General features: G+C 34.1%; 63 protein-coding genes, 2 pseudogenes and 1 other annotated feature (2 of these 66 cut by a window edge). Of the genes and pseudogenes, 16 read left to right on the forward strand and 49 right to left on the reverse strand.

Features of this window, described 5'->3' with window-relative positions:
* From BW731_RS00245 to BW731_RS13010, 3 genes are all read right to left on the reverse strand, one after another.
* Positions 1 to 207, reverse strand: the beginning of a protein-coding gene (locus BW731_RS00245) for a GNAT family N-acetyltransferase (RefSeq protein WP_158080128.1). The gene continues 282 nt to the left of window position 1, outside the view; the window shows 207 of its 489 coding nt (coding positions 1-207); the start codon lies at positions 205 to 207; its stop codon lies beyond the left edge, outside the window.
* Positions 208 to 222: 15 nt separating this feature from the next.
* Positions 223 to 369: a hypothetical protein gene (locus BW731_RS12570; RefSeq protein WP_158080129.1), complete on the reverse strand. Its 147-nt coding sequence runs from the start codon at positions 367 to 369 to the stop codon at positions 223 to 225.
* A 251-nt stretch (positions 370 to 620) separates the two neighbouring features.
* The gene (locus BW731_RS13010; protein ID WP_332881446.1) at positions 621 to 908 is read right to left on the reverse strand and encodes a helix-turn-helix domain-containing protein; all 288 of its coding nucleotides are present in this window, start codon (positions 906 to 908) and stop codon (positions 621 to 623) included.
* Positions 909 to 1,026: 118 nt separating this feature from the next.
* Between BW731_RS13010 and BW731_RS00255 the strand changes: the two genes are divergently transcribed.
* Positions 1,027 to 1,869 (forward strand): hypothetical protein, encoded by an 843-nt coding sequence (locus BW731_RS00255; RefSeq protein WP_079344690.1) that lies wholly within the window; start codon positions 1,027 to 1,029, stop codon positions 1,867 to 1,869.
* 89 nt (positions 1,870 to 1,958) lie between these two features.
* A complete protein-coding gene (locus BW731_RS00260) occupies positions 1,959 to 2,168 on the forward strand; it encodes a hypothetical protein (RefSeq protein ID WP_079344692.1) in 210 nt (69 codons plus the stop codon).
* Here the strand turns inward: BW731_RS00260 and BW731_RS12690 are convergent.
* Positions 2,165 to 2,317, reverse strand: coding sequence for a hypothetical protein (locus tag BW731_RS12690; RefSeq protein WP_198931921.1), 153 nt, complete (start codon positions 2,315 to 2,317; stop codon positions 2,165 to 2,167). The two genes, BW731_RS00260 and BW731_RS12690, sit on opposite strands and share 4 nt — an antisense overlap.
* A 206-nt stretch (positions 2,318 to 2,523) precedes the next feature.
* Between BW731_RS12690 and BW731_RS12415 the strand changes: the two genes are divergently transcribed.
* Complete coding sequence (locus BW731_RS12415) at positions 2,524 to 2,715, forward strand: hypothetical protein (protein ID WP_408645956.1); 192 nt, start codon at positions 2,524 to 2,526, stop codon at positions 2,713 to 2,715.
* Between the two features lie 291 nt (positions 2,716 to 3,006).
* A complete protein-coding gene (locus tag BW731_RS00275) occupies positions 3,007 to 3,864 on the forward strand; it encodes a PD-(D/E)XK nuclease family protein (protein ID WP_269844062.1) in 858 nt (285 codons plus the stop codon).
* A 312-nt stretch (positions 3,865 to 4,176) separates the two neighbouring features.
* Here BW731_RS00275 and BW731_RS00280 read toward each other — a convergent pair whose 3' ends face one another.
* Positions 4,177 to 4,656 carry an acyl-CoA thioesterase gene (locus BW731_RS00280; RefSeq protein ID WP_019131942.1) on the reverse strand — a complete coding sequence of 160 codons (480 nt, stop codon included), beginning with the start codon at positions 4,654 to 4,656 and terminating at the stop codon, positions 4,177 to 4,179.
* Positions 4,657 to 4,964: 308 nt separating this feature from the next.
* Here BW731_RS00280 and BW731_RS00285 point away from each other — a divergent pair, with 308 nt between their 5' ends.
* Both BW731_RS00285 and BW731_RS00290 read left to right on the forward strand, forming a co-directional pair.
* Complete coding sequence (locus BW731_RS00285) at positions 4,965 to 6,254, forward strand: ISL3 family transposase (RefSeq protein ID WP_079344698.1); 1,290 nt, start codon at positions 4,965 to 4,967, stop codon at positions 6,252 to 6,254.
* A gap of 73 nt (positions 6,255 to 6,327) precedes the next feature.
* Positions 6,328 to 7,272, forward strand: a pseudogene (locus tag BW731_RS00290) (tyrosine-type recombinase/integrase); the annotation flags it as partial.
* A gap of 10 nt (positions 7,273 to 7,282) precedes the next feature.
* On the opposite strand, the gene BW731_RS00295 reads toward BW731_RS00290, so the two are convergent.
* The 12 genes from BW731_RS00295 to BW731_RS00350 all read right to left on the reverse strand — a co-directional run bounded on the left by BW731_RS00295 (position 7,283) and on the right by BW731_RS00350 (position 19,296).
* Entirely contained in the window at positions 7,283 to 7,894 is a 612-nt protein-coding gene (locus tag BW731_RS00295; protein ID WP_079344702.1) for a hypothetical protein, read from the reverse strand.
* Positions 7,891 to 8,430, reverse strand: coding sequence for a hypothetical protein (locus tag BW731_RS00300; RefSeq protein ID WP_079344704.1), 540 nt, complete (start codon positions 8,428 to 8,430; stop codon positions 7,891 to 7,893). The genes BW731_RS00295 and BW731_RS00300 overlap by 4 nt, the downstream gene beginning before the upstream one ends.
* Positions 8,387 to 9,631, reverse strand: a complete 1,245-nt coding sequence (locus BW731_RS00305) for a hypothetical protein (RefSeq protein ID WP_079344706.1) — start codon at positions 9,629 to 9,631, stop codon at positions 8,387 to 8,389. The genes BW731_RS00300 and BW731_RS00305 overlap by 44 nt, the downstream gene beginning before the upstream one ends.
* Positions 9,632 to 9,920: 289 nt before the next feature.
* Positions 9,921 to 11,315 carry a Fe-S cluster assembly protein SufB gene (gene sufB / locus BW731_RS00310; protein WP_125958042.1) on the reverse strand — a complete coding sequence of 465 codons (1,395 nt, stop codon included), beginning with the start codon at positions 11,313 to 11,315 and terminating at the stop codon, positions 9,921 to 9,923.
* 14 nt (positions 11,316 to 11,329) lie between these two features.
* Complete coding sequence (sufU, locus tag BW731_RS00315) at positions 11,330 to 11,803, reverse strand: Fe-S cluster assembly sulfur transfer protein SufU (RefSeq protein ID WP_079344710.1); 474 nt, start codon at positions 11,801 to 11,803, stop codon at positions 11,330 to 11,332.
* Positions 11,790 to 13,022 (reverse strand): cysteine desulfurase, encoded by a 1,233-nt coding sequence (locus BW731_RS00320; RefSeq protein WP_079344712.1) that lies wholly within the window; start codon positions 13,020 to 13,022, stop codon positions 11,790 to 11,792. The genes sufU and BW731_RS00320 overlap by 14 nt, the downstream gene beginning before the upstream one ends.
* A complete protein-coding gene (gene sufD / locus BW731_RS00325; protein ID WP_079344714.1) occupies positions 13,023 to 14,312 on the reverse strand; it encodes a Fe-S cluster assembly protein SufD in 1,290 nt (429 codons plus the stop codon).
* Positions 14,313 to 14,329: 17 nt separating this feature from the next.
* On the reverse strand, positions 14,330 to 15,103 hold the full coding sequence (gene sufC, locus BW731_RS00330) for a Fe-S cluster assembly ATPase SufC (protein ID WP_079344716.1): 774 nt from the start codon (positions 15,101 to 15,103) through the stop codon (positions 14,330 to 14,332).
* A gap of 191 nt (positions 15,104 to 15,294) precedes the next feature.
* Positions 15,295 to 16,476 carry a cation:proton antiporter gene (locus BW731_RS00335; protein WP_079344718.1) on the reverse strand — a complete coding sequence of 394 codons (1,182 nt, stop codon included), beginning with the start codon at positions 16,474 to 16,476 and terminating at the stop codon, positions 15,295 to 15,297.
* 232 nt (positions 16,477 to 16,708) lie between these two features.
* On the reverse strand, positions 16,709 to 17,557 hold the full coding sequence (locus BW731_RS00340; protein ID WP_079344719.1) for a MetQ/NlpA family ABC transporter substrate-binding protein: 849 nt from the start codon (positions 17,555 to 17,557) through the stop codon (positions 16,709 to 16,711).
* 19 nt (positions 17,558 to 17,576) lie between these two features.
* A complete protein-coding gene (locus BW731_RS00345) occupies positions 17,577 to 18,266 on the reverse strand; it encodes a methionine ABC transporter permease (RefSeq protein ID WP_071456951.1) in 690 nt (229 codons plus the stop codon).
* Between the two features lies 1 nt (position 18,267).
* Positions 18,268 to 19,296 (reverse strand): methionine ABC transporter ATP-binding protein, encoded by a 1,029-nt coding sequence (locus tag BW731_RS00350; protein WP_079344720.1) that lies wholly within the window; start codon positions 19,294 to 19,296, stop codon positions 18,268 to 18,270.
* A gap of 65 nt (positions 19,297 to 19,361) precedes the next feature.
* Positions 19,362 to 19,616 (reverse strand) — a binding site (T-box leader).
* Positions 19,617 to 19,784: 168 nt separating this feature from the next.
* Here BW731_RS00350 and deoC point away from each other — a divergent pair.
* A complete protein-coding gene (gene deoC, locus BW731_RS00355) occupies positions 19,785 to 20,432 on the forward strand; it encodes a deoxyribose-phosphate aldolase (protein WP_079344722.1) in 648 nt (215 codons plus the stop codon).
* A gap of 42 nt (positions 20,433 to 20,474) precedes the next feature.
* Here deoC and BW731_RS00360 read toward each other — a convergent pair whose 3' ends face one another.
* The 9 genes from BW731_RS00360 to BW731_RS00400 form a co-directional block, all read right to left on the reverse strand.
* Positions 20,475 to 21,821, reverse strand: coding sequence for a DEAD/DEAH box helicase (locus BW731_RS00360; protein ID WP_079344724.1), 1,347 nt, complete (start codon positions 21,819 to 21,821; stop codon positions 20,475 to 20,477).
* A 48-nt stretch (positions 21,822 to 21,869) separates the two neighbouring features.
* Positions 21,870 to 22,811 (reverse strand): AEC family transporter, encoded by a 942-nt coding sequence (locus BW731_RS00365; RefSeq protein WP_079344726.1) that lies wholly within the window; start codon positions 22,809 to 22,811, stop codon positions 21,870 to 21,872.
* On the reverse strand, positions 22,808 to 23,950 hold the full coding sequence (gene alr / locus BW731_RS00370; RefSeq protein ID WP_079344728.1) for an alanine racemase: 1,143 nt from the start codon (positions 23,948 to 23,950) through the stop codon (positions 22,808 to 22,810). Before alr ends, BW731_RS00365 begins: the two co-directional genes overlap by 4 nt.
* Before the next feature lie 70 nt (positions 23,951 to 24,020).
* Positions 24,021 to 24,875 (reverse strand): DegV family protein, encoded by an 855-nt coding sequence (locus BW731_RS00375; RefSeq protein ID WP_079344730.1) that lies wholly within the window; start codon positions 24,873 to 24,875, stop codon positions 24,021 to 24,023.
* Positions 24,876 to 24,962: 87 nt separating this feature from the next.
* Positions 24,963 to 26,009, reverse strand: a complete 1,047-nt coding sequence (locus BW731_RS00380; protein WP_233120410.1) for an LCP family protein — start codon at positions 26,007 to 26,009, stop codon at positions 24,963 to 24,965.
* A gap of 71 nt (positions 26,010 to 26,080) precedes the next feature.
* Entirely contained in the window at positions 26,081 to 26,365 is a 285-nt protein-coding gene (locus BW731_RS00385; protein ID WP_079344732.1) for a hypothetical protein, read from the reverse strand.
* A gap of 82 nt (positions 26,366 to 26,447) precedes the next feature.
* Positions 26,448 to 27,008: an elongation factor P gene (efp, locus tag BW731_RS00390; protein WP_079344734.1), complete on the reverse strand. Its 561-nt coding sequence runs from the start codon at positions 27,006 to 27,008 to the stop codon at positions 26,448 to 26,450.
* Positions 27,009 to 27,135: 127 nt separating this feature from the next.
* The gene (locus BW731_RS00395; RefSeq protein WP_079344736.1) at positions 27,136 to 27,885 is read right to left on the reverse strand and encodes an ABC transporter permease; all 750 of its coding nucleotides are present in this window, start codon (positions 27,883 to 27,885) and stop codon (positions 27,136 to 27,138) included.
* Positions 27,882 to 28,724, reverse strand: a complete 843-nt coding sequence (locus BW731_RS00400) for an ABC transporter ATP-binding protein (protein ID WP_079344738.1) — start codon at positions 28,722 to 28,724, stop codon at positions 27,882 to 27,884. Before BW731_RS00400 ends, BW731_RS00395 begins: the two co-directional genes overlap by 4 nt.
* Positions 28,725 to 28,967: 243 nt before the next feature.
* Between BW731_RS00400 and BW731_RS00405 the strand changes: the two genes are divergently transcribed.
* Positions 28,968 to 29,279, forward strand: a complete 312-nt coding sequence (locus BW731_RS00405) for a heavy metal-binding domain-containing protein (RefSeq protein ID WP_079344740.1) — start codon at positions 28,968 to 28,970, stop codon at positions 29,277 to 29,279.
* 67 nt (positions 29,280 to 29,346) lie between these two features.
* On the opposite strand, the gene glnA is transcribed toward BW731_RS00405, so the two are convergent.
* From glnA to BW731_RS00435, 6 genes are all read right to left on the reverse strand, one after another.
* Positions 29,347 to 30,684 (reverse strand): type I glutamate--ammonia ligase, encoded by a 1,338-nt coding sequence (glnA, locus tag BW731_RS00410; protein ID WP_079344742.1) that lies wholly within the window; start codon positions 30,682 to 30,684, stop codon positions 29,347 to 29,349.
* A gap of 32 nt (positions 30,685 to 30,716) precedes the next feature.
* The gene (locus BW731_RS00415) at positions 30,717 to 31,049 is read right to left on the reverse strand and encodes a MerR family transcriptional regulator (protein WP_079344744.1); all 333 of its coding nucleotides are present in this window, start codon (positions 31,047 to 31,049) and stop codon (positions 30,717 to 30,719) included.
* Positions 31,050 to 31,158: 109 nt separating this feature from the next.
* Positions 31,159 to 32,409 carry a methionine gamma-lyase family protein gene (locus BW731_RS00420; protein ID WP_079344746.1) on the reverse strand — a complete coding sequence of 417 codons (1,251 nt, stop codon included), beginning with the start codon at positions 32,407 to 32,409 and terminating at the stop codon, positions 31,159 to 31,161.
* Positions 32,393 to 33,637 carry a GTPase HflX gene (gene hflX / locus BW731_RS00425; RefSeq protein WP_079344748.1) on the reverse strand — a complete coding sequence of 415 codons (1,245 nt, stop codon included), beginning with the start codon at positions 33,635 to 33,637 and terminating at the stop codon, positions 32,393 to 32,395. The genes BW731_RS00420 and hflX overlap by 17 nt, the downstream gene beginning before the upstream one ends.
* Positions 33,638 to 33,652: 15 nt before the next feature.
* On the reverse strand, positions 33,653 to 34,591 hold the full coding sequence (gene miaA, locus BW731_RS00430) for a tRNA (adenosine(37)-N6)-dimethylallyltransferase MiaA (protein WP_079344750.1): 939 nt from the start codon (positions 34,589 to 34,591) through the stop codon (positions 33,653 to 33,655).
* Entirely contained in the window at positions 34,584 to 35,309 is a 726-nt protein-coding gene (locus tag BW731_RS00435) for a glycerophosphodiester phosphodiesterase (RefSeq protein ID WP_079344752.1), read from the reverse strand. The genes miaA and BW731_RS00435 overlap by 8 nt, the downstream gene beginning before the upstream one ends.
* 131 nt (positions 35,310 to 35,440) lie before the next feature.
* Between BW731_RS00435 and BW731_RS00440 the strand changes: the two genes are divergently transcribed.
* From BW731_RS00440 to bsh, 3 genes are all read left to right on the forward strand, one after another.
* Entirely contained in the window at positions 35,441 to 35,608 is a 168-nt protein-coding gene (locus tag BW731_RS00440; RefSeq protein ID WP_071456973.1) for a DUF3042 family protein, read from the forward strand.
* 61 nt (positions 35,609 to 35,669) lie between these two features.
* Positions 35,670 to 36,257, forward strand: a complete 588-nt coding sequence (locus BW731_RS00445) for a uracil-DNA glycosylase family protein (RefSeq protein WP_079344754.1) — start codon at positions 35,670 to 35,672, stop codon at positions 36,255 to 36,257.
* A gap of 83 nt (positions 36,258 to 36,340) precedes the next feature.
* A complete protein-coding gene (bsh, locus tag BW731_RS00450; protein WP_079344756.1) occupies positions 36,341 to 37,315 on the forward strand; it encodes a choloylglycine hydrolase in 975 nt (324 codons plus the stop codon).
* 33 nt (positions 37,316 to 37,348) lie between these two features.
* Here the strand turns inward: bsh and BW731_RS00455 are convergent, their stop codons facing one another.
* The 6 genes from BW731_RS00455 to BW731_RS00480 form a co-directional block, all read right to left on the reverse strand.
* On the reverse strand, positions 37,349 to 37,741 hold the full coding sequence (locus BW731_RS00455) for a rhodanese-like domain-containing protein (RefSeq protein WP_079344758.1): 393 nt from the start codon (positions 37,739 to 37,741) through the stop codon (positions 37,349 to 37,351).
* Positions 37,742 to 37,763: 22 nt separating this feature from the next.
* A complete protein-coding gene (locus BW731_RS00460) occupies positions 37,764 to 38,735 on the reverse strand; it encodes an ROK family glucokinase (protein ID WP_079344760.1) in 972 nt (323 codons plus the stop codon).
* Positions 38,736 to 38,945, reverse strand: a complete 210-nt coding sequence (locus BW731_RS00465; RefSeq protein WP_071456978.1) for a YqgQ family protein — start codon at positions 38,943 to 38,945, stop codon at positions 38,736 to 38,738. It abuts the gene before it with no gap.
* A 70-nt stretch (positions 38,946 to 39,015) separates the two neighbouring features.
* Positions 39,016 to 39,744, reverse strand: a complete 729-nt coding sequence (locus BW731_RS00470) for a rhomboid family intramembrane serine protease (RefSeq protein ID WP_233120411.1) — start codon at positions 39,742 to 39,744, stop codon at positions 39,016 to 39,018.
* Entirely contained in the window at positions 39,731 to 40,294 is a 564-nt protein-coding gene (locus BW731_RS00475; protein ID WP_079344762.1) for a 5-formyltetrahydrofolate cyclo-ligase, read from the reverse strand. The genes BW731_RS00470 and BW731_RS00475 overlap by 14 nt, the downstream gene beginning before the upstream one ends.
* 99 nt (positions 40,295 to 40,393) lie before the next feature.
* Positions 40,394 to 40,816, reverse strand: a complete 423-nt coding sequence (locus BW731_RS00480) for a MarR family winged helix-turn-helix transcriptional regulator (protein ID WP_079344764.1) — start codon at positions 40,814 to 40,816, stop codon at positions 40,394 to 40,396.
* Positions 40,817 to 40,906: 90 nt separating this feature from the next.
* Between BW731_RS00480 and BW731_RS00485 the strand changes: the two genes are divergently transcribed.
* Complete coding sequence (locus BW731_RS00485; RefSeq protein ID WP_079344766.1) at positions 40,907 to 41,881, forward strand: FUSC family protein; 975 nt, start codon at positions 40,907 to 40,909, stop codon at positions 41,879 to 41,881.
* A 41-nt stretch (positions 41,882 to 41,922) separates the two neighbouring features.
* On the opposite strand, the gene rlmN is transcribed toward BW731_RS00485, so the two are convergent.
* The 4 genes from rlmN to BW731_RS00505 all read right to left on the reverse strand — a co-directional run bounded on the left by rlmN (position 41,923) and on the right by BW731_RS00505 (position 46,121).
* The gene (gene rlmN / locus BW731_RS00490; protein ID WP_079344768.1) at positions 41,923 to 42,990 is read right to left on the reverse strand and encodes a 23S rRNA (adenine(2503)-C(2))-methyltransferase RlmN; all 1,068 of its coding nucleotides are present in this window, start codon (positions 42,988 to 42,990) and stop codon (positions 41,923 to 41,925) included.
* Between the two features lie 125 nt (positions 42,991 to 43,115).
* On the reverse strand, positions 43,116 to 43,436 hold the full coding sequence (locus tag BW731_RS00495) for a hypothetical protein (protein WP_079344770.1): 321 nt from the start codon (positions 43,434 to 43,436) through the stop codon (positions 43,116 to 43,118).
* 28 nt (positions 43,437 to 43,464) lie between these two features.
* Positions 43,465 to 44,655 carry a coenzyme F420-0:L-glutamate ligase gene (locus tag BW731_RS00500; RefSeq protein ID WP_079344772.1) on the reverse strand — a complete coding sequence of 397 codons (1,191 nt, stop codon included), beginning with the start codon at positions 44,653 to 44,655 and terminating at the stop codon, positions 43,465 to 43,467.
* Between the two features lie 143 nt (positions 44,656 to 44,798).
* Positions 44,799 to 46,121, reverse strand: a complete 1,323-nt coding sequence (locus BW731_RS00505) for a polysaccharide deacetylase family protein (protein ID WP_079344774.1) — start codon at positions 46,119 to 46,121, stop codon at positions 44,799 to 44,801.
* 318 nt (positions 46,122 to 46,439) lie between these two features.
* Between BW731_RS00505 and BW731_RS00510 the strand changes: the two genes are divergently transcribed.
* Positions 46,440 to 47,834 (forward strand): pyridoxal phosphate-dependent decarboxylase family protein, encoded by a 1,395-nt coding sequence (locus BW731_RS00510; protein ID WP_158080130.1) that lies wholly within the window; start codon positions 46,440 to 46,442, stop codon positions 47,832 to 47,834.
* A gap of 47 nt (positions 47,835 to 47,881) precedes the next feature.
* On the opposite strand, the gene BW731_RS00515 is transcribed toward BW731_RS00510, so the two are convergent.
* The 3 genes from BW731_RS00515 to thrC are packed head-to-tail and all read right to left on the reverse strand — an operon-like array spanning position 47,882 to position 50,696.
* Positions 47,882 to 48,319: an ACT domain-containing protein gene (locus tag BW731_RS00515; protein ID WP_079344778.1), complete on the reverse strand. Its 438-nt coding sequence runs from the start codon at positions 48,317 to 48,319 to the stop codon at positions 47,882 to 47,884.
* The gene (gene thrB, locus BW731_RS00520) at positions 48,301 to 49,185 is read right to left on the reverse strand and encodes a homoserine kinase (RefSeq protein WP_079344780.1); all 885 of its coding nucleotides are present in this window, start codon (positions 49,183 to 49,185) and stop codon (positions 48,301 to 48,303) included. The genes BW731_RS00515 and thrB overlap by 19 nt, the downstream gene beginning before the upstream one ends.
* 2 nt (positions 49,186 to 49,187) lie before the next feature.
* Positions 49,188 to 50,696 carry a threonine synthase gene (gene thrC, locus BW731_RS00525; RefSeq protein WP_079344782.1) on the reverse strand — a complete coding sequence of 503 codons (1,509 nt, stop codon included), beginning with the start codon at positions 50,694 to 50,696 and terminating at the stop codon, positions 49,188 to 49,190.
* Between the two features lie 61 nt (positions 50,697 to 50,757).
* On the opposite strand from thrC, the gene BW731_RS00530 reads away from it, so the two are divergent.
* The 3 genes from BW731_RS00530 to BW731_RS00540 are packed head-to-tail and all read left to right on the forward strand — an operon-like array spanning position 50,758 to position 54,222.
* Complete coding sequence (locus BW731_RS00530; protein WP_079344784.1) at positions 50,758 to 51,897, forward strand: homoserine dehydrogenase; 1,140 nt, start codon at positions 50,758 to 50,760, stop codon at positions 51,895 to 51,897.
* The gene (locus tag BW731_RS00535) at positions 51,890 to 53,212 is read left to right on the forward strand and encodes an aspartate kinase (protein ID WP_079344786.1); all 1,323 of its coding nucleotides are present in this window, start codon (positions 51,890 to 51,892) and stop codon (positions 53,210 to 53,212) included. Before BW731_RS00530 ends, BW731_RS00535 begins: the two co-directional genes overlap by 8 nt.
* Positions 53,209 to 54,222 carry an aspartate-semialdehyde dehydrogenase gene (locus tag BW731_RS00540; RefSeq protein WP_079344788.1) on the forward strand — a complete coding sequence of 338 codons (1,014 nt, stop codon included), beginning with the start codon at positions 53,209 to 53,211 and terminating at the stop codon, positions 54,220 to 54,222. Before BW731_RS00535 ends, BW731_RS00540 begins: the two co-directional genes overlap by 4 nt.
* Positions 54,223 to 54,369: 147 nt before the next feature.
* Here BW731_RS00540 and BW731_RS00545 read toward each other — a convergent pair.
* The 4 genes and pseudogenes from BW731_RS00545 to BW731_RS00560 form a co-directional block, all read right to left on the reverse strand.
* Positions 54,370 to 54,522: pseudogene (locus BW731_RS00545) on the reverse strand (metal-sulfur cluster assembly factor); the annotation flags it as partial.
* 156 nt (positions 54,523 to 54,678) lie between these two features.
* Complete coding sequence (locus BW731_RS00550; RefSeq protein WP_079344792.1) at positions 54,679 to 54,948, reverse strand: hypothetical protein; 270 nt, start codon at positions 54,946 to 54,948, stop codon at positions 54,679 to 54,681.
* Positions 54,949 to 55,049: 101 nt separating this feature from the next.
* Positions 55,050 to 56,039: a hypothetical protein gene (locus BW731_RS00555; RefSeq protein ID WP_079344794.1), complete on the reverse strand. Its 990-nt coding sequence runs from the start codon at positions 56,037 to 56,039 to the stop codon at positions 55,050 to 55,052.
* On the reverse strand, positions 56,032 to 57,671 hold the 3' portion of the coding sequence (locus BW731_RS00560; RefSeq protein WP_079344796.1) for an AAA family ATPase. The gene runs 106 nt beyond the window's last position; only the last 1,640 of its 1,746 coding nucleotides appear in the window; its start codon lies beyond the right edge, outside the window — the gene reads right to left on this strand; its stop codon occupies positions 56,032 to 56,034. The genes BW731_RS00555 and BW731_RS00560 overlap by 8 nt, the downstream gene beginning before the upstream one ends.

The raw sequence follows: 57,671 nt of genomic DNA on the forward strand, positions 1-57,671 counted from the left end.
ATCAACAATTTCTATAAAAAAATTATCATTGGTTACAAAAAAAGCTACAACTTCACCATCTTTATAAACTAATGAAGTTGAAGCCTCAAATTCTATTGTATCAGGATATGCATTTGATTTTAAATAATTATTTATTTCTAAATTTTTACAATCAAAATCTTTAGTTTTCAAATAATAATCTATTCCAATTAGCTCAAATTCAATCATCTTTGACATCCTCAGTTACTTCAACTTATTTTTGGGTGCTTTTTTAGCAATAGATGAAACGTATTGTTTTGCTTTTTTTTCGTTCATTCTTTTAGCCGATAAAAAACTTGAAGCAGCAGCACCTGTTAATACAACTGGTTTTTCTCTTTTTATTACTGCCATCTATATCACCTCTTTACTTTATTATATCATAATATGTCAGTAGACATAAATGAATATCAATTGATTTTATCATGTTTATATAAAACTAATAATACATAACAAAAAAACAACCCCCGTTGAGAGTACGCTAATCATTATTTCACTAGCAATTAAAATCGTCTATTCCTTATATCTATAATCATAATTTACAGACTGGAATAACGATAATCGCAATCCATTTTTAAATATCATAAGTTTTATTATTCATCTAATCACCGCCTTTCAAATTTCGATGAAGAAAATTCATAAGTGATATAATCACATTGCAATGAAAAGTATATATATATTATTAATAAGAAAAGGAAGTGTTGCTTTATGTCTGAGTAGTACGAAGATAGTATTATTTTAATTGATGACGCATATGCTATCTTGCACATTAATTCAAAACTAGGCTTTTTGATTATGCCTTTTTTTAAATCTGTGATTATACTAGGATGAACATCCATCTTTATAGCTAATTGTCTTTGATTTATTTTTTGTTCTTTTAATAAAATTCCAATTTTCTTCCATACTCTTTATCACTTCACTATATATAGTGTTTCAAGTCTTACTATTCATTGAAAAAGTACTATATGTAGTATATAATAGATTTAAATAAATACGTTAAAGGAGTCGTTCATGAGCGATAAAAATTTAAATCCAATTGATGATTACATTAAAATACAAGAAAGAATTTCAAAAAATTTACAACCAAACTTAGACTTAATTCAAGTTGCTTTTAAAGGGCAACAACCTACTATCCAAATAACCGAACAAATAAGACAGCAACTTATATCCAGCGACGTCATTCCTTCATTTCAGATAAGTGATGTTATCAAACAAAATTTTGAAGCTTCTTACAAAAATATAATGCCTTCAATGAACATATCTGAAAGACTAATAAGTCAAATTACTCCTATCTCTCAACAGATTGAAAGTATTACATCTTATTATTCAAAAATTTATACTCCTTCTTTTATAGCAATTAGAGAAGCTATAAAGGTTTCAGAACTTATTCCTAAATTTGAATTTCAATTTCCAAATTTTTATAACGACGATACAACAAAACTAATAACTGACGATTATATCGATGATAAAGATACAAAAGAAGCTATATCTAACTTAGTAGAATTATCTAAGAAAAAAAAGTTTACAACTGATGAAAAAGAAAAAATAATAGAGTCTTGTAAATCGCTTTCATTTTCTGTTTCTGATTACTCTAATAACAAAACTAGCTACTTGAAAGCAAACAATGTACATACCAATACTTCTGATGAAAGCATCAAAAAGATATATGAAAAATTCCAACAAAAAATCCCCTCCATTAGTGATCCAGATTTCTATTTTCAACAAGCTGTGGGTCAGGTAATTAATTTATTAGTTGAAGGCTTAAAATATATGTTAGTTAATCAGTTCGACGTAACATCATTTATGTTCATGTTTGGTATTACAATTTTCATTTTCAAGAAAAAGAATAAATAATATTTTCCCATCTCTCACTTATATAAACGTTCGCCAATCAAAAAGTGTATCCTTGATTCGTTATAATTACCTCGAAGGAGGTGAATTTTATGAGTAAAAATAATTTCAATATGAAAAAATTTGAAAAAATGTTAAATGACACTAAAAAACAAATGGTTAATGATGCATTGAAAGCTGACTATGACTATGAATGTCCTAACTGCAATAAAACATTCAAAATTTCTATAGGAACAAACATATGTCCACAATGTGAAACTGTAGTCGACTTAAAGCCAGATGATTCATGGAAAAAATTCTAGTTTTCTTTTAACGCTATATCTAGTTCTGTTGAAGCTAATTCATCTGCCAATGTTTTAGCTTCTTTTAGTGCTTTCACTAACTTTTCTGCTTTTTCCATCGCTTCTTCAATTCCTTTTACTTCTAAAGACAATTCAACTGTTTGCTTCATTCCTCACACCTCCTATGCTATGTCATCGCAATCCAAAAACTTATTAATAAAAAACTGTTGACCTTTGCCAGTTACTTTGGAACTGACCCTAAAAGGTAAGACAAACGTAAAAACACCCTCGTTGAATTCATGTAAAAGGAAATTAACTGAGGTGTATTTTTATGGTCTAAAAAATTTCTTATCCAGTAGAAGTAAAAGAAGAAGCTATAAAAATGAAGATTGAAGGTAAAACAACTAAAGAAATTATTAATAAGTTAAACATTAGGAATGAAACTCAGGTGCACACATGGTGGAGATGGTATAGAAATGGAGAATCTTATCGATTCTCTCAAGATGTAGGAAAACAATATACCTATGGAAAAGGTAATAAAAACTTATCCCCTTTGGAAACTCTATAAAGAGAAAATAACTATTTGAAACAGGAAATTGATGTTTTAAAAAAATACAAGGAATTGGAAAGGATGTGGAAAAAGAACTATTTATAAAATCAGTTGATTCTTATAAAGGAGTGCTATCTGTCACATGCTTATGTCACTATTTTGGCGTAGCTAGAAGTACTGATTATTGTTGGACTAAGAAGGAAGATATAGAGGATATTCGAATTAAAATGATTCAACAACTATGTAAAGAAAATAAATTCATAGCGTAAAATATTTTGTGTAAATAAAATTGTAAAGCAATTTAATAAAATTGATGTTCTAATATTAGTCAATAATAAATACCTTATTTTGATTGAAGACAAAATAGGTACAAGTGAACATGGTAATCAGATTGATCGTTATATTGAATCATTAACAGATTTAGAAAAAAAGAATACTAAAAAAATTAAAGATACTTTAGGTTTATTACCAGAAAAAAAATATATTATCCCTGTCTATTTTAAAATGATTAATCAAAGTTACTATGATAGTCAAAGATACTTACCGATTATTCGAAAAGATGTTTTACAAATACTAAATGGCTATAAATTTGCTAGTATGACTTTATTAGAAATGTTTAAGGAAAACATTTTAAATATTCAAAATGAGAGTACTAATTATTTAGAAATTGATTCGTCTAAATGGGAATTCAATCACTGCTCTGGACTCTACTCTGACTTAAAACCACACATAAATACAAATAATGGATTTGGGTATGGACCAGTAAATAATCATAATGGTACATTCACTGGTTGTTGGTGGTATTTTTTGAATGAAGATACTTTAAAAAAGATTGGAATTACATCTAATGCGATAAAAAAGATTTATCTTCAAATTGAAAGGAATAGTAAAAAAGAATTTCAGTTAGCTATAAAAATGGAGTATATTCCTTCCGAGATAGGTTCCAATATACTGAGTTTTGAAAATGATATTATGATGATTGATAGATATTTTAACAACTCTATGAAATTTAATAAAAAAAACAGAACAAACTTATTACCTACGAATAAAAAGGGTGGTAGATGGGTAACATTGTTTAAATGTCCGTTAAATCTAAATGATTTTGAGCTAACTATTCAAACTTGTAAAGAGGCAGAAGAATTATTAGATTCCTTTAAAAATACATAATACACAGACCTTTTCACAGACCCCACACTTTTCGGACAAAATAAAAAGGCTAGGAACACCGTTATATCAATGTTCCTAGTACTTATTATTAATCTATCCCACTGACCCTTCCATTAGATTTTTTAACAATAATAGAGGGACAAAACAGCTTAATATCAACATTTATTATGTAGAATACTTTATAATATAATCAATAATATTAAGCTGAAATCAAATCAATGGCATTTAGTATGGCATTATGTTTTTGAGGAGCTATTTCAGAAATCATTTCATTATAACTTAATTTGACAATCCGTATATCAAAATAAAAGATTACATATTATCCTTTACAGCAACTGCAACCATTTTTGATCTTGCTCTAACTTCCCCTTCAACTTCCATTTCCATATTAAGAATAACTTTTCTTTCGCCAATTTCTTCAGCTCTTGCTGTTACAGTTACTTCTTTGTCCATAGGAACTGGTTTTCTAAAATCAACTTCAAGTCTTGCTGTAACAAAACGAAGAATTACAGTATCTTCAGTAAGCTCTAAACCCTTATCTCTGTGTTTAAACCAAGCTGCTGAAGCAGTTCCGTGGCAGTCAAAAATCATCGCTATCATTCCACCAAAAAGATTTTTAGGAACTCCCCCTGTATATTTGCTTTCTGGTGTGAATTTACAGATAGATTCTTCTCCACTTTCTGATGGATAAGATTTTAAATGTAAGCCTTCTTCATTTTTAGGTCCACATCCCCAACAATATTGAAACCTTTCTCCATAAGTATCTTGAATTGCAATTCTTTGTTTTTCCATTTAATAACATCCTTTCTTGTTAGATCAATATATTTTACTTTTATTTTAAATTTATTTTCATACATTGCTATTATAACATGTAAAACATAATTAATTTTATCAAGATTTAATATAAAAAATCACCCCGCCTTGACGAGGTGATAAAGCTTCTATAAAATTTTTAGATTATCAATCCTATCTAGTTTTAAAACTTTGGCTCTATAATTTCTACTGTTGGTAACGAAAGTTACTAGCAGTTTTTAGTACACAAAAACATGTGTTATCCGTTAGAATGAAATTGCGAAACAACAATCTAAGGAGGATACCACATGTCATACTCACAGACTATCAAAGATATCTTAAATATACTAGACCTAAATATTATTTTTAATGAAAATTGTTTGTCTACTAGGAAAATAAAGGGAGTTTTCTCTAGAGTATTTGAAGGTTTTTTAGATGAAACACCAGAATGTTGTCTTCATTGCGAAGAAAAGGATACACACATTATTAAGTGGGGATATACTACTAGTTTAATTAAAGTTCCTGCTATTTCTGAATACGTTACATATGTTCAATTAAAGAAACGTCGTTTCTTGTGCAAAGATTGTAAATCGACATTTGTTTTAGATACGCCTTTTGTTTCTAGAAACAATTCTATTTCTAACAATTTAAAACGTCTTGTTGCTAAAAAACTAACTTCTAAACAATCTATGAGTGACATTTCAAAACAAGCAAACGTTTCTACTTCAACTGTTTATCGGGTACTTAAAGAATGGTATCACCCCATTCAGAAATATAGTTATTCCTTACCAGCTGTCCTTTGTTTTGATGAGTTTAAATCTGTAAAAAAAGTAGCTGGATCTATGAGTTTTATTATGATAGATGGTGACACTAAGGAGTTAATTGATATTTTACCTGATCGAAGATTACCTAAGATCGAGAAATACTTTAACGGATTCTCTTTATCTAACAGAGAACAAGTGAAGTATGTTGTTTCTGATATTTATCAACCCTACATCATCTTAACTAAGAGACTTTTTCCTAACGCTAAAGTCGTTTTAGATAAATTTCATCTAGTTCAACACATTGGTAGAGCTTTTCAAAAAATACGAATTAGAATAATGAATCAATTAAAGCATAAAGATAATGGAATTATTTATAGACGAATAAAAAAATATTGGAAATTACTTCAAAAAAGTTATGGCAAACTAGACTTTATTCAACAACAATGGCACTCTTCATTTAAAACGTATCTTTCTGAAAAAGAATTACTTGAACGCCTACTTACTTACAATGCTGAACTTACAGATGCTTATAATATTTACCAACAGATTTTAAGAGCTTTTCAAACAAAAGATTATTCTTTATTTGTAGATTTAATCAATCAAAAAACTCTTTTTCAAGAGTATATACCTGTTTTTAAAACATTTAGAAAGTATCAAGAAGAAATAAAAAATACTTTTGAAACATCGTATTCAAACGGTCCTTTAGAATGTATGAACAATCATATTAAAGTCATTAAGCGTAATGCCTATGGCATGAGAAGTTTTTATAATTTCAAATTACGAATAGCAATTTGTTTAAAAAAATCTGTATTCAAGACACCAAAAAAGATCTAGAAAACATGTTGTTTTCTAGATCCTAAATTCTAACGTTTTAACTCTTACCAACAGTAGTTGACAAAGAGCCTTAACATTTAAAGAATTATATGATATATGGTTAGAACAATATCGTTTATCTGTAAAACCATCTTCTGTTGCAACAGCTAAAAGATATTGCGAATTACATGTCTTACCTGCCTTCGGTCACTTAAAACTAAATAAAATTACTGTAGCTTATTGTCAAAAGCAGGTAAACACCTGGCACTCAAAGTATAAACAGTACAACTATCTAAGAAAAGAAACTCAAAAAGTTATGAAGTTTGGTGTTTCAAGTGAACTCATGGCTTCTAATCCAATGTCTAAAGTGATTGTACCACGTAAAAAAGAAATCGATACCCCTGTTAAATTCTATACTAAAGATGAATTAATTGAATTTCTAAACTTTGCTAAAAGTATTTGTAACCCAAAAATATACACCTTCATTCGACTTTCTGCTTTTACCGGTATGCGTAAGTCCGAGGCGCTTGCTTTACAGTGGCAAGATATTGATTTTACTAGCAAAACACTTAATATTGGGAAAACTGTAGCTATCGATGAGTTTAAACAGGTAATTTTACAAGAACCAAAGACAATCAACTCCATTAGAGTTATTAAGTTAGATGATGGCACTTTATCACAATTAGAATTTTGGAGAAGTGAACAAGGAAAACAGCTGGAACGTTTAAATGTTAACCCATCTAATAAACAACATATTTTCACTGGAAAGATTAATAATTTGTACTATCCTCAAATCATTAATGACTGGTTAAATTGGATATATCTTAAAGACTCAGAAATGAGATTCCATAAGATTACCCCACACGGTTTTAGGTATACTCATTGTAGCCTTCTATTTGAAAGTGGGGCAAGTATTAAAGAAGTGCAATCTCGTTTAGGACATAAGGACGTCCAAACGACACTCAATATATACGCTTGTACAACTCCACAGATGATTGAAAATACTGGTGAGAAATTTGCGAATTATATAAATTTTTAAAATAATTAAACTAATCGCTATTTCTTTCTGATATCTCCTGCTCAGCTTTAACTAACTCCTGATTTAATAAACTTATTACTTCTACCTGTTTTTCCATAAAAGAGTTGATAAATTTCAAGTCAATATTTCCCATATCTGTAGTTTGTATAATAAAAATATTCTTATAATACATATTTAATTCTATTAAAAGATCAATATTTACATCTATTTTATTAGAGTTTAGTTTCCAAAAAAAATCAGATACTGATAATCTTATGACAGTTACAGCACTGTTTAAATTTTCTTTCGATATTATTAATTCTTGACACGTTGAATTATTATCTTCCACTTCAATTAACAATCTTTTTATACGCTCTAAATTATTTCTTTTATCTAAAATTTCAGATTCTTTTTTTTCAAGTATTTGCTCTTTTTTATAATTCTTTAATTCTAGTGAAGCAATAAAATAAGCAACTAGTCCTGACAACACACCACCAATTAGTGTTGTGATAATTTGAAGAATTGCATCCGCTTGCTCTGGTTTTTCTATTTTGTTTATTAATGGTAGCAACACCATTCCATACGATACTAAAGCTACTACCAGTACAATTATCCACAAAATATCTTTTTTTGATAATTTCACTTGCTCCTACCTTTTCTAGTTATAATTTTATTTAACATTTCACTTACTTCTGGATTCTCTATGGTATTACTAGGTGAAAAAGTAGGAGCATTTACTTTTTTTTCTTGCATTTCTCTACTTTTTAAACTTTCTTGTGGGTTAACTAGCAATTTATACCATATGTCTATAAATTCTGAGTTAACCACTTCATATTCATCAGTCATGGAATTGTAGAAAGTTTCTTTACTCGTTATGTTTTCTACATTATCTGTTCTAATCAAACACTCCATCCCATCTTCTGACCATAACTCATAGAACCTTATAAAAACTTTTTTTTCTTCTAGCAACTCAAATAGTTCAGTTGATATATCCCAGGAAAGACCTGTATCTGATGCGAATTGCAATGGATTTAACCTATTTCTTGCATGTAAGGATCTACTTATTAACCAAAAATCTAGCGAATCTACTGCTGAATTCATAGTTTTTAATTGATATTCTTTTAAAGTCTGCAGTTCAGAGAGGTAAATTTTCAAATTCTTTAATTCTTGGAAATACATCATCATAAACCCCTTTAGAATAATTTTCTTTTAATATATGTGTCATTAAAAATTGATTATAGGCTCTATACCTAGTAAGAACTTCTTTAACAGTATTGTCTGGTAACCTTACACTCCAATTTACTGTAATTGAAAATAATTTTTGAGAACTATAAATACTTTCCCTTGTATCGAAGTAAGCAGATTGTCGTTCTAAATCTAGCTCTTCAATATTTGATTCATTAGAACTACCAGAATTAGCGTTAATTGATCCACCCTCATCATAATGAAAGAGAATTGATTTAACCTTACCATCACCTCTTTGCTGAATTCTCAAGAAATTGTCAAAATCATTTTGAATTAGTTGTCTTACAAAAACCCATTTTATTCTGTTAGCAATATCTAATGTATTTTCAATATCTAATTTTTCAGAACAAATCATTTTTTGAGTAAACTCATCTATCTCTTCTTGTTGTAATTCAACTTTTTTTAAATATTTATTTTCTGCATAAGCTGTAAGCTTTCTATACAATTTAAATAATGTTGTAGCTTGTGGATTAGGTTGTGCAATTATTAGAAATTCTCTTTTCAACTGTCCTATAAAATATTTGTAAATTGACATCGGTTTACCTTGCAAATCTACAGATACATTTTTAGAATTATTTTCTAAATGAATTCTAATTTCTTGTGATAAACAATCTATCTCAATCCAAACAAATTCATACTTTTCTCTAACATCACTATATCTTACTTTTCTAACATAAACCTGATTTACCTTATTAACTTTTGTATCAGAGATAATTATTTCTTGTGATATTTTTTCAAAATCATGATTAATTGCTGTCTTCTCACTAAATAATTTTGAAAAATTCAACTCTTCAATCGTATTTCCTTTAAAGCTTTCTAATTGAGAAACGGAATATAAAGGATCTGATGCATGTAATTCGAACGGAAATGTAAGTATTATACGGTTACTATTATATTTTATTTGCTCTAAAAAAAACTCTTCGATCAGTTCAATTTCTTCACTAAACTTTTCTTCGCTCATTTTATCAAGAGATGTTTTCATTTTGAATAATTTAGTGCCTTTACTACCACTTGATCTTAATTCGTTCTCCTTTAGAAAATCTCGAAATTGACTTGAATCAGTTTTTTCTATCAAGCCTTTCACAACAAAATCTGTTAGAAAAAACTTTTCTTTTTCTTCAATTACTGTCTCCATCAAACAAACTCCTAACTATATAAGTTTAATTACTTCATTATATCATCAATATAGACTATGCTCTAATAAATCTTATTTTTAAATCAATAATAAATTACTTTTTATTAAATAAATTATATAACAAAAGAGAGTCACCTTGCCTACTAACATGCAAGATTCAATAAAAATTTCTCCCGATTATTTATTTTTTATTTCTAACCGGGTAATATTCCGGGTAACATGGTCTAAACCTATAAAAGAAGTGGAGATAAAAGCTATTATATCAGCCTTTGTCTCCACTTCGTATTGTCTATCCCACGGATCCTTCCATCTCATATGAAATCAGTCTATTTAATTCAACGGCATATTCCATTGGCAATTCTTTCGTAAATGGTTCCACAAATCCCATCACAATCATCTCTGTCGCTTCTTCTTCTGACAAGCCACGGCTCATCAAGTAGTAAAGTTGTTCTTCAGAGATTTTTGATACTTTCGCTTCATGCTCCAATGCCACATGACTATTGTGGATTTCGTTAAATGGAATCGTATCACTTTTTGATAACTCATCCATAATAATCGTGTCACACTCAATATGTGAGATTGATCCTTCACTTTGTTTAGCAAAGGTCACTTGTCCACGATAGTTTACTTCTCCACCATCTTTGGCGATTGATTTAGAAACAATCGAACTTGAAGTGTTTGGTGCATTGTGAATCATTTTTGCCCCAGTATCTTGAATTTGATTCGCTCCAGCAAACGCAACAGACAACATGGTTCCACGCGCGCCTTCTCCTTCAAGGTAAACACTTGGGTATTTCATCGTTGTTTTAGCCCCTAAGTTTCCATCAATCCATTCCACTGTCGCACCTTGATCTGCACGAGCACGTTTGGTTACTAAGTTGTACACGTTGTCAGACCAGTTTTGGATGGTTGTGTAACGGCAATACGCATCTTTTAAGGTAAAGATTTCAACAATTGCCGCATGCAAACTATTGCTTGAATAAGTTGGTGCGGTACATCCTTCAACGTAATGCACGCTTGCGCCTTCATCCACAATGATCAACGTACGCTCAAACTGTCCAGTATTTTCAGCGTTAATACGGAAGTAAGTTTGTAATGGTACATCTACTCGCACGCCTTTTGGTACATAGATAAAGGTTCCACCAGACCATACTGCTGAGTTTAATGCCGCTAATTTATTGTCAGTTGGTGGCACTAAAGAGGCAAAATATTGTTTAAATAAATCTGGGTACTCTTTTAATGCCGTGTCTGTATCAGTAAAGACGATTCCTAATTTTTGGAATTCTTCTTTCATGTTGTGATACACCACTTCTGATTCATACTGCGCACTTGCTCCAGCTAGATATTTACGTTCTGCTTCTGGAATCCCGATACGTTCAAACGTTTCTTTGATTTTATCTGGCACATCATCCCAATCACGGGCTGGTTTATCACTTGGTTTTTGATAATAGTTAATCTTATCAAAGTCCATGTCAGATAAATCCGGTCCCCATGTTTGCATTGGCATTTTGTGGAATGCTTCCAGTGATTTCAAACGAAACTCAAGCATCCATTCTGGTTCTTCTTTTTTAGCCGAAATCGCACGAACAATTTCTTCTGTTAATCCTTCACCTGTTGTATAGATCGGTTGCACATCGTCGTGAAAACCAAATTTATACTCTTCTAATTGTGGTACCTCACTCACTTGGGTCACACTCCTTATTCTTCACTATGTAATTCTTCGGTTACAACCGTTTGATTTTCTTCAATAATCCCACGCTCTAATGCTTTCCACGCTAACGTCGCACATTTTATCCTCGCAGGAAATTTTGCCACGCCACCTAGCATTTGAGCATCTTTCAAGACTTTTTTCTTCTCGCCTATGTTCTCACCTTGCACCAACTCTAAAAAGTCAGCAATGATTTCAATGGCTTCTTTTTCCGTTTTTCCTTTTACCGCGTCTGTCATCATACTGGCACTTGCCATACTAATCGAACAACCATGACCGTCAAAGGCGATATCATCAATTACCCCATCTTTCATCACAAGTTGTAATTGAATCACATCCCCACACGTTGGGTTATTCAGTTCAATTTGACTAGTCGCTTCATCCAATACCCCTTTATTATGTGGATGATTGGTATGATCTAAAATCACTTGTCGATAAAGATTGTCTAATCTAGATAAAGCCATCTGAGAAAAACTCCTTTGCAGCGATGATTGATTCAACTAATGAATCAGCATCTTCTTTTGTATTGTAAAAATAAAAACTTGCTCTTGCTGTTGAATGAATAGCCAAATAACGAAGTAATGGCTGAGCACAATGATGTCCCGCGCGAATCGCCACACCTTGCATGTCTAGTGCGGTTGCCAAATCATGTGGGTGCACACCTTTAATGTTAAAGGCAATCACACCAGTATGTTTACTCGCATCTCTTGGCCCATATAACTCAAACCCATCAATCGCTAGTAATTTTGGCAACACATACTCGACTAATTCTTGTTCATGCTTTGTAATCGTATCTAAACCAATCTCTTCCAAATACTTTATCGCACTTGCTAATGCTATTGCACCAGAAATATTCGGTGTGCCGGCTTCAAACTTATACGGCAACTCTGCCCACGTGCTGTAATCATCATAGACAAAATCAATCATCTCACCACCAAACTCGATGGGTGACATTTTTTCAAGCCAAGTTTGTTTACCATATAACACGCCAATACCAGTTGGTGCACACATTTTATGACCACTAAAGGCATAAAAATCGCAATCCAACTCTTGCACAGATACTGTCATATGCGGCGTTGATTGCGCACCGTCAACAACCATCACAGCACCGACTTCATGAGCCAATTTTGCTAAGTCTTCGACAGGATTGACCACACCTAAGACATTCGATGCATGGGCAATCGACACAATTTTCACACCTGATACGATTTTTTCTTTCGCATCAGCCATATCCAACTCACCGTCTTCAGTCAAATCAATGTAGATGAGTTCAGCTTGTTTGCGTTTGGCTAACTCTTGCCACGGCACTATATTTGAGTGATGTTCCATGCGACTAATCACAATTTTGTCACCAGCTTCAATAACTAACTCACCAAGTGACCGTGCCACCCAGTTTAATCCAGTTGTCGTCCCGCGTGTAAACAACACTTCTTTCACACTACTCGCATCAATAAATGTTCGCACCGTTTCTCGTGCTGCTTCATATTGACTTGTCGCACGTTCTGCCAGTGTATGCACCCCACGATGCACATTCGCATGACTGGTTTGCATATACGTAACCAAGTCATTAATAACAGGCGTTGGCACATGTGTTGACGCAGCGTTGTCTAAATAGACAAGTGGCTCATCATTTACTTGTTGAAAAAGAATTGGAAAATCTTGTTTGCGTTTAGATACAGTCATTTAATCAGCCAGCTTTCTATCAATTACTTGAACAAACTCCTCTTGAACAGATTTAACAGGGATTGACGTAATCACAGACCCTAAGAATCCACGTGTTACCAATCTTTCTGCTTCTTTTTGAGGAAGTCCTCTACTCATTAAATAATATAATTCTTCTGGGTCAAGACGACCAGCACTTGCTGCGTGTCCTGCTGTTACTTCAAATTCATCAATTAATAAAATCGGGTTCGCGTCACCACGAGCTTTATCAGATAACATTAACACACGACTTTCTTGTTGTGCGTCTGCACCTTTTGCCCCTTTGATAATGTGACCAATTCCGTTAAAGGTTAACGTACTTTTCTCACGAATCACACCATGTTGTAAGATGTGACCAATTGAATGTGACGCTCTGTTTGTTACACGTGTGTCGATTCCTTGAATTTGACGACCTGTTGCAATCGCGACAACTTTCACTTCCGCATGAGAGCCTTCACCCACAAGTTCTGAGTCAAAATCAGCGACAACATTACCGTCACTCATTAACCCTAACGCCCAGTCAACACTCGCATCACGCATAATGTAGCCACGACGATTTAAGTATGTGTTGACTTCTTTGCCTAGACGGTCAATAGCAGCAAATTTTACTTTTGCTCCTGGTCTAGCAATCACTTCAACTACAATATTCGCTGCTAATTTTTCAGCTGTTTCGCCAACTGATTGGAATCTTTCCAAGTAAGTTAACTCACTGTTATCATCCGCTACGATTAAGACATGTTTTACCATGGCACTGCTGTCGTTTAATTGGTGATAAAATAGCGATTCAAATGCATCTTTCACGACAACATTTTTCGGTACGTATAAGAATACCCCACCGTTTAAAAAGGCTGTATGGAACGCAGTTAATTTGTCTTCATCACTTGGCACAGCTTTTGTCATGAAATATTTTTCAACTAAGTCGCTGTGCTCTTTCATTGCTGTAAAAATATCAGTAAAAATCACACCTTGTTCAGCTAATTCTACTGGCATTTGTTCAAAATAAGTCGTTGTGCGACCTTGAATGATTAATGGGTTATCTTCTAGTTCTGTAAAAGAAGGCAAGATTTCTTCATTAATCACTTCATTGTTTAATTCACCGACATTCATTAAAGGCCAACGATGGTATTTTACTCGTTCGATCGCTGGTAATTCTAAGTCATCGATTTTATTTAACGCCTCTTTACGACGTTCTAACATCCATTGTGGTTCTTCCTGACTAGCTGAAAATAATGTCACGTCGTCAAGATAATCAGTTACATTTGCAGATTTCATTTATCTTGTCTCCTTCATTATTCTTCTTTTTCTTCGTAATCAATTCCTAATTCTTCACTGATTCCTTTGTATCCTTCTTCTTCAAGACGTTTCGCTAAATCAGCGCCACCAGTCATAACCACACGGCCATCCATCATAATATGAACCACATCTGGCACGATATAGTTTAATAGACGTTGGTAGTGAGTGATGATAAGTGAACCAAAGTTATCGCCACGCATTTCATTGATTCCTTTTGATACAACTTGTAAGGCATCAATATCAAGACCTGAATCGATTTCATCTAAAATCGCAAACGTTGGTTCTAACATTAATAATTGAAGGATTTCATTACGTTTTTTCTCTCCACCTGAAAACCCTTCGTTTAAGTAACGTTCAGCCATCTCTTCTGGCATATCTAGTAACGCCATTTTGTCATCTAATTTATCTAAAAAGTCCATTACTGAGATTTTGTCATCATCAGCACGTTTTGCGTTCATTGCCGCACGCATAAATTCAGCGTTTGTAATTCCTGGAATTTCACTAGGATATTGAACCGCTAAAAATAGACCAGCACGTGCTCTTTCGTCAACTTCCATTTCTAATACGTCTTCACCATCTAAAAGAATTTCTCCTTTAGTGACAGTATAATTTGGATTTCCCATAATTGCTGCAGATAAAGTTGATTTACCTGTTCCGTTTGGGCCCATGATCGCGTGAATTTCACCCGTTTTCATGGTTAAGTTAACACCTTTTAGTATTTCTTTTTCTTCTATTGATACATGCAAATCCTTTATTTCTAAAACGGACATGTTTTTCCCTCCAAATTATTACTTTATTAAAAATATACTCTTTATTAATTTTAACCTAATTGAGAATGGACTTCAATTTAAAAGTGTTTAAATTACGTCATATCTTGAAAAAAGGCAGATAATAATCACTCTCATTTAATATTTCTATCAAATAACAAAAAAATGCAGACAATATTGTCTACATTTCTTTTTTAAGATTCATGCACTGGGTCGTCTAATTCTGCTTTTGATTTATCTCCCAGCGAAATCGCCCATTTCAACAATATTGGGGCAATAACTGTGGTAAAGATAATGACTAAAACTAAAGACGCGTACATCCCTTGATCGATAAAGCCTTTTTCAAGTCCTAACGCAATCAAGATTAACGCCATCTCGCCACGCGAAATCAGACTCGCACCAATAATGGCACTACTATTGTTATCAAATTTCTCGATTTTTCCTCCAAGGAACCCACCGATAAATTTAGTAAAGATAGCTAGTACACTAAAGACAATGATTAATAACATGTTTTCGCCTAAACCATCTAAAACAAGTTTTAACCCAATGCTTACAAAGAATACTGGTGCAAATAATGCGGAAGTAATACTGGTTACTTTTCTTTCAACATATTCGGCAAATGGTGTTTGTGAGATTAAAATACCAGCAAAGAAAGCACCGATAATATCTGACATACCAATCCAATCAGCTAAGAAACTGAGTAAGAACACCATGATTAAAGAAAAAGCAACGTCTCGTTCTGGAACGATAAAGTATGACAACCCTTTAAGAATAATTGGTAAAATATATTTTCCGAAGATATAAATAAATAGGAAGAACAACACATTTTTAAAAAGAAATGGTAATACATCTGCAGTAGTTGTATTGGGGTTGACTAGATTTAAGACTAAGTTCAACAAGATAACGACGATGATATCGTCTAAAATAGATGATCCGATAATAATGGATCCTTCTTTGGTTTGTATGAAATTTAACTCTTTGAGTACCTGAATGGCGATACTTAGAGAAGTTGCTCCGAAGATTAGGCCAATAAACATTGAAGTGTCTTGCGAATAATTAAACGACCTTGAAGCAAAGAAAAATACGGCGAATGGGATTAATACCCCTAGAAGACCTGTGATGAGAGAAGGTTTAAAATACTTTTTTAATATCTTTAAATCACTTTCCACACCAGCAATAAACATTAGAAGAATAACTCCCAAGTGGGATAACAACTCAATTGATGCATTGTTTTGTATGATGTTAAAAACAGATGGTCCTACTAATATCCCAACAATCAAACTCCCGACGACTGATGGCAATCCAAATTTCATTGCAATGCTATCTGCTATTTTTGTAAATAAAATAATTAACCCTAAAGTTAACAAAATATCCATAATCTACCTCTTTTCATTTTTTATTTCGTTATATGAACGATTCCATAATGTTATCATTGACATGTTTTAGTTACACCTCACTTTATTTTTTTTAATCAAACACTATATTGTATTTTAATCGTATAATAAAAAAGAATGGATTTCAAGTTTGAACCCTTATTGATTAATAATACGTGGTTTCACGCATAAAAAATAAGTAGCAATAAACACTTGCTACTTACCCTTATCACTATTATTGATTTACCACTGTAATGGTGCCTTTCCACTTCTCGTTAACGAAATCAACAATTTTTTGATCGTGTAATACGTCAACCAATGCTTTTGTTTTTTCTGAATCTTTGTCTTCTGTACGAACCGCAATAATATTGGCATATGGTGAGTTATTATCTTCCACTAAAATACCATCTTTTTCTGGGTTCAACCCAATCCCTTCAGCAAAATTGGCATTAATAGCCACTAAATCGCCCTCTTTGTTTTGGTATGTTGTTGCCATCATCGCTGGATCGATGTCATATTTGAAAACTAATTTTTTCGGATTCTCTGAAATATCATCAAATGTGGCAGTCGTTAAATCAACACCATCTTTTACTTTCACAAGTCCTGCTTCTTGAAGCATCCCAATCACACGACCCCAGTCAGTTTGAGAGTTACTAACTAAAATGGTCGCACCATCTTCTAAGTCTTTGATGTCTTTAATTTTTTGAGAGTATAGTGCCATTTTTTCTAAATGGATTGCTCCTGCATTAGTAAAATCATACCCTTTTTCTTTAACTTCTTTTGTGAAGTATGGGATATGTTGGAAATAGTTGGCATCAATTTCTTTTTCAGCCAATGCCTTGTTTGGCAAGATATAATCTTGGAATGTCACGATTTCTAAGTCGTACCCTTTTTCTTTTAATAATGGTTTTGCTTCTTCTAAAATTTCCGCATGTGGTGTTGGAGACGCGCCGACTTTAATTACTTTGTCATCTTTACTTCCACTGCCTGACGCACTATCTTTTGTGCTCCCACTATTGCCACATCCAGCCAACGTTAAAACAGCTAATGCTGCCACGCCTAATTTAATCCATGTTTTTTTCATTTACTTTTCCCCCTAAATGTTAATTTCGTTTATCTGTTAATTTTACTAATAAATCACCTAACCATTGTAAAATAAACACAATGACTAGAATTAATACCGTTGCGACCATGATAATGGTGTGTTTGTTCCCCATGAATCCACCTTGATAAGCAAGAGAACCCAGTCCACCTGCCCCGATTGCCCCTGCCATAGCCGTAAAGCCAATCATCGTAATGGTGGTCACTGTGATACCAGAGATTAATGCTGGCACACTTTCAGGAATTAAGACTTTAAAAATAATTTGTAATTGCGTTGCTCCCATTGCTTCACTGGCTTCAAGTACGCCTGGATCTACCTCACGAAACGCAATATCGACCAACCTTGCATAAAACGGTGCGGCTGAAATGACTAAAGCTGGTAATGCCGCTGTTGGCCCTAACATTGTGCCTATCAATGCTTTTGTGATAGGGAACAACAAAATAATCAAAATAATAAATGGTATCGAACGGAATGTATTACTGATGATTGAGACAATTCCGTAAAGTGTCTTACCTAGTGGTTTGTTGCTTTTCCCGAAATAGTAAAGCATTAGACCAATGATAAGGCCGATAATTACCACAAAAAATGTTGAGACAAACGTCATATACAATGTTTCTTTTGTGGCTTTGATAAAATCATCGACATTAATTTCACTAAAATTAAAATACGTTTCTATTAATCCTTTTTCCATGTTAAATCACCTCAACTCCTACGCCATGTTGTTCAAAATAAATTAAACTCTCAGACACCGTTGCCTCGTCACCTGTCAATTGCACAAGCATTGTTCCAAAAGATGAATGATTAGCTTGTCTAAGACTGGCTTGTAAAATATTGACGTTGATGTTGTATTTGTGAATGACTTGCGAGATAACCGTTTCTTTTGCTTTATCTCCCTCAAAAATCAAGCGAACTAATAGCCCCTCAGGATAATGTTTCACCAAATATTGAATCGCTTCTTCGTTTTCTTCGCTGTCTTCTTGAATATCTTGTTTGATAAATCTTGCGGTCACTTCATGCTCTGGGTGTCTAAAGACTGATAAGGTGTCTCCTGTTTCAATCACACTGCCAGTTTCCATGACAGCGACTTTGTTACAAATCTTGCGAATCACATTCATCTCATGTGTGATTAACACAATGGTTAAGCCAAGTTGTTTGTTGATATCTAATAGTAAATCGAGTACTTCTTCGGTTGTTTGTGGGTCAAGGGCACTTGTTGCCTCATCACATAATAAAATCTCTGGGTCATTTGTTAGTGCTCTAGCGATTCCGACACGCTGTTTTTGTCCACCTGAAAGTTGACTTGGATAAGCATTTTCACGGCCTTCAAGACCAACTAATTTAATCAACTCGCGTGCTCTTGCTTCTCTTTCAGCTTTTGGTACATGACTAAATTCTAATGGTAGCAACACATTGTCTAAAACCGTTCTCGACCATAACAGGTTAAAATGTTGGAAAATCATCCCAACTTTTTTTCGGTAATCTCGTAAACTTTTTCCTTTTAATTTGGTGATGTCCTCACCATCTACTTCGATGATGCCACTTGTTGGTTGTTCTAATAAATTCAATAAACGAATTAATGTACTCTTACCTGCTCCTGAAAAACCGATGACTCCAAAAATGTCGCCACTTTTTATGGATAAATCAACATGTTTGACTGCTTCGACCGTTTGTTTTTTGGTCTTATAAGTTTTACATACATCAATTAACTCTATATTACTCATGATGTTGCCTCCTATATCTTGATAACAAAAAAAGCTTCCGTCCTTTATCTACTTTACATAAGTAAACAAAGGACGAAAGCGTTGTTTCGTGTTACCACCTTTTTTCATTATTACCTCACGATAATAATCTTACCCAGTACGCAAGCCAGTCGCTTTAAATACTGTTGTCCGGTAACGGGAACTCCCGAAAAATACTAGCGGTAGACGCTCATACTTTTATGCTCAAAGACCATCTTCTATTTCCTTCTTGTTCCTCTTTCTCACCATCCGAGGTCTCTTTATACAATCCAAAAATATACTCTTCTTTTCAAAGCAATGATTTATAAGGCATATAATAACAAATGAAAAAATGCCTGTCAACAATTTTATTCACCATTTTTTATAATTCTGACTACTTAGTTTACGTTGCTATTCTAGCATAATCATTGTAAAATATAGTAGTAGTAATACAGTAGCGTTTACAAATATTATTTGAAGGAGCTAATTTTATGAATTTAGCAAAATATGTCGATCACACGTTATTAAAACCAGATGCCACCAGAGAGCAAATCAAAACATTGTGCGAGGAAGCTGCAGAATATGATTTCGCCTCAGTTTGTGTCAATCCTTTCTGGGTAAGCTATGCAGCTGAAATTTTAGCTGATGCAAAAGCAAAAGTGTGTACAGTTATTGGGTTCCCTCTAGGAGCAAATACAACAGAAACCAAAGTATTTGAAACAACAAATGCTATTGAAAATGGTGCAGAAGAAATTGATATGGTCATTAATATCGGTGCACTAAAAAATAAAGAATACGATATCGTCGAACAAGATATTGCAGCAGTTGTTAATGCAAGTCATCCAAAAGCGATTGTAAAAGTGATTATCGAAACATGTCTTTTAACTGACGAAGAAATCGTTAAAGCGTGTGAATTATCTGTAGCAGCAAATGCTGACTTTGTTAAAACATCAACAGGATTCTCAACTGGTGGTGCAACACCTAAAGATGTGAAATTAATGAAAGACACGGTTAAAGACAATGCATTTGTTAAAGCATCAGGTGGCGTTCGCTCTAAAGAAGATGCCTTCACGATGATTGAAATGGGTGCTGATAGACTAGGAACAAGTTCTGGAATCCTTTTAGTAAAAGAAGACTAACAAAAAAAACGACGGGAAAATCTCTCGTCGTTTTTTTATTGCTTAAAAATCTTGTTTTCTTGCTTTACGTTTACTTCTATTTGATTGACGTTGCTCGATTTTACGTTTTTGTTTTTGATCATCGGCAATCGCGTAACGGATTTTTTTCTTGTAGCCTGGTTTGACTTTTTTCTTCTGTTTTTTCACCATACCAATCATCGTTGGGTCCAATTGTTTTTGCGTACGAGAACGTTGCTCACGACGATTGCGATCATAATGATCCACAATTTCCCCTTTTTTGATGGTTTTTGGTTCAAATCTAATGCCAAGTTTTTCTAATTCAGCAAGTGCTGCTTCATCTTTTGGCTCATATAATGTGATTGCAATACCTGGAAGTCCATTACGACCAGTACGGCCCACGCGGTGAATAAAGAATTCTAAATCTTTTGGAATTTCCGCGTTAATCACATGAGAAACTCCCTCAATATCAATCCCTCTAGCAGCTAAATCTGTCGCTACCACAAATTGATAATCTAAGTTTTGAATGCTTTTCATCACACGTTTACGTTCACGTGGTGGAATATCCCCATGAATTTTCGCCACTTTTAAGCCTTTTTCTTTTAAGAAATCAGTAATTTCATCAACTTTTTGTTTCGTGTTCGCAAACACCATCGCTAAAAATGGGTGGCCTATCGTTAATAAATCATACACGACTTGTTCTACGTCTTTACTTTTTGTCGAGATCACCCAGTTTTCAATCGTATCAGAAATAACAGACGTTGGTTTGATATGTTCCACAACAGGATTGTCCATGTATTTTTTCAAGAATGGTTTTAATTTCACTGGAATTGTCGCTGAGAAGACTAACATTTGTAAGTTTCCAGGTAATGTTGCGGCAATTTTATCGACATCTTCTAAAAATCCCATGTCAAGTGTCATATCCGCTTCATCCACGACAAAAGCAAATGCTGTATGTGTTTTTAGTGCACCACTTTCAATTAAATCTAAAATACGACCAGGCGTTCCAATCACTAAATGTGGTTGTTGGTTTGCTAACTTGTCCATTTGGCGTTTTTTATCTGTTCCACCCACATAGTTGCTCACACGTAGCTCATCATCATAGTGGCCAGCCAATTGATTTGCGGCTTGATAGATTTGTTCTGCTAACTCACGACTTGGTGCTGTGATAATGACTTGAACTTCTTCTTTTTTGGTATCTATTTTATTCATCAGTGGTAATAAAAACGTGTGTGTCTTTCCTGAACCTGTCTGTGATTGTCCAACAACACTTTTTCCTTTATTTATCACTGGAATCAATGTCTCTTGCACTTCTGTTGCTTCTTTAAATCCTATTTCGTCTAATGCTTGGATTAAATTATCGTTTAATCCGAATTGGTTAAATTTTGTCATTGTATTCACCTTCCTTTACGTTCCTTTGGCATTATAGCACAGTTTCAATTAAAAAAATAATGTTAAAATGACAAATATAAAGACAATATAGCAGATGAGCGAATAAGTCAGAGACGTCGTGACAAATGTTTCATCTGCGCCATATCCTTTTGCAATAATTGGCATTGACGTTTGAACAGGCATGGCTGATTGCAGGATAAAGACTTTTAACATCAAACTTGGGACAGAGATAATAAATGATAACCCATAAACAATAAGTGGCGAGATGATGTAGCGGCCAAGAATCACGCCAGCGACATCCTTATCCATTTTGATATTTTTAAACCCTGTTTGATAGACAATTATCCCAATCACAAATAACGATAACCCTGTTGTCATGCCACCAAGATAACTTGAAAAATCAATCATCGGTTTTGGCACAGCAATATCTGTCAACATCCATAATACCCCGACAAAAAATCCTAAAATAGCCGGCGAGAGTAGTTGTTTCAATAATTTTTCGAAACTAAAAGCTGATTGGTTCAAACGATTTTCCAGATTGTCTTGCCCAATCATCATAATCCCAATCGTAAAGAAGAACAGTGTATTACAAATATAATAAAGCAACGCATAAGGAATGGCTTTTTCACCAAAGACTGCCATATTAACAGGAAGTCCCATAAAGATGGTGTTCGCCGCCGTAAACATGGTACGAAACGCCCCCTTACGTGTATCAGGGACTTTTGTAATAGTTGAGTACACGATACTAATCACAAACGTTATCATAATCGAGAAAAACGGAATCGCCAGTCCTGCAAATAATTCTAAAAATTCATCTCTTGTAAACTGTTGTGTCATGTTTAAAAACATGCTTAATGGTAAGGTGACATTTAACACCAATTTTGAAAACACATCTGCTACATGATTATCAAACCATTTTTTCTTGGTTAGCATATAACCTAAAAAGATAATCGCAAACACAACCAAGATATTTAAATAAGCGGCAATCATGGATGACTAATCTCCTCGTTCTCATATATTCTTGGCAATCGATCCGTTAAGCCACACACAATTTCATAGTTAATCGTGCCAATAAATTCTGCGGCATCATCTAACGTATTTTCTAGTGTGCCATTTTTTCCGAAAATCGTCACCGGTGTGCCAACATCATAACGCTTAGGCAGACGAATCATGCATTGATCCATACACACTCGTCCCACTATTTCAGCATATTCCCCATCAATAATCACCTTATAACCTTGGAATTTACGAATCAATCCATCTGCATAACCAATGGGAAGTGTGCCAATCCATTCTTCTTTTTCAGCTGTATAAGTCGCACCATACCCAATTTTTTCTCCGGTAGACACTTGTTTAACGTGAATTAATTCGGTTGTGAGGGATAAAGCTGGTTTTAACTCGTAAGGCAAATCAAGGGCTTTTCCTGAAGGATTTAAGCCATATAACGCATCACCAAAACGAATCAAATTACTATTCCACGCATCATGCCACAAAGCTGTCGCAGAGTTTGATGTATGAATGTAGGGAATCTCTAAATCAGAAAAAATGTCCATCGCACGCGTAAATCGTTGTTGTTGCAGCTCAAAATAACTAGTATCTTTTGTATCTGCACAAGAAAAATGTGTGAAAATACCGTCTAACGTCATGTGATTGGATAAGACAAATAATTCTTTTGCTTGAACCATTTCATCTTCATCTCTTAATCCAATGCGTCCCATCCCTGTATCAATTTTTAAATGCACACTTAATGGGTTCATCATAGGATTTGCTGCTAGAGATTCTTCGACTTCTTTTAGCCATTCAAGTGAAGGAGCGGTTAAAGAAATACTTTGTGAGATAGCCAAGTTGGTATAGTTTGGCGACACATAACTCAATACTAAAATCGGCAACGTGATACCTGCCTCTCTTAATTCCAGTGCTTCATCTAAATTAGACACGCATAACCCTTTTGCACCTGCTTTTTCGGCTGCTTGTGCGACTTTGACTGCACCATGACCATATGCATTGGCTTTAACTACTGCAAATAAGACTTGTTCATCATTTAATCTAGCTAATTCTTGTTTAACATTGTATTCAATGGCAGATAAATCCACCACAACTTGACTTGGTCTATGTGTACTTTCTATCATGTTACGTCACTCTTTTCTCTCAAATTTATTAAAAAAGAAGGATAATTTAAATTATCCTCCTACCATGTCACTATTTTTTAGGAATAACACCTATCCCAATTGATTTTTCACCAAGATGTGTTCCAATAACTGGACCAAAATTACATAAAATGACGTTTAAATCACCATCTCTTTTCAGCATGTCTTCTCTTACATGAGTGGCAACTTCAGGATTGTTACAGTGAATCACATAAAAAATGCTATCATGCGGTTTACTTGGCACTTCCTCAAGCACAATATCAATTACGCGAGACAAGGCTTTTTTCTGAGAACGAATTTTTTCTGATAAAATAATGTCACCGTCTTGGAAACGTAAAATAGGTTTGATTTTTAATAAGGTTCCAATAATTGCTGCCCCATTTTTTAACCGTCCACCACGAACTAAGTGATTTAAATCATCCACGACAATATACCCTTCTGCAAATCGTCTCATTTCTTCTAAATGGTTAATGATTGCTTTTGGATCTGCGTCAGCTTCTTCTGTCATTTCCAAAGAAACTTCCACCATTCGACCCATTGGACCACTTGTGATATAAGAATCAAACGGATAAATATCGATGTCAGAAAAATCTTTTGAAATACCATTTAATGTCGTAATAAATCCAGATATCCCAGTTGATAGATGAATACTAATTACGGCATCATATCCTGACTTAGCTAATGTTTCGTAAAGTTCATAAACTTCACCCAGTGCAGGTTGGCTAGTTTTAGGAAATTCTTTGGCTACTTTTAATTTTTCATAAAATGCTTCGTCTGTAATATCAATTCCTTCTTGATAAACGACATCATCAATGATTAATGGAACAGATAAGACAAATAAATTTTCATGATCTAGGTACTGCTCTTGTATATAAGCGGTGCTATCCGTCACTATTGCAATCTTCATTGTATTTCCTCAATTCTATTTACTACGCTAAGTTCACAACTTACATTATAGGTTTCTTAGAGTTTAAAGTAAAGTCTGAACACTATTTTATTTACTGAAAAATTTCTGTATGGCTTGCTTATTCATGTCTTCATTGATTTCCAAGACACTTCCGGCGTAGTCATAGTAGCCATTTTCCCACGACCCTTCGACTGGCACTGTTAAGATTTCGAGAGATTTATGTGAACTGAATAAATAACTACTTCCAACAGACAGATAAGTAGACAATGGAACGTCGGTTTGTGTGTACCCAACAACTGCCCCAAGCATCTCTGGTAACTTCCAAGCATGAAGTGGACTTGTTGCTTGTTTGGTGATAGCACTCATGACTTGTTGCTGACGTCTCACGCGACCAAAATCTCCTTCAGCATCTTTCCTAAAACGAGCATATTGCAAAGCTTCATGACCACTTAAATTAGTCTGCCCTTTTTTAATCACTGTTCCTTCGACTTCTAAATCTTTTTCAGCTGTAATCGGCAAGCCACGTGGTGCTAACACGTCAATAATTTTAGGGAACGAGTCGAAATTAACGACTGCATAATATTGAATTGGGATGCCAAAATTATTTTCAATCGTTTGTCTCACCATCTCTGGTCCACCATACGAATACGCTGCATTAATTTTATTGTATTCAAGCCCATCTTGCGTCGGTATTCCAACAAACGTATCGCGCATGATTGACACAATTTGTGGTTGTTTGGTTTTTTTATTGTAATGGGCAATCATAATCGAATCCGAACGACCTTGGTCTTCGCCACGCGAATCACTACCTAGTAATAAAATATTGACACTATCATCTTGACTTTTTTGACCCTTAAATGCTGTCATTTCAAATTCTTTGTTGTCTTTATCCATTTTCGCTGTAAAATACCCTTTTGCATACCCAACACCAGATAAAGCAATTAACGCAACAAGTACGATTAACACCCAAAAGCCCCAAGATTTTTTCTTCTTTGGTTTCTTTTTCGATGGAACGCCTTGATTCGTTGGTGGTTGTACGTCACTAGGTTGTCGTCTGTCACTTTTTTTATCTTTTGTTTCATGTTTTTTTGCTTCTTCTTGTCTTCTTTTATCCATCCGAGACATTTCAGGCATAACGCTCTCTCCTTATTATAAAGAAAAGATACCCTCTATCTAGTTGATAGGATATCTTTTAAGTTTCTTTCTTATTCTTCCGTTTGATTTTCTTCTAAATCTTGAAAACCAAAGAAATCATTAAATTCAATTGTAATCACTTTGTCTAAACTAATCGTGATTGATTCGACAAAATGAGGCTGATTCATTAATTTTGCTGTGGCGTCAGTTAACTTAAAAATAATAGGTGAAAAATCACCAAACTGTGTTTTCAAACACATAATGGAAACATATTCATCATTTGTCATTAAGGTAAAATAATCCTCATACTTATTATCAAATACTATTTTCCAATCATACATTGTGTGCCATTCCATACTGAATTACCTCCACTTTTTCATCTATTATAGCACAAAAAAAATCAACAGTCTGTTAGATTACAGTCTGCTGATTTATAAATTATTTCGCACGTTTCATGTAGTTTCCTTCAGACGTGTTAATTTCTAATTTATCGCCTACTTCGATAAAGTCAGGAACATTGACTACTAAGCCTGTTTCCATTGTCGCTGGTTTACCAGAACCTGAAACAGTTGCCCCTTTAATTGAAGGTTGAGTTTCTGCTACTGTCAAGACAACAGATGATGGTAAAGATACCCCAACGACTTCTGTATCGTAAAATTGGATTGATACTTCCATGTTGTCTAACAAGTAGTTTAATTCATGTTCAATCACTGATACTGGAATTTCATATTGTTCATATGTTTCTAAGTCCATAAAGACTGCCATATCATCTTGGATATATAAGTATTGTACAGCTTTTGTATCAATATGTGCTTTTTTTACTTTTTCATCAGGACGCATCGTTGTTTCAACGGTTGAACCTGAACGTAAATCTTTTAGTTTCATACGCATAACCGTATTACCTTTACCAGGTTTATGATGGCTTGCTTCTAAAACTTTGATTAATTTACCATCTTTTTCAAATGTGTTTCCTGCTCTTAAATCAACTGCTGATATCATTTTTCAATCTCCCTTAATAGTTACTAATCGTATCATAGCATAAAATGAACCATAATAAAATATTCTTGTGGTAAAAACGACTAAAAAACACGTCCTAGACACGTTTATCAACGGAAATTTGCTTTACTTAATCCGTTTCAACAATCACTTTTTTATAAAAATACACAAATAAAAGGGCAATCACAACCATTGTAATCACTAAGATAAGACTTTGTTGGACGTTAAAATGATACGTCTTACCATCGACAAACGACGTGACGACTTCTAGCATAATACCGGTATATAAATAATGTGATACCTTTTCCATTGACTCGTTTAAATCTGCAAACATTGGTATCATCGTTAATATCAAAAGCAATGGCATCATGATATTATTTGCATTCACCTGTGATTTTGCCACAATACCTAATAATAATCCTAACATACAACTAATAAGTGCTGAAACTATCGTCATAATAGTATATTGTAACCAGTTCACATTTGCTAAATCAATCCCACTCACAAATAAGATGATATAATTGACGACAAGCGTAATCAAAAATGGTGGCACAAGACTGCCGATAAAAAATTGAACGCCATTAACAGATGACGTCATCAGTGCTCGCAACGTATGTTTTTCCTTGTCTTCAGCTAAAGGAAGAGCCGTCATCATAATTGCGCCCATCCCAATATTAAACGCAACCCCCATTTTTAAAGCCATCCCCAACATCATCTGTGTTTCTTCTGGGTTTTCCGTCATTGAACTATAGAGGAACTTCATTAAAATCGTCATTCCGATTGCCATAAAAGGACCAATCAACGCAGCTGTATTTTTTAACAACATCTTACTTTTTAATTTCATAATAGCATTGATTTTCGTTATATTATTATTTTTCATACTAGCCCTCTTCCTGTCACGTTGATAAAGACATCTTCTAATGTTGGCTCACAAGAATGAATCGTTTCAATACGCCCATCAATGAACCATTGATTGATTTGTTTAATATTTGACGCTGTGTCTTTTAGTGTCACTTCTTCTTTTGTGTTTAGTGTAATTTTATAAGCTTTATCATTGTTATGTCTTAAACAAATTTCCTTTGGTGCACCTGTCTCAATGATGTGCCCTCTATCCAGTAATGCCACTCTATCACATAATTTTGTCGCTTCTTCCATATTATGAGTCGTTAAAAAGATACCAACCTGCTGTTTTTTCAACTCTAAAAATAGGTTTTGAATTTGATTTGCCGTCGTTGGATCTAATCCACTTGTTGGCTCATCTAAAAAGAGAACTTTTGGTTGATGTAACATAGCTCGAGCGATTACTAGCCGTTGTTTTTGTCCTTTGGATAGTTTTCCAGCCACTTGTTTTCGTTGATCGACTAACCCAACTTCTTCTATCAATTCGTCAATGCGAGAATATGGCACACTTAAAATATCAGCAAATGCTTTTAAATTGTCATACACACTAAAACGTTCGTACACGCCACTTGTGTCTGAGACAATGCCAATTTGCTCGTATATTTCTTCATTAATCTTTAAACAATCCCGTCCTAATATGGTTGCCTGACCACTAGTTGGTTTTAATTGACCTGTTAAAATTTTGATTGTGGTGGTTTTTCCTGCGCCACTTGGTCCTAAAAACCCAAAAATCTCTCCTTCATCAATTTTAAAACTAATATCTTTTAATGCTGTATGTTCCCCAAACACTTTTTCAATATGGTTTAATTCTAAAATCATATACTTTCCTCTCTTTCATAAACACAACATAGCATATAATAGAAACAATCAACCAAAGTCCAGAAAAATATAAATATTCCATCTTGCTCCTCCTAAAAAATAATCCTTTTTTGAAATTATACCATTCAATTTATTTCCTGACGAATTTAACCACAAAGATACAACTTTAGTTGGATATCCTCACATAAATTTGGGTATAAAATAGACAATGTAAACATAATATAACCAAAGGAGATTGATCACATGCTTATTACAACAACAGAAAATATCCCTGGAAAAAATTACGAAATTATTGGCGAAGTATTTGGTTTAACAACAAATTCTAAAAACGTGGTTCGTAATATCGGTGCTGGTCTTAAAAATATCGTGGGCGGAGAAATTAAAGCTTATACTGAAATGCAAGAAGAATCTCGAGAATTAGCAATTCAACGATTGAAAGAAAATGCTAAAAAAATGGGAGCTGATGCAATTGTGATGATGCGTTTTGATTCAGGTTCTATTGGAGCTGATATGCAGTCAGTCGCAGCTTATGGTACAGCGGTAAAATTTATATAACAATTCCCCCCCTATAAAAATAAACACAAAAAACTTGCAACCTGTTTGGCTGCAAGTTTTTCTTTTTTTAATACATTTCTAAATATTGCTCACGTTCCCACTCAGATACTGATTGGCGATACGCATCCCACTCCATACGTTTTGCTTCGATGAAGTTGTTGAAGATATGACTTCCTAATGCTTCTTTGACGATGTCGTCTTCACGCATTGCTTTGACAGCATTGTGTAGTGTTGATGGTAAGTCCGTGATATGAGCTGCTTCACGTTCTTCTTCTGTCATCACGTAAATGTTGCGGTCCACTGCTTTTGGTGGTTCAATTTTACGTTTGATGCCGTCTAGTCCAGCTTGTAATAACACTGCCATTGCTAAATACGGATTAGCTGTTGGGTCAACCGAACGTAATTCTAAACGAGTTGATAAACCACGTGAACTTGGTACACGCACGAGTGGCGAACGGTTTTTACCGCTCCAAGCCACATAAACAGGTGCTTCATAACCAGGTACTAAACGTTTATATGAGTTAACAATTGGGTTACATACTGCCGTATATCCTCTAGCATGTTCTAACAAACCACCTAAGAAATGATACGCTGTTTGACTTAATTGGTCTTCACCATTTTCGTCAAAGAACGCATTTCCTTTATCGTTAAATAAAGACATGTTGATATGCATGCCACTACCAGCAATCCCGTGTAATGGTTTTGGCATAAATGTTGCATGTAAACCATGTTTTCTAGCAATCGTACGAACAACTAATTCAAATGTTTGAATATTGTCACATGCTTCAATCGCATCAGCATATTTGAAATCAATCTCATGTTGTCCTGGTGCACACTCATGGTGAGACGCTTCTACTTCAAATCCAAGGCTTTCTAATTCTAACACAATATCACGACGGCAATTTTCACCTAAATCAACTGGGGCATAATCAAAATAGCCTCCTTGATCATTCAACTTTTTCGTCGCATTACCATTTTCATCTAATTTAAATAAGAAAAATTCAGGTTCAGGCCCAATGTTGAATCCTGTAAAACCTAAGTCTTCCATCTCTTTCATGATACGTTTTAAATTACTACGTGGGTCACCTGCAAATGGCTTGCCGTCTGTTCCGTGTACATCACAAATCAAACGTGCCACTTTTCCTTTTTCACTTTCCCATGGGAAAATCATCCATGTTGAAAGGTCAGGATACAAGTACATGTCACTTTCTTCGATACGCACAAATCCTTCGATGGAAGAACCATCAAACATCATTTTGTTGTCTAAAACTTTATCTAATTGGCTAATTGGAACTTCTACGTTTTTAATTCTACCTAAAATATCAGTAAACATCAGTCTTAAGAATCGAACATTTTCTTTTTCTGCAAGTGCTTTGATTTCTTCTTTTGTTGAATAATTTGCCATTGATTTCCACCCTTTTAATTAAAGTTTTATTACTAGTATCTGTTAAAGCGACTTTCATTCATTAAATCATTGTACAAAGCAATGCGAATCTTTTCTTCTGATAATTTTTCCTGTTTTCTTTTTTCCTTATCAAAAGATGCTTTAATGTCTTTAATGGTATACCCATCGTCTAACATATCTTTTATGTCCAGTAGAAGATCAATGTCATTAAGAGAAAATAACCGATTATTTCCTTCATTTCTTTCAGGATGAATTAACTGCTGTTCTTCATAGTAACGAATTTGCCTTGCAGTAAGTTCTGTTAGTAACATCACTGAGCCAATCGGAAACACAGATTTACTACGTTTTAAGTCTCTTTTATTCATTTTTTCTTCTCCTTTCATAAAAGGTTAAAAACAGAATAACAGTAAAAAAAAAGAAAGTCAATTAATCATGTGAGATAATCTAACACGACTAATCAACTTTTTTCACTCATTAAAAATAGATACTATTTACCGATTCACTGACGGCAATTTTGACATGCTCATAGGTTAATCCACCTTGAACATATAATTGGTATGGTTCTCTTATTGGTCCATCTGCCGTTAATTCTAAACTTCCACCTTGAACAAAAGTCCCAGCTGCCATGATTACATCATCCTCGTAACCTGGCATATAAGACGGAATTGGCAAAACATGTGCATCAATTGGCGAGAACTTTTGTACTGACTGACAAAAGGCAATCATTTTATCTTTATCGTTTAACTCAATCATTTGAATTAAATCCGTGCGTTTATCGTTCCATTTCGGTGTTGATGCCACACCAAACTTTTCTAATAAGCGTGCGGTAAATATCGCACCTTGTATGGCTTGACTAACAGCATGAGGGGCTAAGAAAAATCCTTGAAGCATCTCGTGTGTGCTATAAATCATCGCGCCACCCTCGCCACCAACACCTGGTGTGGTTAAACGGTAAGACACTTTATCAACTAACGCTTCTTTTCCAACAATATATCCACCCGTTTTAGCAATACCGCCACCAGGATTTTTGATTAAAGAGCCGGCCATGATATCTGCTCCAACATCAGTTGGTTCCATTTCTTCGGCAAATTCGCCGTAACAATTATCGACAAACACGACTAGATTGTCATCTATCTCTTTAACAAATCGAATCATCTCACCAATTTGTTCTACTGTAAAAGACGGACGTGAATCATAGCCACGCGAACGTTGAATGGCGATGACTTTTGTTTTATCAGATATCGCTTTTTTTATGCCATCAAAATCAACTGAGCCATTTTCTTTTAACGCCACTTCTTTGTACCCTATGTTGTATTCTTTTAATGATCCAATGCCATCACCTGCCACCCCAATGACTTCAAGTAATGTGTCATAAGGTGTGCCTGTGATATAAATCAATTCATCATCAGGACGAAGTAAACCAAATAAAGTCGTTGAAATTGCGTGTGTTCCTGAGACGATATGCGGTCTAACCAACGCTTTTTCTGCATGAAAAACAGAGGCATAGACAGATTCTAATGCATCTCTTCCAATATCATCATAGCCATACCCAGTTGATGGGGCAAAATGACTTTCTGATACATGATGTTCTCTAAACGCTTCTAATACTTTTGCTTGATTAGCTAATGCGACATCTTGCATTTTTTGACGTTCTTCTAATATATCTTTATCAACCTCTTTGATGGTTTCTACCAACTCTGGGTGTAACTTACCACTCCAACTCATCTTCACTATCCCCTTTTTTCCAACGTGTCACATTTTTTGCATACCCGATTAAGTCATATTCATTCAATGATTCATCATACTCATAACTTTCTAAAAGCGTGGCTTCTTTTAATTGGTTAAAATCTTTCATTTCAGCTGGTGTGTATAACAAATGATATTTGGTTAAATTCTCTTTTAAGAAATCCATAATATCTTGCGTCAATCTCTCTTTATCCTCGATGCGTTTTGCTGAAACCAAACAATTTGGAAAGAGCGTTGGCACAAACTCTCCTTCCAACAAATCTGCTTTATTATATACAGTCAACACAGGAATGTGATCCATGTCCAACTCATGCAATAACTCTAGCACCGTTTTTTCTTGTTGGTCTCGATTGGTTGAGGTAACATCCACGACATGAAGTAAAAAGTCCATTGCCTTACTTTCTTCTAATGTCGACTGAAACGCCTCAATTAATTGGGTTGGCAAATCTTGAATAAACCCAACTGTATCAGTTAATGTCACTTGTGTCCCAGTTGGCAATTCCCACTTTTTGGTTAATGGATCAAGTGTTGCAAATAATTGATCTTCTGAATACGTATTAGCTTTGGTCAACAAATTCATAATAGTAGATTTTCCAGCATTGGTGTAACCAATCAATCCGACTTGCATCGTGTCAGACTCTTGGCGTTTTTTACGACTTCTTTCACGATGTTTTTCGATTTCTTTTAATTCTTGTTTGATTTGCGTCATTTTAAATCGGATATGACGTCGATCTGTTTCAAGTTTTGTTTCCCCCGGTCCACGTGTTCCAATACCACCACCAAGACGCGACATGCTTGCTCCTTGTCCGCTTAATCTTGGTAACAAGTAAGATAGCTGTGCCAGTTCAACTTGTAATTGTCCTTCTTTGGATTTAGCTCTTAGGGCAAAAATATCTAAAATTAATTGCACACGGTCAATCACTTTTACTTTCACCATCTCTTCGATAACAGATGTTTGTCTGGCTGTTAACTCATGGTTAAAAATCACCATGTCCGCATCGGTTGAGGCCACAAGCGCTTCAAGTTCAACTAATTTCCCTTTACCAACAATGGTTCTGCGGTCAATCGTTGGACGTTTTTGTGTCATCGTGCCAACGACTTCACCTTGAGCCGTTTGTGTTAAATTTTCTAATTCTTTCATTGATTCATCAAAATAATAAAAATTTTCTTGGGTTTCAACCCCCACGGTTACAACGCGTTCTATCATGTCATTCCTTCTTTCTCAACCCAGCCAATCAGCTACTGAACTCTCTAGTAAGTTCACATTGGCCTCATCAGACACAATATCCCACCACTCAACGGGCATTCGATTTCTAAACCACGTTAATTGGCGTTTGGCATATTGTCTTGAATGTTGTTTCACTTCTTCCACTGATTTTTCCAGTGAACACTTCCCCTCAAAATAAGGGAAAAACTCTTTGTAGCCAATACCTTGACTTGCTTGCGGGCAATCTAACTCATAAACCATTTTGGCTTCATCTAATAAACCTTCAGCCATCATAACATCTACTCGTTGATTGATTCTATTATATAACACTTCTCTATCCGTGGTTAAGCCAATAAGTTTCACATCAAACGAACTTTTTGACAGATCCATTAAATCAATCTGTTGTTGCTCGCTGATACTTTTTCCCGTTAAATCAAACACTTCTAGTGCCCGTATCACACGTTTTCGGTTATTCGGGTGAATCGTGTTGGCCCCTTTTGGATCGATTGTTTCTAGTTCGTGCCATAATGCTTCATTGGACATTTTTTTAGCAAACTCTTCCCACTTTTTACGACTTTTCTTTTCATCATCACTTAACTCTGATGAGCCTAACTGAAAATCATAAAGGAGCGACTGAATGTAAAGACCTGTACCACCTACTATAATAGGTAACTTATTTTGAGTCGCCAATTCATTGATACACTCTGTTGATTGACGTTTAAATTCATGAGCCGAATAAGTGTCAGTCGGCTCTTTTATATCGATTAAATGATGTGGCACGTTTTGCCTTTCGTCTATTGTTGCTTTCGCTGTGCCAATATCTAATTGTTTGTAAACTTGTAGCGAGTCGCCACTGATGACCTCGCCATTAAATCGTTGACTTAGTTTGACTCCTAGAGCCGTTTTTCCAACCGCTGTCGGCCCCACAATCACTAAGACTTTTTGCTTATCCATTATCTCTTACCTCAAGTGCTTTTTTAGGGAAATCTGTAAACATCCCTGCTAATTTCTGTTCAATACAAAATACCATATCGGCTTCTTTATTTACGGTCCACGGACGGACGTTTTCAATATGTGCCGTCTGATCGATATGCCGTTTCAACCATCGAATATCAGGATGAAAACTATTCACATCACGATGTTTATCTAACCACGCGATATCATATTTATTGCCAAATGCGATAAACGCAATTTCATACGATTTATCAAGGGCCTTCAATCGTCTGAGCGTATCACGATTAAAACTGGATAAAACGATGGTAAATGACACATCCGCTTCCTCGATGGCTCGTAATACTTTTTGTTCAATACCTAGATACTCTATGCGATCTGTTTTTAATTCAATATTTAATAAACCACTAAACTGATTCATTGTCAGTAGTGCCAAAACTTCTTCTAATGTCGGAATTTTCGTATCCTTAAATCTTTCATCAAACCAAGAACCAGCATCTAGCTGTTTAATTTCTGCTAAGGTTAAATCTTTCACCCACCCTTTTGCATTCGTGGTTCGGTTTATTTTTTCATCATGAATCACAACCAACTTACCATCACATGTTAACTGAACATCTAATTCGATTCCATCTGCCTTTACATCAATGGATTCTTGAAACGCCGGTAGTGTGTTTTCCGGATGTGTCCCCTTACTTCCTCTATGGGCAATTACTTTTGTCATGTTATCACTTCCATTCTGTTTCATTCTACCATTTTTATGTAAAATTAATAGTCGTTGTATCCCTTATCACTAGATTTTTATTATAAAATGCGTATAATAAAGGTATAAATTCAGATAAGGACGTGAGTGCTATGAAGAAATTTTCAAAAGGATTTTTAGTCGGTACTGCAACAACTTTAGCAGCCTTAACAGGTGTTGCTTTTGGCGTGAAAAAAGTACTAATCGAACCAATCGAAGAAAAAGAAGAAATGATTGACGACAATCGTAAAAAAGCAATGCGTAAAAGTAGAGCGAGATAACATCATGAAACCAAAAGATAACCCAGTGTTATGTTTTGGTTTTTTATTTACCTAAAAAGGAGTGAGCAGATTGACGATAGAAGAAATTAGACAACAAATCATTCATGACCCTGACAATGTCTCTTTCACTGAAAAAGGATGGCAACCTGTTTTTATGGCCTATCCTGAAGCAAAAATACTAATTATTGGACAAGCACCTGGAATTAAAACACAAGAAAAAGAACAAGTCTTCCGTGATAAAAGTGGTGTAAAACTACGTGAATGGATGGGTGTAACAGACGACGTATTTTATGATTCAAAACAAATTGCCGTGTTGCCACTTGATTTTTATTTCCCAGGAAAAGCAGCTCATGGTGACTTGCCACCTAGAAAGAATTTTACTAAAAAATGGCACCCAGCTTTAATAGAATGTATGCCAAACATTGAATTGACTATTCTTATGGGGACATATGCTCAAAAATATTACCTAAAAGATAAAGCGAAAAAAACATTAACCGAAACAGTTTTTGCTTATGAAGAATACTTACCAACTTATTTTCCAATAGTGCATTCCTCCCCACTAAATTTTCGTTGGTTTGCCAAACATCCAGAATTTGAATCAGCTATTGTTCCCGTTTTTAAAGAACACGTCCAACAATTAATAAAATAGTTAATAATTCATCATAAAAAATTCATTGTCACAAATATTTTTAGCATTATACTCATAGTAGATTTTATTTAGGAGATGACAATATGTGTACATCAGTTAGTTTTAATGGAAACCATCATTATTTTGGACGAAACCTTGATTTAGATTATACATTTAATCAAGAAGTCGTCATTACACCTAGAAATGTCGTGTTTGAATTAAAAAACGGGAAAACTTTATCCTCTCATTTTGCGATGATTGGCATGGCTGTAATTTCAGATAACTACCCCCTTTATTTTGATGCGACCAATGAAAAAGGCTTGAGTATCGCTGGATTAAACTATCCTAAAAACGCTTTTTATCAACCAGACGAAAAGACAGAAAAAAGTATCGCGTCTTTTGAGTTGATTCCTTATGTGTTGTCTCAATGTACCACCATTGATGAGGTTAAATCACTTTTAGATGATCTGATTATCACTGATGTGGCTTTCAATCCTGAGTTTCCAAACTCGCCACTGCACTGGATAATTGCTGATAAACATGCTGCTATCACTGTTGAATCTGATAGAGATGGTTTACATGTGTATGATAATCCTGTCGGTGTTTTGACAAATAATCCACCGTTTCCTATCCAATTATTTAATTTAAACAACTACAGACATTTGTCTGCTAAAACAAGTGCGAACTTCTTTGCACCAGAACTAGACTTAGATGCCTACAGTAATGGTATGGGAGCAATTGGTTTACCAGGAGATTTATCCTCTATGTCACGTTTTGTTCGTGCAACATTCACTAAAGAACACAGTCTAAAGTTTCAAACTGTGGAAGAAGATATCAATCAGTTTTTCCATATTTTATCTTCTGTCGAACAAACTAAAGGCCTCTGTGATGTCGGCGAGGAACACTATGAATACACTATCTATTCTTCTTGTTGCGATACGGATACAGGCATTTATTACTACAAAACATATAACAATAGCCAAATTAGTGCCGTTTCTCTACATCATGAAGACCTTGAAGCCTCAGATTTAATCCATTATCCATTAGCAACCAAAGCAAGTATTCATTCAGTCAATTAAAAAAGATGTCGGAAAATATCCGGCATCTCTTTTTTATTTTTGTTTCGTTTTTCCTGTCCAGTTCATATAGCCGCCCTTTAAGATGTAGATATCTTTGTATCCTTCTTTTTTAAGCAAACCAGCCATATAAATCGCCATACTTGTCCGGTTGTCATACAAATAGATTGGTGCATCTTTACGAATGGCAAGTAAATATTCTTTGTGCGCTCTTGAAATAGTATACGGCACACTTCTTGCTCCTAAAATATGACCACGATTGTAGTCCTCTTTTTCTCTCACATCAATAACTTGAGCTGTTCTCATCGTTTCTTGGAATTTATCTTGTTCAATCCACTCAGCTGCACGCTTTCTCTTGATGAAAAAGAATAGTTTATACAATCCATAACTCGCAATAATAATAATTAATATAGTTGTTAATAAATCCACGGGACATTTACCTTTCTATCTATTATTTGTCTTTTTTAAACTTTAATGCTAATGATGCTGCACCAATCACACCAGCCGAATTTCCTAATTCTGCTAATTTAATGGTCGTGCTATTTTTTACTTGTGGGAAGGTAAAACGGTCAAAATACACTTGTACTTTTTCCAATAAAAACTCTCCCGCTGCTGACACGCCACCACCGATGACAATGTCATTAGGATTTAACATATTTCCGATATTTCCACATGCTAATCCTAAGTAGAAACACACTTTATCGACTACTAATAACGCAAAGTGATCGTTGTCTTTTGCTAAGTCAAAAACATCTTTACTTGACACTTCTTGTCCGTCATCAATCATATCTTTTAATCTTGATGTGCCAGAGAACTCTTCACTCATATCTCTAGCTAAACGAACGACACCTGTTGCTGATGCCACTGTTTCAAGACAACCTTTTTTACCACATGTACAATCAAAACCTTCCGGATCAACGGTAATATGACCAATTTCACCAGCTGCTCCAGCGACTCCATGAAGTAAATGACCTTCAGCGATAATACCTCCGCCAACACCCGTTCCTAGCGTGATAAACGTAACATCAGGGGCATTATTTCCAGCACCTTTCCATCTCTCACCAAGTGCTGCCACGTTGGCATCATTATCTAAATCAAATGGAATACCAAACGTTTCTTCCATTGGTTTTTTTATTTCTTGAAGAGTTGACCAGTTTAAGTTGTAAGCACCAATCACTGTTCCATTTTCTTTATCGACTGTTCCTGGTGTTCCCATACCAATCCCAATAAAATCAGATGGCTTCATGTCATATAAATCTAATCTGTGTTTGATTGATTCCATAATATCTGGGACAATGTGTGAGCCGTTGTCTTCAATATTTGTTTCAACACTCCATCGTTGTTGAATCTCACCATCTTCTGTTAAAATGGCTAATTTTGCTGTTGTACCACCTAAATCAATACCTATTAATTTATTTGTCATTTATTGACCCTCCTGATAATCTTCTTCAAGATGATGCTCCCGTTTTAAAACTAGCATGGCTTTTATGTATTCCTGTTTGTCTATCAATCCTGCTTCTTCCAGTTGCTTTAATTCAATCATCATTAATTCAATATCCCATAGCCGATTTCCGACATAAATAAAAATACCAAATCGTTTAAATAACTGTTGCACATCATACATTGTTTTCAATTTTCACTACCGACCTTATTATACAGATATATCCTTGGTATTCCTAGTACCGTCTGCATTTATTTTCATTTTATCCATAAAAACCTTTATATAAACATCCCACTGATAACAGAACAAAGACCACTAAAGATAACAATCGTTTTGTTTTATCAATGTTTTCATTGAAACCAAGTTTATTTGCTGGCACGCCCACAATGATCATAATCAGTAACCCACCAAGTGCTCCACCAAAGTGTCCCATAATATCAACACCTGAATCAAATAAATTCATCACTAAATTCATTAGAATAAGTAGTGTCATGTTACGCGACATATATTTGATCGCTGGATGATATTTGTAAATTTGCCCTAAAATAATAAAGGCCGCAAAAATACCAAATAACGAAGTACTTGCGCCGGCAGAAATCGCATTGTCTGAACCAAAGGCAAAACTCCACAAATTACCAAAAATCCCACTTAACATATAAACAAGAAAAAATCGAGCGTGTCCAATCAACGGCTCTAAAATACGACCGACAAAATATAATCCTAAAGAGTTTAACAATAAATGGAAAAAGCCAATATGAACAAAAATTGGCGTTACCAGTCGCCAAATCTCACCATCGATGTTGATAGCTGCATGAGTCATTGCACCGAATTGATACAAAATTCCAACGTCTTCTGAGCCTGAATAAATCCCTTGCGTTAATCCAACTAACTCCATCAAAATAAAGACGACGATTTGAATCGCTAAAAATAAATAAGTAAAGTACGGTCCACGTTTGAAACGCATCCAACGTGTCGTATTATATTCTCTCATACAGTTCCCCCTTACGTGCACAAATCAATGTGTCCACGATTTTATCATGTGGTTCAGTTTCTAGTTCCTCTAATAACTGTTCTTGGAAGACCAAACTTATTGTGTGCCCTTTAAAGTCAGTCAAGTAACGGTCGTAAAATCCACCACCGTACCCTATTCGTTTGCCTTCTGTGGTAAATCCAACACCAGGCACAATCATCAAATCAATGTCTACTTTGTCATAAAGCTGACTGTCAATCGGCTCATACACACCAAATCGTGTTAATTCAAGTTCAACCGAGTCATCATACAGATAAAAATCCATTAACCCCAACTTTTGCGTCTTTGGAATCACAATCGTTTTTCCTTCGTTAAAGGCTCGTGTCATCAATTTTTTTGTATCAAACTCATGTGTCATTGGATAAGTCGTCGCTATGACTGTCGCTTGTTGCCATTGACTCGTTTCAAATAACCGCGACAACATCTCATCTTCTATGTTATTTTTTTTATTTTCTTGTGTTGCAAGATGATTTAACCGTGAAATGATCTCTTGTCTAATTGCCTTTTTCATCTCGACACCCCCTTAAACAGTATACTAAAATATTATAACATAACTTGTTTGTGACCTTTATCTAAAAGTTATATAAAGGGGCTTTTAATAAAAATTTTATCATTTTTGAAATGTTTTGAGTAGAACATCTAATGCATGATTTAATTCCTCCATCTCTTCTTTAGTCAGTTTTTGATTTAAATCTTCACCCAAATCTGTTGTATCAAATGGGTTTCTCTTTAAATAACTCATCCCTTTTTCACTAATTGACACGTTAGTGATTCGTTTGTCTAATGGGCTGATTGTTTTTTTTACTAAACCGTGTGACACAAGTTGTGAGATAATCCGCGTTGTCTGTTGTTTCCCAAAATAAAAATCTGTGGCGATGTCTGTCATAGTCATAGACGGTACTTGTGTCAAGCCGAGTAAACAGTAATACCCTTCATATGTGATGTTTAAATCATTTTTTTGTTTGATGCGTCTTTCCACATTGAAATGCCAATAGGGTAATAGTTTTAATAATTTATTTGCGATTTTTTCCATTTTGCACACTCCTAAATTGACTTTTTTATCTTCTTCATGATACCTTATTAGTACATATTTGTGTACTAAAAGAAATGAGTTGATTTAATTATGCTAACAAAACTATCCACCCACATAAAACAAAACTTCAGTAAAAATCTAGTAGATTTCACCACAAATCTATTGTTTATCTTAATTTTCACCTTAATCTTTGGTAAAGAAAATTTACTCCCTATTGTCGCATTAAGTGTTGGGTTTCTGATGTTTCCTAAAATTAATTTCGGCGTAACAGACAAAGTTCTTATCATGACAAACTTGATACTATTTCCACTTGGAGGTATCATCTCCCAACTGCCACATAGCCAGCCGTTTTTATTATTTTTTGTCTATGCTGCATTTACTCTACTAATTTTAGTCTTAACTGCTGAACCAATTGCGTTTCAATATTCGATTCCATATATGATTAATTTTTTATTTTGCCAGGCAACTCCTGTCGAGTCTACTCACGCACTAAATCGGATAATATGTCTCGTCGTAGGGAGCGTTGTATTAAGTATTTTAGCCGTCAAATCAAAGAAAAGACAGCCTTTAACTGCAACAAAATTAAAGCTAGACGAACAAATCAAACGCTCCGTTTCTACTCCAATCTATCTACTAAAAATGACGTTAAGTGTGTCGATTGCTATGACAGTCGCTATTTTGATTCATGCTCCAAAACCTCTTTGGATTAGTATTGTGGCGATGTCTCTAACGGAAATCCACTTTAGTGAGACTGTCAAAAAAACACGCGAACGCATTATTGGCACAGCGTTTGGCGTGATTGTCTTTTATTTATTTTTAGTTAAACTCATTCCAACACCTTATGCGATCGCCTTTATACTAAGTGTTGGATTTATCAGTTACTTTTTAGTCGATTACAAACATAAAACCATTGTCAATTCTATTGCCGCCATGAATGCTGCACTGGTCATGTTTCCAAGTGGCGTGTCAATTGCAAATCGATTTATCGGTTTATTCATTGGGATTGTCATTGCGATTGTCGTGGCGATGATGTGCCACCTCATTCAAAAAGCAATTGTACGATAAAAAAGCTACAGTCATTATCAAAATGGCGTAGCTTTTTTTGTTTATTTACTCTTCTCTTTTTTCATTTGTTTACTTCTTAACTGCCCACACGCTGCATCAATATCAGACCCAAATTCTTGTCTGACAACACAGTTGATGCCATTTCTTTTTAAAATATCATAAAAAGCTAGCGTATCTTTTTTTGTGCTTCGTTGATACAAGTCATGTTCTTCCACTGTATTATAAGGAATCAAGTTGACATAAGTGAGTTTTTTCTTATCTTTCAATAAGTCTGCCAATTGTTGGGCATGCTCTGGTGTGTCATTCACCCCTTGAAGCATGATGTATTCAAACGTAATACGTCGGTTGGTTTCTTTTAAATAATAATCCACTGCGTCCATCAAACGCTCTAATGGATACGCTCGATTAATTTGCATGATAGATGTGCGTGTGTCATTATTTGGTGCATGAAGTGAAATTGCTAAGTTGACTTGCAAGCCATTTGTCGCAAATTGCTTGATTTTTGGTACCAATCCACTTGTCGATACAGTCATATGTCTTGCACCTATTTGAAGCCCTTTTGGATCATTCATGATAGATAAAAAGTCCATCACGTTATTATAATTATCAAACGGTTCACCAATTCCCATGACTACAATATGACTCACTCGTTCGCCTTGCCCTTGTTTGTCTAGGTAATGTTGTACTTTCATAATTTGGGCGACAATTTCACCTGTTGTTAAGTTACGTTGTTTTTTCAGTAACCCACTCGCACAAAATGTACAGCCAATGTTGCACCCAATTTGTGTCGTCACACAAACTGATAGTCCATACGCTTGACGCATCAACACAGTTTCAATCATATGATGATCAGGCAACTCAAATAAATATTTTACCGTCCCGTCTTGACCTTCTTGGACAACGACTTCATTCAAAGGGTCTAACACAAAGTTTTCATTTAATAATTCAATTGTTTGTTTAGAAAGATTGCTCATTTCAGAAAAATCTGTCACACGTTTTTCATATAACCATTGCCACACTTGGGCTGCTCTAAATTTCTTTTCACCATTTTTCACAAACCAGTCAACAAGTTGAGGCTGTGTTAAATCATAGATAGATGGTTTCATTATTTATTCCTCATTTCTACTTTGTACACTTAATCACTATATAGGATTTATGTCTAATTTGCAATGACAAACTCACTATCTGTGTATACAAAAAAAGCAAAAGAACGAGTTGCTCTCTTGCTTTTACTTTATTGATTTATCGCATGTAATGCTTGTTTACTTAATTGTTCTAATCTCTCTGATAATTCTTGAGCCGTTTCTTGTGAATACACAATCGTTTCAACTGGTGTTGAGAAAAAATCAAGCAATTTTACAGCTTGCCATGTATCACCTTGTTTTTCAATCGTGATTTGTGGGTGCACACTCGTTGCCCCGCACGCATCAGCCACTAAAAATGCCAACTCATAAGTCCTTTCGTCTAGTTCTCTTAAACGATAATACCCATCATGAATAAACTGTTTGTCTGCTGATAAATGTTTTGTCAACACATCAATTTCTTCTTGTGTCATATTCACACGCCTCCTTTATTAGCCTTGATTAGTTAGTAAAGTTATCGAAGTAACCTTGAATAAAGACAATTGGTGTTCCTTTGTCCCCACTACCTGACGTTAAATCTGATAATGAACCGATTAAGTCAGTTAATTTTCTAGGTGTTGTTCCTTGAGCTTCCATTAATCCTGTTAAATCATCTGCTTTTGAATCAATGTGTTTTTTGATTGCTTCTTCAAGTTCAGCTCCACGTAAGTCAGAGAAATTGTTATCAGCAAGATATTTTAACTTCACTTCATTTGGTGTTCCTTCTAAACCTGATGTGTAAGCTGGAGAAACAACTGGGTCAGCTAATTCCCAAATTTTCCCAACTGGATCTTTAAACGCACCATCACCATAAACCATGACTTCCACTTGTTTACCAGTTAATTCTTTTAATTTACGTTGGATATTATCCACTGTTTCTTGCGAATTTCTTGGGAATAATTTCACGCCATCGTCTGTTGATTTATTTGAACCAAGCAAACCATATTGCTCATTAAAGCCACTTCCATCAACTGATTCAGATAAAACATCATCCAATGTGTACACTTTTTCCGCACCATTTTGTTCTAATATGCGTTTTGTACGGTAACGTGTGTGAATGTCACAGGTTAAGATATTTTTTGTATAAGATAAAATCGTTTTAGGTTTTTGTGAGAAAATCACTTCACACTCAGCACCTTCAGCTGCGATTAATTCTTTATAATAGTCAATATAATCAACACCTGTAAAGGTATGTTTTTGATAACCAAATAACTCTCTAAATTCAGATTCTGTTAACGTATCTGTCCAAGGATTAACCCCTTTTTCATCTAATGCGTCAAGTGAAATCAAGTGATTTCCCACTTCATCTGATGGATAACTTAACATTAAAACAATTTTTTTGCTTCCTCTGGCAATCCCTCTCAAACAGTTTGAAAAACGATTACGACTAAAAATTGGGAAGATAACCCCAACTGTATCTTCATTAAATTTGTGACGAATATCTTCTGCAATCTGGTCAATAGACGCATAGTTTCCTTGTGCTCTAGCAACAATCGATTCTGTTACAGCCACAATATCTTTGTCTTGAATGGCGAAGTTTCCTTCTTTAGACGCTTCAATCACACTATCAATTACGATAGATTCTAAATCGTCTCCTTCATTGATAATTGGACAACGTAATCCCCTTGATACAGTTCCAATAATTCTTGACATAGTTTACTCTCCCTTATCGTACAACTCATTTTTTAATTTAGTTCCATAAGTACTATACAGTGTTTTAACCGACAAGTAAAATTTAGACGCTAGAAAAAATAAAAAAAGATGATTAAACGGGTATTTAATCATCTTTTTTACTTTTAATTGATTAAGTCTTTAGCCAATACAAAAGTATAATCTTGGCTTTTTAAAAACTTAATGACATTTTCTAAACTATCTGCTGAATCTTGGTGAATATCATGCATCAGCACAATACTGTGAGGTTGCAATTCTTTTTTAACTTCCCCTAAAATGGCTGTGGCATTATGTGTTTTCCAATCGAGTGTGTCGATATTCCATAACGCAATCGTCATATTGGGTTCCACTTTTGTTACTCTTTCATTGTATGCACCATAAGGCGGGCGTAAAAGTGTTGGACGTTCTCCAGTAATTTTTTCGATGCGTTGATTGGTGGACTCAATCTCTTGTTTGATACTTGCTTCATCTAATTTCGTCAAGTCTTTGTGATCATACGTATGATTCCCAATGTCATGTCCTGCTTCATGAATTTTCTTCACAACATCTGGGTAATTATCAACCATTGTCCCTAACATAAAGAATGTGGCTTTAATGTTGTATTTTTTTAACGTATTTAATATTTGTATGGAACTGGTGTTGTTTGGTCCATCATCAAATGTTAAGGCCACTTTCTTATCATCGTTTAAAATCGTTGGATCATTTTTTATGACTTCTTTTTGCAACACAGATAATTGACTCGCATAAACTTGTCTTAGCTTATCATTTTTAAGACCACTCACTTCTTTATTCAGCTTTTTATACTGGTCAGAAGTTGGAACTGTCTTAATTTTTTTATCTTGAATATACGTTTTCATCTCTTTGTCTAAAGATACAAGAGCATTATGTTGTTCGGTGATTTGCTTTAACCCAGCTTCTAAAGAGGCTTTTTGTTCATCTTTAGGTAACGACGTCACATTTGAATCCAATTCATCTTTCATAGATTGGGTAATTGATTGTGAGATGGCTAAATCTTTGACTAAACTATTTTTATTAAAAGGTTTTGTGCCAAAAATAGCAGACATTTGCTGTGATGCTTTAATTTTTTTCTGGATGGCATCAATCGTTTCAGCATCTTTGTTTAAGCCAAGCATCAATTGTTTCTTTTGATTCTTCACTTTTCCAGAAATATTTGAAATATCATCAACCGTTTTAATGCTTTGATGAACACTATCCTTCGTTTGATTCGCGGTTTTAAGTAAGTCTTGATTTATCACAAAGTTTTCTAAATTTTGTTGACTTAATTCTTGAATCGACTGATCGATCACTTTCTTTTCGCTTGTCACACTGCTTAGTGTTTGACTCGCTTTTTTATCAAGAGTCATTCGACGAACTAAAAAGACAACCTCTACAATAAGAATAAGTAATAAAAAAATTAATATAAATTGCTTTCTTTTTTCTTTAATCAATGTTCCAATCTACACCTTTCTAAAATATAACAGTTCTATTCTAACAGTAATTATTAAAAATGTTTATTATTTTTAGGTTTTTTCTATAACAAAATAGGTACGTTTCCTTTATTTTATCTCATTTAGATTACATATTTTATTAATTTGTTCATTTTATTTACTAAATCGTGTTGTTTCGAGTGTGCCTTATATCATCCGTTTAGATTTTCATTAAAATAACTTGAAAAATCCTCATTTTATAATCATAAACAGCAATGACTCTCATGACTATGTTAGAATAATCTTGCTATGCTGAATATACATTGGAGGGAATATATAATGGACATTCAAGACTACATGAAAGCATTTATTGATACTTTTTACGAAAATAAACAAGACATTCAACAAGGAAAGCCAATTAAGCTGATTCCTAACGACACCATCAACGCACTAAAAAATACGACCATCACCGAAGATGGACGTGATTTAGACAGTCTACTGAAAATGTTAGAAGAAAGTGTCTATCCTTTTAGAAATGTTAGTGAACATAAACGAAATTTTGCTTTTATTCCTGCACCTGTTGTTGATATTTCAAAATTAGGTGATTTGTTTGAATCTTTTTATAACCCAAACGCTGCAGGATTTTATTCTAGCTCTGGAACAGCTGTCATCGAAGAAGAAATGATGGCTTATTTATGTGAAAAAGCTGGATATGATCCAAAAAAAGCAAGTGGCACATTTTTATCAGGGGGATCAATGGCCAATTTAAATGCCACTATAGCTGCCAGAGATAAATATTTATCATTAGATGACATCACAAAAGGTGTGGTTTATATTTCTGATCAGGCACATCATAGTGTTCATAAAGCACTTCACGTGATTGGCATTCCAGATGAAAGAATTCGCCGTGTAAAAACAGATGACCGATTAAAAATTGACCCCACAGTACTTCAAGAAACAATCAAAACGGATAAAAAGAATGCGTTACGTCCTTTTATCGTCATTGCGACAGCCGGGACAACAAATGCAGGGGTGATTGATCCATTACCTGAATTGGCTAAAATTTGTAAAGAAGAAGACATGTGGCTGCACGTGGACGGAGCGTTTGGCGCATCGGTGTTATTATCATCAAGCCACACTCACCTACTAAAAGGGATTGAACAGGCTGATAGTATCACGTGGGATGCACATAAATGGCTCTTCCAAAGTTACTCTTGTGCGATGTTACTGGTAAAAGATAAAGCCGATTTATTGCGAAGTTTTAGTGAAACGCCTGAGTATTTAGAAGATGCTTCTGAAAACGAGCACATCAACACATGGGATTTAGGACTTGATTTATCTCGTCCCGCTCGTGTTGTGAAGTTGTGGTTATCCATGCAAGCACTTGGAACGAAAAAATTAGGTGACACCATTGATTACGGAATCAAACTAGCTGAATACACTGAGTCTGTCGTGCGAAATACACCAAAACTAGACATTGTCACACCTGCTCAAACAGCGATTCTGAACTTTAGATACTACCGTGAAGGCTTAAGCGAAGAAGAATTAAATTTGTTCAATACAGCCCTTTCAAATATGATTTCTAATCAAGGGTTTGCTCAAATTTTGACAACAAAACTTCAAGGAAAAACAGTATTACGTATGTGTACCATCTCGCCTGAAACGACACAAGAAGACATCGATAAAACAATCGAACACATTTCTTCTTGTATAGAAACATTAGAAACTAACTAAAAAATAAGCCGAACACGATACCTTAAAAACGTCGTGTTCGGCTTTTATTATTCAATTGATAAGAGTTGTAGATGATTGACTCCAGTTAATTTTTCTAGTTCCACTAAGAGTTCATTCACCGACACTGATAGTTCTTTGATATCAATCCCCATGACCACTGTTGCAGTGTCTTGGATGGGAATATTTTGATTGATTGTTAAGACATTTCCCCCAAGTTCTGACAAACGGTTCAACACAGAGGACAGTAACCCTTTTTTATCGGTTAAGTTAAATGAAATGAGTGTTTTTCTAATTTGTGCCGTTTTATCAGCGACAAACACATGATCTTTGTACTTATAAAACGCACTTCGAGATAGGCCAACTTCATTGACAACCTCACTCACATTTTTAAAATCTCCTGAGTTTAATAATTTCTTTGCTTCGATTACCTTTGAGAAAACGTCTGGTAATACGTCTTGATTGACGATTAGATAGTTCTGTGACATACTTCTGCTCCTTTATAATCTACCGATAAATCAAGAGCCTTCCATTTATGTTTCAGTGTGGCTAGTGACGTATTTAATCCTTTCATATCAACTTGTGACGTGAAAACTCCCATCAATGTTGAGCCACTACCAGAAATATAAAACCCTTTTGCTCCTGATTCCTTTGCGATATGTTCTACTATATCATATTCGTCAATTAATTTTTTACGGTATGGCTGATGAATGCCATCATCTAAAAATTGATCTAAATTAGCCGCATCTCCTGTTTTTAATGCGTCTAATAAAAATAATAATTTTGCTTGATTGTCTACTACCGTTTTTAGCGGATAACTTTCAGGCAACACTCCTCGTGCGACTGATGTTTCCAACGTAAAATCGGGAACAAACGCCACAAATTGATACGACTCATCAACTGGATAATGTTGGAAAAAAATGTCGTCATCCATTTGATAAGAGGCACTTAATCCACCTAGTAAAGCAGGTACGACATTATCAGGATGCCCTTCAATTTGAGTACAATACTGCACCAACTCATCTTGACTTAGATGAAGCTGATGCAACTCATTGGCTGCTAACACACCTGATACGATACACACTGCACTACTACCCAAACCACGTGCAAACGGAATCTCACTATCAATCTGTAATTTAATTGGGGTCACAGGTCTTTTTAAGTCATCTAGCACGTATTTGTATGACTGATAAATTAAATTATCTTCTGTTTGAAATTCGACTGGGCAACCAGAAATCTCAAGTTTATCTGATAATTCAACCTCACACTCACCATAAAACGTCACAGCTAAACCTAATGTGTCAAACCCGACACCGACATTGGCAGATGTTGCCGGAACTTTAATACACACCATTATTACTCACCTACCTGTTTAATAATAATATCCTTCATTTCATCAATATCAATCACTTGATTATGTAAAATTGGTGCATGTTTCAAGTCTTTCAACTGACTTGGTGCATAGACGTTTGTTTTTTCTTCTAACTCATCAATTAATTTAAACTCGTCTTGTGAGCTATCAATCGCAAGTTCTGGAATGTCTTTGCTCACTTCTTGAACAAACTTATAAGGAGAAGCTGTTGATAAAATAACCGTTTTTTCTTTTTTCTCAGGACTATTTTCCAATACATAAGAAGCCACTGCTGTATGTGGATCAAGTAAATAGCCTTTTTCTTTGTATACTTTATCAATTTGTTCAGCTACTTGTTTATCTGTTGCATATCCTGTTCCAAATGTTTCTTGAATCGTGTTTAATAACTCGTCAGAAATTTTGAATTTCCCTGTCGTTTTTAACTGATTCATCAAGTCAGCCACATAATGAGCATCTCCCCCACTTAAATGGAACAACATTCTTTCTAAGTTTGATGAAATTAAAATATCCATACTTGGTGAGCTCGTCTTTTTAAACTCACGATTGGTGTCATACTCCCCTGTTTTTAAGAAATCATATAATACGTTGTTTTCGTTTGAGGCACAAATGAGTTTATTAATTGGTAACCCCATTTGTTGCGCGTAATATCCGGCTAAAATATTTCCAAAGTTTCCTGTTGGCACAATGTAGTCAATCTTTTCACCTAATTGAATTTCTCCCGTATTAACAAGTTCTGCGTATGACGCAAAATAGTAAACAACTTGTGGAATCAAACGACCAATGTTTACTGAGTTCGCACTTGAAAACTCAATGTGATGCTCTTTTAGTAATGCCACTAATTCTTCATCATGGAATAAACGTTTCACATTACTTTGCGCATCATCAAAGTTTCCATTAATTGACACAACCGCCACGTTTCCTCCATCTTGTGTTTGCATTTGTTTTTCTTGAATGGTTGATACCCCATTATTTGGGTAATACACAATCATATCAACTAATGGATCATTTTTAAATCCTTCCAAAGCCGCTTTACCAGTGTCACCACTTGTGGCTGTTAAAATTAATCGTTTGTTCGTATTATGTTGTGTTTTTGCTGATAAGTTTACTAGTTTTGGTAGCAGTGATAAGGCAACATCCTTAAATGAACACGTTGGCCCGTGGAATAATTCTAAAACATAATCATCGCCTACTTTTTTTAGTGGCGTGATTTTTTCATCACTAAATGTGTTTGTATAAGCCTCTTTCACACATTTTTTGATGTCATTTTCTGAAAACTCATTGAAAAACTGATTGATAACCAGTGAGGCAATCTCTTGGTAGTCCTTATTTAAAACAGTCGATACATCTAAATTCACATCATCTAAGTTAGGCAAGACAAACAATCCTCCATCAGGACTTAACCCTGCTAAAATCGCTTGACTAGCGGAATAGTTAATTGTTTCGTTTCTTGTACTTTGATATTTTTTTCCATCGTAACACTCCTTGTCTTTCATTTTAGTCTATGATACAATGTTCACCATATAAAAACAAGTGTATTTTACAGGAGGACTTATTATGAAAATTGCAATCCTTGGTTTTGGAACAGTCGGTTCAGGTGTTTATGAAATTTTACAGCAAAAAAATTTAGCGAAACAGTTTAGCGTGGAAAAAGTATGGTGTCGTCCAAATGACACCATTGAGATTCCAAAATTTTGTTCTAATATCGAAGACATTATAAACGATAAAGACATTGAACTGGTTGTTGAGGTATTAGGTGGCATTGAGGTACCATTTGATTTAATCTCTCGCATGTTAAAAAGTAAAAAACATGTCGTCACTGCAAATAAAGCCGTTATCGCGAGACACTATGACGCATTAACTGATTTAGCAAAAGAAAATGGTGTGTCACTTAACTTTGAAGCAAGTGTTGGTGGTGGGATTCCATGGATCAAAAACGTGGAGTTAGCTTCAAGAATTGATGCTATTTCAAAATGCTATGGTATTTTAAATGGTACATCAAACTTTATCTTAGATACAATGTTAAAAGAGGATGAAGATTTTGGTGATGTGTTAAAAGAAGCCCAAGATTTAGGTTACGCAGAAGCTGACCCAAGTGCAGATATTGATGGCTTTGATGTCTTAAATAAATTAATTATTTCTGCTAGAAAAGCATTCAATAAAAAGCTTGATCCAGATGATTTCTTTGTTCACTCAATGAAACAAATTACAAAAGACGATATTCATTACTTCAAACAAAAAGGCCATATTGTAAAATACATCGGTGAAATTACGCATGACGAAGGGGTTATCTCGTTACATGCTGTACCAGAAACATTTGTTGAAGCAACGATTCCAAGTAACAATAATATCGCCAGTCTTGAAGGAAAAACAATTGGAACATTAAAATTCTACGGACAAGGTGCAGGTAAATTACCAACCGCTAATGCCGTTGTACAAGATATTTTAGATATTTCAAAAAATATTTCTTATATTGATACTGACAACGTAGAAAATAATGATATAATTGAAAACAAAACAAATCACTATACATTCGTTATTCGAACAAACGAAACAATTGATGATGCGCTAATTAAAGAAAAAGATGGTGATTATTTAATTACTCATCCTATTACATTAGCTGACATCAAAAAACAAACACAATTAAACGATTCTCTGATTGTGAGAGTGATTACTCAGGAGGACTGGCATGATTAAAGTAACAAAATTTGGCGGAAGCAGTGTTGCGAATGCCACTCAGTTTAAAAAAGTTAAAAGTATTATTGATAGTGACCCAACACGTACTGTCGTTGTCACAAGTGCCAGTGGGAAAGAACAATCTGACGACCACAAAATGACCGATTTACTTTACCTATGCTATGAGCATAAACGTTACGGCATGCCATTTGACGATTTATTTCAAATGATTCGCGACAAATTAACTCGTATTGAAGATGAATTAGGTCTTGAGTCAACGATTTCTGAAGACTTGGATTTTTTATATCAAAAGCTTTCTGATTCAATTGACATTGATTATCTTGTCAGTCGTGGGGAATATTTAACAGCTAAATTATTAAGCAATTATTTAGGATTTAAGTTTGTTGATGCAAAAGACATTATCATCTTTAAACCAAATGGCCAAATTGATGAAAAACGCTCATGCAAAGCCATTCAAAAACTTATTAAAGAATCTGATAAAATCGTCGTGCCTGGTTTTTACGGGGCGTATCCTGATAAATCCATTCACTTAATGTCTCGTGGAGGGAGTGATATTACAGGAAGTTTCCTAGCAAATGTCATGGACGCTGTGTGTTATGAAAACTGGACGGATGTTTCTGGTATTTTAAAAGCCGATCCAAGAATCGTGAACAATCCAAAACAAATTGAAACCATTACCTATGAAGAATTACGTGAATTAGCCTACATGGGAGCTAATGTTATTCATGAGGAAGCCGTTAACCCTGTTAGACAAAAAAGTATTCCTATTCACATATTAAATACCAACGACCCTCAAAATCGTGGAACAGTTATTACAGCTGAAGACGAGCAAGAAAAACGTCAAGCGATTACTGGGATTACAGGGAAGAAAGATTTCTCAATTATTACGGTCGTTAAATCACATATGTCAAATGACTTTGGAACCATTCGAAAAGCACTTGAATGCATGGAAAAATACCGTATTATTGTCGAGCATATCCCGACTGGTGTGGATTCATTTTCTTTAGTGGTTGAAACAGCAAAATTAAAACCATTTTATTATGAAGTCATCTCTGATTTAAAAGCTAGTACACAAGCAGATAAAGTCACTGTCATTCACGATATCGCCCTTATTGCGATTGTGTCTCGTTTTATGAAAAACAAAACAGGAATGAGTGGTCGTTTGTTTAGCGCTCTTGGAGAGCAACAGATTAATATCTCACTTATTTCTCAAACAAGTGATGAATTAACCATTATTATTGGTGTTAAAAACGAAGATTATAATACCACGATTCAAACAATTTATTATGAATTTGAAGGAGACGATAGTTTATGAGCGAGTTAACTGTAGCAATTTTAGGAGCCACTGGTGAAGTGGGAAAAGAGATGTTAAATTCTCTGTTAGAACGCCAAATTCCCATTAAAGAATTAAGATTATTTGCCTCTAAACGAAGTACTGGACAAAAAGTTGCGTTTGGTGACAAAGAATTAGTAATCGAAACATTAACAACAGACTGTTTTGAAGGAATTGATATGGTCTTATGTGCGTTAGATGACGATATTGCTCGTATCTACCTGCCTGAAGCCAAAAAACAAGGTTGTTTAATTATTGATAATTCAAGTATTTATCGACTAGATGAAGACGTACCTTTAGTTGTACCAGAAGTGAACCCTGATGATATTTTTACCAATCAAGGAATCATTGCAAACCCTAACTGTTCAACAATTATCGCACTTGTTGCCATTGCCCAATTACACAAAAAAGCAACTATCAACTCAATGATTGTGTCAACTTACCAAGCTGTTTCAGGTGCTGGTAAACAAGGGATTGAAGAACTTGAAACCCAAGTTGTTGATATTTCTGAAGGAAAAAGTGTGACTCCTCACGTCTTCCCTTATCAAATCGCCTATAATTTAATTCCACAAATTGGTGGATTTAATGCTGAAGGGCATTCAAGCGAAGAAATGAAATTACAAAATGAAGGACGTAAAATCCTCCATCATCCAACACTTGATGTAACATGTACCTGTGTGCGTGTTCCTGTCGTTCGTTCGCATTCTGAAGCGATCACTCTTTTCTTAGATAATGATTTGAGCGTTGAAGAAGCCCGTCAAATCATTAGCGAAACTGATGGCGTGAAGTTAGTCGATGATTTAGACAATCAAGGTTACCCAATGCCACTTGATACATCTAACCAAGATTTAGTTCATGTTGGGCGTATCAGAAAAAGTAAAGTCGGTAATCAATCAGTCTTAACTCTGTGGTGTTGTGGGGACCAAGTAAGAAAAGGTGCTGCTACAAATGCCGTACAAATTTTAGAACACTACATAAAGCATTCTCACTAAACATACTGGCTTGTAAAGATAAAAAGAGTTGACTGGTTCATGATTTTATTTTTTCCGAGTGTGCACTATCATAAAAAAACTCTTTTATTAACATGATTTTCATAAGTTAATAAAAGAGTTTTTCGATTTAATTATGTCATCTTTAGGCTATCTAATCCCTAAAGATATTCTGGCATATCTGCTCATACGATCAGTCGTCCACGCAGGATACCAAACTAATTTTACTTCTAATTTTTTGATTTCATCTATATCACTTAATGCATCGTGAATTTGTTCTGTGATAACGTCTGCTAATGGACATTGATATATCAACATTTCTATGACAAAAAGTTAATAAAAAATCTTTCATTAACTTATTATTTACTTATTCATTTTACCACGGAAAAAGTGAATATTCTAGCTAAATTAGGCTTGGACTACATACTAGGAAGAGTATTAATTTGTCATTTTGGTTTGTTATCCACTATAAAAATCAGTATATTCTATATTATCAGAGTTTTCTGGATTTCCTAATTGATCAAAAAGAATATCTCGTTGTAATTTTCCAAGTAATCTATTTTTATCTTCTAATTCCATAAAATCCATAAGTGATGGATTTATTGCATCAAAATCATTTAAATCAGACAGTAAACTATTTATAAAACTATTCATACTTTTAGTATGATTTACTTTATAATAAATTTCTTCATTTAAATGATTTTTAAAATAATTATACCTTTCATTCAAATGAAAAGAATTTAAAAATTTTATTAATCTTTCACGATATTCAAAGTACTCAGAAACATGAATTTTAATCTCATAATTACTTGATTTACCAAGTAATTCATCTACCCCTTTTTTGATTTAATATAAAAATGGTATTCATCTTGTATAGACTCTGTAAATAAATTAATTACGTTTGATAACTTTACTTCGTTATCTCCTTTAATAGAACTGTTACATTGACTACATGATGGAATTAAATTAAAAATGGATACCGATAGAAACGGATAAACACTTTTAGGAAATAAATGGTCAATTTGAGGTCTTACTTTCCCCTTTTTTTCCCCTTTTTCTTTAAAATAGGTATAAATAAATTGAGAATTACAATAAGGACATACAATCGTATCTAAAAAGAGAGTATAGAGATAAACATTCCAATATTTCAAAACGGTTTTTTCAAATTTTTTATCTTTGAACAGTATAGAAATGTCCTTCAAATCATGAAATATATTTTCAATCTCCTGAAATTTCATATACCTAATTTCTCGTGTAAACCTTTCTTTATATAAATCTAAAAATACTTTTTCAAATGTAGGTAAAAATTTAAATATTGAAAATTTCTTTTTGAGATTATCTTTTCCTTTTTTCTTTTTTAAATTCTTATTTAATTCTGCTCTATAAATCCTATAACTTGTTATTTCACAAAACAAAGCATTATCTAAACTTGATAACTTATCAAGTTTAAATAGATACTCTCCAAAATCTTCCTCTAATTTTAAAAGTTCATAATAATTTGACTCATCTAACAAATTAATACTTAATCTAATCATTTTTTTTAAAATAATAGTATCTTCTAGAAGTTCTATTTGCTTCTTAATCAAATCTTCTCTTCTAAAATCTTTCTTACTCAGTTTTTTCGATATTATTATTTGATTCATTTCATTTAATATTTCGAAAAAAGTACCTTCAGCATTTGTCATTTTTGTCATATCAATAACAAAACTATTCTCGGATGAAATTTCCAGAATCATATCAGTATATTTTTTTTTAATTTCTTTAGTGAAAAACTTTTTATGAACGTCAACAACTTCTTTTGGCATTACAATATTAATCATTATTTTTGTCCCTATCTTTTAATATCTGAATTTGTTTCTCGATTTTCTCTTTCTCCTCTTGTAACCTGTTAAGCTTACTTTGTCTATTTTCTGCCTTAACCATTAAATTCTTCATTGAATACTTCAAAGACTTTCGAATGACTACTTCTCCAATTTCGTTGATTATACCTTCCAACTCTTTTGATCTTTTAGTCGTTATAACTCCATCATTTATTTCTTTTATTATTTCTTTTATTTTATTTGAACTAAATTCTCCCATTAACCCATTTTCTAAAAAAAAACTTTCAGACATCAGCTCATTTAAATTACCACCGAATGTGTTTATACTATTAGGTAGCATGTCATTCTTACTTAGAAAATTTACATCCATATTTCTTATATCTGACAAAATAAGAGGAGAGTGAGTAGTTAAAATAATCTGAAAATCTAAAGAAGTACTATAATGAGTATTGAGGAACATAAACAATGAGTTCATAAATTTTCTTTGCCATTCAGGGTGTAACGTTACATCAATTTCATCTAGTAAAATTAAGACGTTACTTTGAGTAATGTCTTTAGTACCCTCATAAATATTTGAGAAAATACTTAATAATGAATTTTCTCCTGAACTAATAGCTTTCCATTTTTTTTCTAAGAAAAAGAAAATATCTTCACTTAGTTTTTCTTCGTTTAACTTCGTCAATTCAACATCTTCCAATTCTACTAATTCCGAGATATCAAACTGTAAGAAGTTGTTATCTAATTGAATTGATGTTTTTTCTAAATTTTTTAAAAAGAGTTTTTGTTTTAATAACTGTAACTCTTTTTCCTCATTATCATAGAAATATGTTTTATTAAAATAATCAACAATCGATTTCCTAGTGACTTTTTTTACTAGCGTTTTCTCTGGTTTGAGAACATTGTATCCAAGAAAGGAAGCTAAAGAATCTCTAAAAACCAGGTGATTCTTCACGTTATCTTGGTAAAGATAATTACAAACAAATTGTTTATTAATATCAAAAAAAATACTAGGACTATTAAAATCGTGTTTAGTTAAATTACTAACTTCTTCCATTATTTTTTTATATATTATACTATTCGATTTAAAATAGTCATTATAAGCTTCATCTACTGAAGGTTTAAATAAATTTATTCTGCTGTCAAGTTCAAATTTTTTTACAATACCATTATCAAAATTTTTCTCTAAATCTTTAAAAATAAACTCCATTTGTTTACTCATTAAATTATTCCGATAAGTCTCTAGATTAGTATTTTCTAATATTGTAGTCACTGAAAAGTCACTAAATGAATTTTCTTTTTCAATTAAAAAATAATTATTATACTCCAAATTATTAGAAAGAAATATAATCTTTGTATCCTCAAGTGGATTAACATAATTACCATATTGTATCTCTATACCTTCTTCACAAATAAAGTCAAGCTGTAAGTTAATAGAAGACCAATAAAATAATTTTTTATTTATTTCAATAATAAAAACAAAATTCATATCGTAAAAATTCTTATTTGAATAATTGACTAACTTTGTTAATAATCTTGTCTTACCACTTCCGTTTCTTCCCACACACACCGAAAGTGACTTTATTTTATTCTCATAAAACTTCTCTATATGTCTAGCGTTTTTTTTTATACTTA

The sequence above is a fragment of the Vagococcus martis genome, from assembly GCF_002026305.1.
Classification (GTDB): Bacteria; Bacillota; Bacilli; order Lactobacillales; family Vagococcaceae; genus Vagococcus; species Vagococcus martis.

What these genes read in the sequence shown, in the direction of transcription:
- BW731_RS12570 (WP_158080129.1), bottom strand. Translation starts at nt 369, where the DNA reads ATGGCAGTAATAAAAAGAGAAAAACCAGTTGTATTAACAGGTGCTGCT.
- BW731_RS00255 (WP_079344690.1), top strand. Translation starts at nt 1,027, where the DNA reads ATGAGCGATAAAAATTTAAATCCAATTGATGATTACATTAAAATACAA.
- BW731_RS00260 (WP_079344692.1), top strand. Translation starts at nt 1,959, where the DNA reads ATGAGTAAAAATAATTTCAATATGAAAAAATTTGAAAAAATGTTAAAT.
- BW731_RS12690 (WP_198931921.1), bottom strand. Translation starts at nt 2,317, where the DNA reads ATGAAGCAAACAGTTGAATTGTCTTTAGAAGTAAAAGGAATTGAAGAA.
- BW731_RS00280 (WP_019131942.1), bottom strand. Translation starts at nt 4,656, where the DNA reads ATGGAAAAACAAAGAATTGCAATTCAAGATACTTATGGAGAAAGGTTT.
- BW731_RS00285 (WP_079344698.1), top strand. Translation starts at nt 4,965, where the DNA reads ATGTCATACTCACAGACTATCAAAGATATCTTAAATATACTAGACCTA.
- BW731_RS00300 (WP_079344704.1), bottom strand. Translation starts at nt 8,430, where the DNA reads ATGTATTTCCAAGAATTAAAGAATTTGAAAATTTACCTCTCTGAACTG.
- BW731_RS00305 (WP_079344706.1), bottom strand. Translation starts at nt 9,631, where the DNA reads ATGGAGACAGTAATTGAAGAAAAAGAAAAGTTTTTTCTAACAGATTTT.
- sufU (WP_079344710.1), bottom strand. Translation starts at nt 11,803, where the DNA reads ATGGCTTTATCTAGATTAGACAATCTTTATCGACAAGTGATTTTAGAT.
- BW731_RS00320 (WP_079344712.1), bottom strand. Translation starts at nt 13,022, where the DNA reads ATGACTGTATCTAAACGCAAACAAGATTTTCCAATTCTTTTTCAACAA.
- sufD (WP_079344714.1), bottom strand. Translation starts at nt 14,312, where the DNA reads ATGAAATCTGCAAATGTAACTGATTATCTTGACGACGTGACATTATTT.
- sufC (WP_079344716.1), bottom strand. Translation starts at nt 15,103, where the DNA reads ATGTCCGTTTTAGAAATAAAGGATTTGCATGTATCAATAGAAGAAAAA.
- BW731_RS00335 (WP_079344718.1), bottom strand. Translation starts at nt 16,476, where the DNA reads ATGGATATTTTGTTAACTTTAGGGTTAATTATTTTATTTACAAAAATA.
- BW731_RS00340 (WP_079344719.1), bottom strand. Translation starts at nt 17,557, where the DNA reads ATGAAAAAAACATGGATTAAATTAGGCGTGGCAGCATTAGCTGTTTTA.
- BW731_RS00345 (WP_071456951.1), bottom strand. Translation starts at nt 18,266, where the DNA reads ATGGAAAAAGGATTAATAGAAACGTATTTTAATTTTAGTGAAATTAAT.
- BW731_RS00350 (WP_079344720.1), bottom strand. Translation starts at nt 19,296, where the DNA reads ATGAGTAATATAGAGTTAATTGATGTATGTAAAACTTATAAGACCAAA.
- deoC (WP_079344722.1), top strand. Translation starts at nt 19,785, where the DNA reads ATGAATTTAGCAAAATATGTCGATCACACGTTATTAAAACCAGATGCC.
- BW731_RS00360 (WP_079344724.1), bottom strand. Translation starts at nt 21,821, where the DNA reads ATGACAAAATTTAACCAATTCGGATTAAACGATAATTTAATCCAAGCA.
- BW731_RS00365 (WP_079344726.1), bottom strand. Translation starts at nt 22,811, where the DNA reads ATGATTGCCGCTTATTTAAATATCTTGGTTGTGTTTGCGATTATCTTT.
- alr (WP_079344728.1), bottom strand. Translation starts at nt 23,950, where the DNA reads ATGATAGAAAGTACACATAGACCAAGTCAAGTTGTGGTGGATTTATCT.
- BW731_RS00375 (WP_079344730.1), bottom strand. Translation starts at nt 24,875, where the DNA reads ATGAAGATTGCAATAGTGACGGATAGCACCGCTTATATACAAGAGCAG.
- BW731_RS00380 (WP_233120410.1), bottom strand. Translation starts at nt 26,009, where the DNA reads ATGCCTGAAATGTCTCGGATGGATAAAAGAAGACAAGAAGAAGCAAAA.
- BW731_RS00385 (WP_079344732.1), bottom strand. Translation starts at nt 26,365, where the DNA reads ATGGAATGGCACACAATGTATGATTGGAAAATAGTATTTGATAATAAG.
- efp (WP_079344734.1), bottom strand. Translation starts at nt 27,008, where the DNA reads ATGATATCAGCAGTTGATTTAAGAGCAGGAAACACATTTGAAAAAGAT.
- BW731_RS00395 (WP_079344736.1), bottom strand. Translation starts at nt 27,885, where the DNA reads ATGAAAAATAATAATATAACGAAAATCAATGCTATTATGAAATTAAAA.
- BW731_RS00400 (WP_079344738.1), bottom strand. Translation starts at nt 28,724, where the DNA reads ATGATTTTAGAATTAAACCATATTGAAAAAGTGTTTGGGGAACATACA.
- BW731_RS00405 (WP_079344740.1), top strand. Translation starts at nt 28,968, where the DNA reads ATGCTTATTACAACAACAGAAAATATCCCTGGAAAAAATTACGAAATT.
- glnA (WP_079344742.1), bottom strand. Translation starts at nt 30,684, where the DNA reads ATGGCAAATTATTCAACAAAAGAAGAAATCAAAGCACTTGCAGAAAAA.
- BW731_RS00415 (WP_079344744.1), bottom strand. Translation starts at nt 31,049, where the DNA reads ATGAATAAAAGAGACTTAAAACGTAGTAAATCTGTGTTTCCGATTGGC.
- BW731_RS00420 (WP_079344746.1), bottom strand. Translation starts at nt 32,409, where the DNA reads ATGAGTTGGAGTGGTAAGTTACACCCAGAGTTGGTAGAAACCATCAAA.
- hflX (WP_079344748.1), bottom strand. Translation starts at nt 33,637, where the DNA reads ATGATAGAACGCGTTGTAACCGTGGGGGTTGAAACCCAAGAAAATTTT.
- miaA (WP_079344750.1), bottom strand. Translation starts at nt 34,591, where the DNA reads ATGGATAAGCAAAAAGTCTTAGTGATTGTGGGGCCGACAGCGGTTGGA.
- BW731_RS00435 (WP_079344752.1), bottom strand. Translation starts at nt 35,309, where the DNA reads ATGACAAAAGTAATTGCCCATAGAGGAAGTAAGGGGACACATCCGGAA.
- BW731_RS00440 (WP_071456973.1), top strand. Translation starts at nt 35,441, where the DNA reads ATGAAGAAATTTTCAAAAGGATTTTTAGTCGGTACTGCAACAACTTTA.
- bsh (WP_079344756.1), top strand. Translation starts at nt 36,341, where the DNA reads ATGTGTACATCAGTTAGTTTTAATGGAAACCATCATTATTTTGGACGA.
- BW731_RS00460 (WP_079344760.1), bottom strand. Translation starts at nt 38,735, where the DNA reads ATGACAAATAAATTAATAGGTATTGATTTAGGTGGTACAACAGCAAAA.
- BW731_RS00470 (WP_233120411.1), bottom strand. Translation starts at nt 39,744, where the DNA reads ATGAGAGAATATAATACGACACGTTGGATGCGTTTCAAACGTGGACCG.
- BW731_RS00475 (WP_079344762.1), bottom strand. Translation starts at nt 40,294, where the DNA reads ATGAAAAAGGCAATTAGACAAGAGATCATTTCACGGTTAAATCATCTT.
- BW731_RS00480 (WP_079344764.1), bottom strand. Translation starts at nt 40,816, where the DNA reads ATGGAAAAAATCGCAAATAAATTATTAAAACTATTACCCTATTGGCAT.
- BW731_RS00485 (WP_079344766.1), top strand. Translation starts at nt 40,907, where the DNA reads ATGCTAACAAAACTATCCACCCACATAAAACAAAACTTCAGTAAAAAT.
- BW731_RS00495 (WP_079344770.1), bottom strand. Translation starts at nt 43,436, where the DNA reads ATGACACAAGAAGAAATTGATGTGTTGACAAAACATTTATCAGCAGAC.
- BW731_RS00500 (WP_079344772.1), bottom strand. Translation starts at nt 44,655, where the DNA reads ATGTCAAGAATTATTGGAACTGTATCAAGGGGATTACGTTGTCCAATT.
- BW731_RS00510 (WP_158080130.1), top strand. Translation starts at nt 46,440, where the DNA reads ATGGACATTCAAGACTACATGAAAGCATTTATTGATACTTTTTACGAA.
- BW731_RS00515 (WP_079344778.1), bottom strand. Translation starts at nt 48,319, where the DNA reads ATGTCACAGAACTATCTAATCGTCAATCAAGACGTATTACCAGACGTT.
- thrB (WP_079344780.1), bottom strand. Translation starts at nt 49,185, where the DNA reads ATGGTGTGTATTAAAGTTCCGGCAACATCTGCCAATGTCGGTGTCGGG.
- thrC (WP_079344782.1), bottom strand. Translation starts at nt 50,696, where the DNA reads ATGAAAGACAAGGAGTGTTACGATGGAAAAAAATATCAAAGTACAAGA.
- BW731_RS00530 (WP_079344784.1), top strand. Translation starts at nt 50,758, where the DNA reads ATGAAAATTGCAATCCTTGGTTTTGGAACAGTCGGTTCAGGTGTTTAT.
- BW731_RS00535 (WP_079344786.1), top strand. Translation starts at nt 51,890, where the DNA reads ATGATTAAAGTAACAAAATTTGGCGGAAGCAGTGTTGCGAATGCCACT.
- BW731_RS00540 (WP_079344788.1), top strand. Translation starts at nt 53,209, where the DNA reads ATGAGCGAGTTAACTGTAGCAATTTTAGGAGCCACTGGTGAAGTGGGA.
- BW731_RS00555 (WP_079344794.1), bottom strand. Translation starts at nt 56,039, where the DNA reads ATGATTAATATTGTAATGCCAAAAGAAGTTGTTGACGTTCATAAAAAG.